Below are 57671 nucleotides of genomic sequence, written 5' to 3'. Positions count from 1 at the left end.
TATTCCCGACAACAAATCAAGCTTTAGAATTTTTACTTACTGATCCAGATGGAGTTGAAACAATTTTTGAAGCTGGAGATCCAGGCTTACTCGATAAAACAGGAACCTACACCATAGTAGGACGAATACCCGGACAGGACGTATTGTGCCCTTTTATCAGGGAAATCAAGGTCAACCTGGTTGATCCTATCGATTTTGAACCCAAATTAATCCAAGAAGACTGTTTTGGAAATCGGGTATTTGAAGCCGATATTTTCGGAGTTGATCCGAGTACGGCCATTTTCACTTGGTATAATGAAAATGATGAAGTGGTGGGCAATGGCCAATTTCTTTTCCCCACTTCCACCGGCGAGTTTAAGCTTGATGTTCAGCCGGCTAATGCACAAGCCTGCCCGATTCTTCCAAAAAGTTTCTTGATTGAAGAACCGGTATTGAGTGTGGATGTGACCCTCACTCAAACCAAACTTTGTGAATTTGGACCGGAGGCAATAGTCAGATTGGAATCTACTTTTCCGGATGCGGTAACCGATATAGAGTGGAGAAGATTTAATGAAGATGGAACGATTGAAGAATTGCCGGAATTTGATGATTTAAAAGAATTTCAAACACGTATTGCAGGAACTTATGAGGCTTCTCTTTTCCGTTTTATTCCTGGAATCAGCTTGGAAGAATGTGAGTTGGGAAGGGAAACCATCCAACTGGATTTGATTCCTAACAAGGTTTTGTTTGATATCCCAAGCGAATTAACCGTATGTGAACGCTTTGAATTGACTCCTCAAACCAGCGAATCTCTTGACTTTACAGTGACTGATCCAACAGGGAACATCCAATCAGGATCAACAGGCGATCCTTTTACGCTAGACCAAGAAGGAACTTATACCTTTTTGGCTTTTGATACTTATCCCAATTCGACGATTTGCCCTGAACAAAAACAACTTATCGTCACACTTACCAGTCCAGCTGATTTTGAACCGGTTATGTTATCAGAAGACTGTAATGGTTTAAAAACATACCAAGCTCAGGTCACTAATTATCAACCAGATGAAGTAAACTATTTTTGGTATGATGCCAACGGAAATCAAATCGGAGATGAAGAATTTCTGGATTTCACTACCTATGGTGACTTTTCACTGGAAGTACAGCCCCGAGGTTCCACCTTATGCCAATCCACCCAGCCCATTAATTTCACAGTTGAAGAACCTATCTTAAGTGTAGCAGTCGAGCTCATCACCGAGCCCCTTTGCCCGGATGAAGCATCCACGGTTCTTACCCTAATGGCGGACCAATCCGAAATTAGTGAAATTGAGTGGTGGTTTACCGACTTGAATGGAAACCAGACAGAATTAGTAAGCAATAGAGGTTTTACAGAAATTTTAGCTTTTGAAGAAGGAACCTATGAGGTCCGTGTTTTTAATGCGATTCCTTGCCTTCTTGGTTCTGATCAAGCGCTGATTCTACGAAGCCAGGATACGGTGAGACCTGAGGTACAGGAAAGCTATCAAGTCTGTGAGGAATACGAAATCGGACCGACGATCAACCCGGGAAGTTTTGCCAGTTATGAATGGTATTTGGGAGAAGAGCTTGTCTCAACAAGTCCTACCTTCAAGCCAATTCGAGCAGGAAATTACACCTTAACGGTTTACAGTCTTGAAGGCTGCGCCTATCAAACTGAATTTTCAACCGAAGAAGAATGCGAGCTGAGAGTGGCGGTTCCTACTGCCATTCTTCCCGGTGATCCTGATCGGGAATTTTTGGTCTATACCAATTATTTAATTGATGAACTTGAAGTATTTGTCTTTAATCAATGGGGTCAATTAATTTTTTATTGTGAAAACTCCAATCTCATTTCTGAGGAATCGACCTGTGAATGGGATGGTTATTTTGATGGGGAAAAAATCCCCAATGGATCGTATTCAGTTCGAATTAATTTCAGAAATATAGAGAAAAATATACGTGGGGAATACCTCGGATCGATATTGGTCGTCGAATAAACGGAACAGTCATCGTTTTCGGAATTTTGGAATGTTTTTTGACAAATCGTGATATACCCTAATACCTAAAATCCTAACCCAAACCATTCACCGATTTGTCCGCCAAAGCTCAATTTTCATTTTGGAAGATTGGGATTTTCCTGATGTATAGTTTTTGCCTCCTTACGATCAGCCTTTCGAAAGAAAAATATGAGGGTAAAGTAGCAACCTTTCAGCTCCCCAACTCGATAATTGCCGAACCACAACTTGTAGGTCCTGATAATTTATGCATTATTTTTGGCCAAGTGGTCGGCAGTTATAGCGCAGGGGGCAATCCGGGAGATGTATACACCTGGAAGGTAACTGATCCTAGTGGAAATGTATTATTTGAGGATACTGCTGGGGATCAATTGGAATCTGTAGATGTCGTTTTTTCTGCCCCAGGGAATTATACGGTCAGTCTCCAAGTGAGAAGAGGCACAAATTCTAATTATTTTCAAGACTCAAAAGTTGTCACTATTCAAAATGGTCCAGAATTAGATTTAAAGCCGGATTATTTACTCTGTGCAGGAGCAGCCACCCTACTCAGAGCTTTGGAACCCAGCACCTCAAATTTATCCGATTATACAATCGAATGGAGCGATGTAGAGGGGAATTTATTGGGGACTGGGAATGAATTTCTCACCTCCTCGGCTGGTTTTCATTTGGTGAAGATTTCTCTTGCTTCCAACACCGGAACCTCAGGATGTGAAATAAATGCATCGACATTTGTAGGACCGCCAGTTGACTTTAAAATCATCCCATCAGCCACTTCTATCTGTGAGGGTGGATCAATTCAAATCGGACTGGACACTCCCCTTTCAGGCGATTGGTTGATCCAGAAAGGCCTTGATGGAACTCCAAGTTTACAAGATCAAGGTTTTGAACTAACCCTTCGTTCTGAGGAACTAGCAGGACCTGGTCGATATTTTGTAACCTTTCAAACTACCACTGAAGAATTTCCAGACTGCATATCAGAGCGGACCATCGAATTTGAACTTTTAGAAGCTCCACAAGTCAATGTGGTGATTCTTGAAGAGCCCGATGATTGTTTGGCTTCGAATGGAGCTTTTCAGGTAACCATTAACTCTAACCTGGAGGAGTTCTCGATTCCTGAATTGAACTTTACACAAGGACCGGTTACAGTTGGGCAATCATTTAATTTTACTGATTTAGACCCAAACATTTACTCTATCGTCTTATCCCAGGCCACATGCCAAACGACTACTTTGGTGAAGTTAGACGCTAAAGACCCACCTGTAACCTCGAATCCACCCGATCAAAACCGCCCCTCCATTCAAGTGTCTTCTGAATCCTGTGGGTCCAACGGAACCATCTTAGGTTTAGCTGAAATTGATTTTGGGACAACCATTTCAGAGGGTAGTTACCGCTTGATGGCATCTGAAAAGGGAGAGGTGGCATCGGGACCTATCCCTTCTGATGGAAGGATGGAATTGGAATTACCGAGTGGTTCCTACCTACTTTTAGTGCTCATCGAGGGCTGCTCTTATCCAGTAGAAACGTTCACGGTAGATGAGTCGCCCCAAGTTAACTTTACCATTCCGGAAAATCTTAACGTCTGTGAATCTTTTGAACTTGAACCAAATACAGAACAAACTCTTCAGTTTACTTTGTCATATCCTGACGGAACTGAAGAAACACGCAATGCAGGTCAACCTTTCACTCTGACAGAGGCTGGAACCTATACTCTATTTGGACAGGGAACAGGATCAGATGCAGGACTTTGTCCCAAAACCACCACATTTACCGCTACGCTTTCTTCGGCAATATCCTTTGAACCGATATTGGCCATTGAGAAATGCTTTGACCCGATCAAATATGAAATCAATCTCCAAGGGATTGACTATGAAGATGCCAGTATTCGATGGTACAATGATCAAGGAGAAATTGTCGGTAGAGCAAAAGAATTTTACCCAAGTTCCCTAGGCAATTATTCACTTCTTGTTCAGCCTCTCGAAAGTGGGTTTTGCCCGGTTGATCCGGTGATCTTTGAGGTTGAGGCCCCGATCATCCCTGTTTCGATGGAACTGATCGCTTCAAAAATTTGCCCTGCCCCCGATGTCACCAGGGTTAAGTTAGAAACTGAGGAAGAAAAAGTTCAAACCACCGAGTGGATTTACTTTGATTCCTTAGATAATCGCCAGGATCTGGTAGAATTAAACGGTCTTTTCGAAATCGAGGTTAATTTGCCTGGCACATATGAAGTAGTTGCTTTTAATGAGTTAGGTTGTGAAATAGGCAGAAGCCTCATCGAAGTGGAACGAAGTACACTTCTCAGTCCACCTCAACTAGATGAGCAATATGCAATTTGCTCTAAAGAAAACAACCTCTCAGGAATTGACCCGGGAGAATATGCGACCTATGAGTGGTATTATGAAGAGGAGCTGGTATCTACTTCCTCTCGGTACAAACCCACTCAAGTAGGAAACTACCAACTCTTGGTCACCACTGAGGACGGATGTTCATTTTCTGATACATTTACCACCTTTGACGCTTGTGATTTCCAAGTAATTTTTCCCAATGCAATGATTCTAGGAGATCCAAATCGCGATTTTCAAGTGATCGTTTCAGAGGGGGTGTCCGAAGCCCAACTTTTCATACTCAACCGTCAAGGAGCCTTGATTCACGAAGGAAAGACCGCGGAGATCACCCCAAATTCACCAATATTAAACTGGGATGGAAGGATGCAAAATGGTGAATCCGTTCCCTTAGGGACCTATGTTGTCGTTTTAGTTTTACGAAACCCCATTTATGGATTTGAGGAAAAGCTAACCGGTTCATTAATCGTTATTGAATAGCCTGATTTCAACTTTTTTTATTATCGGAAAAGTCTGTATCCAATATTTTTCCTATTTTCAGCTGTTTCAATCACAGCTTTAAAAACTCTTAATCCAAAATAACCTATTCTATGACGCAAGCTATCAATCGAACAGCGCTATTCAATGCGAGTTGTTTAGCCCTCATTACCACTGCTTTTACCTTTGCGATTCGTGCAGGAATTCTCCCCCAATTGGGTGAAGATTTCGGACTTTCTGCCTCACAACTGGGTTTTATTAACTCGATGTGGTTCTTAGGATTTCCTATCTCAATGATTTTGGGAGGGATTTTCTATCATTCAGTAGGGCCAAAAATCATCATGAATATCGCCTTTGTTACACACACAATCGGGATATTAATGACAGTTTTCGCTGATGGATATACCACACTATTGATTTCAACCTTATTTATCGGATTTGGTAATGGTTGTACAGAAGCAGCCTGTAACCCAATGATAGCCGATATGTATACTGGGGTGAAAATGAATAAAATGCTTAATCGTTTCCATATGTGGTTTCCAGGTGGAATCGTTTTAGGTTCATTGATTTCCAAATTTATGACAGACGCCGGGTTTGGATGGCAAGCCCAAATCTGGATCATGATGATTCCGACCATCGCTTATGCCGTTATTTTCTTTGGAAAAGTTTTTCCTAAACCTTCTGTAGAGGGGGTAACCTCGCTTTCCAGTAACTTCAAGGCAATGCTAAGTCCAGTTTTCATCTTCCTATTCATCTGTATGTCGATCACAGCCATCACAGAGTTTGGTACACAACAATGGGCTAATGTAGTTTTAGGGAATTCCGGAGCGAGTGGAATGCTAATCTTAGCCCTTACTACCGGTGTTATGGCCGTTGCTAGATTTTTCGCAGGACCTGTAGTAGCCAAACTAGGTCAGACCGGTGTACTGCTGGGAGGAGCAATTTTTGCAACTGTGGGTGTCTATTTATTCTCAGTAGTTACGGGCCCTATGGCTTACGCTGCAGCAATCATTTTCGCCTTAGGAGTAGCTTATTTCTGGCCTGTCATGGTTGGAGCGGTTGCCCAAAGAGTTCCATTGAGTGGTGCTCTGGGAATGTCAATAATTGGAGGAGTAGGCATGTTTTCTACAGCAATTTGGCAGCCGATCATTGGAGGATGGATTGATTCGGCCCGAGCCAGCAATCTAGCCGAAGGATTGGAAGGAGCAGCTCTTGAGTTAGCAACAGGTCAGGAAACGTTGCTTAAACTGACGACTTTCCCAGCCATATTAATTGTGCTGTTTATCATCTTCTTTATTTGGCAGAAAAATATCAAGTCCACAAAAATAGTCTCCGCACACTAAACAAAATCAAATAAGCTGTCAGATAATCTGGCAGCTTTTTTTTTAATTCCCTCCACAGGAAAAGCTTTCATAATCTTCTCTAAAAAGAGACCAAAGTTTCCCTTCTTCATCTCGATAGGTAATGGCTTCGGTTCGAATAGTTACTTCAATACTGTAGGGAGTCTCAACCAGTGATCCATCAGACAAAACAATACTGCACGGCCCATCAAATCGCTGAATGTCTTTCAATCCGATATCCTGAAGCCAACTTTCGCAGGAGCTCATGGTAAGCAAAATTAATAGGACTGAAAATCGAATTACCTTCATTTCACTTCGTTAAGATTAGAAAAGTACGCACAAAGTCCACAAAAAAAAAGGCCTACGTTTAGTTGATACTACTAACTTTTTGAAATCCTGACCTGAGTAAGCGAGAGCTTAAAGCTGAACCTTTCTTTTTATTTATCCTCGAAAGGGATACAAGAAAAGAATTAGAATCCTTCCAAGACAGTTAAGTTTTTCCGGCCCTTTTCCGCGAAAACAGATATTCAGACCTTAATCCAACTTTTTAACCCCTAAAAATAAAAAAAGCTCAACCAAACAGTTGAGCTATGTGACCTCGTCAGGATTCAAACCTGAAACCTCCTGAGCCGTAATCAGGTGCTCTATTCAGTTGAGCTACGAAGCCATTTGAGATTGCAAAGGTACCCAAAATTCATTTTTCTCCAAATATCTTTTTCTGTGTTTTTTTAGTACGCCCCTATCCTGCTGAATATGAGACTTAAGAATTATTAAGAGGAAAAGCAGGTTTAATCCTACGAGATTTTCTATTTTTGCCCGCAATAGAATTTAATTAAGCCTCGATTTAATGAAAAAAATATTCGGTTTCCTGCTCGCTTTTAGCCTTGTTCAATTTGCCTTTGCTCAGGATGAAATTAAAACCCCTAAAGTTCCCATCGGTGGAAGACCCAATATTCCCGCTGACTTGAAAATAGAAGTAGGCTTCAACCTCCTCAACAACAGGCCTGCAGATATTTCTACCAACTTTTTTGGTTCACGATCTTTCAATATTTACTACCAATATCCGATTTCCATTTTTGGAGAGTCTTCAGGAATCACGTTCGATCCAGGCTTTGGTATAAGCTCCAATAAATTTGCTTTTCAAAATGAGCAAAATTTGTTCAATGACCCGACTAAAGGACCCGAGTCCAGTGAATACCTTGAATTGACCGAGGTTTTAGGAGATGATATCCAAGTGGACAAAAATAATTTTGCAATTAATTATTTCGACATTCCGCTTGACATTACTTACCACGTAAACAAGGATAACTACGCTAAGGGCTTTCGCGCAAGCATCGGAGCTAAAGTAGGAGTTCTCTATAATGCACACAGCAAAATCCAATATACCGACGCAGATGGTCTAGAACGCAAAGTTAAAGACTCACAAAATTATGGGCTTGAAAAAATCCGTTACGGACTCAGCCTCAAAGCAGGAACCCCCGGATTTTATGTATGGAGCTACATCGGATTAAATAAGATGTTTCAAGAAAACCTAGGACCATTCAACACCGAAGCCCAGCAGGTTAGCTTTGGTATCGCGGTAAATTTATTCTAAACAGCCAAGAAAACAGCCAATGAAAAACGAACCTCAAAAGGGTTCGTTTTTTTTTCTTCAAGATATTTTACCCAGCGATAATTTAACTATCTGAGCAAACCCCATTAGGACCAAAGCCAAAAATACAGGGCAAAACAAGAAATAAAACCGTAGGCTAATCCTACATAAATCTCCAACGGGCGGTGAGCGTCAAGAGCTAATCGAGCTGTACCAACCATACCCGCCAAAACAATAGCTAATAACAAAGGGTACAAAGCTGGAAAATTAGGAAATTTCATCCCCAAAACGACCACCAAAGCCAAAACCCCTCCTATCCCTGTCATATGGGCAGACATTTTCCAAAATAACGTAACTATGGTCAACACAACCACCACACCTGCTATGACTGCCAGGGATTGCCACATAATTGGATCCAATTCTCCAATTTGACTCATGAAATAAACCGTCATCAAAAAATAAAGTGAGGTGACTGAAAATGGGATCAATCGATCTTTTAACTCAACCATGTGCAAACTTTTTACCGTCCCACTCAATCGCAGACCGATAATCGTAATCATGGGGATGACTAAAGTGGATAACACGATGAGATAAAAAATCCGAGGTTTGAATTCCCCAGGAACGCTACTGGCTTCAGGTACTCCATACAAAATCAAACCAAAGACCAAGGTTGGCATGATTAAAGGCTGAAAAACTACCGTGATAATCAGAGCTAAAATTCTCCCCACTACAATTCTTTTCTTAATCTTGCCACGGGGATCTGCAGTTGTTCTCGGTATTTGGCTACAGTTCTCCGGGCTATATTGTACCCCTTTTTATTTAGCATTTTAACCAGCTTATCGTCTGATAGCGGCTTCTTTTTGTCTTCAGCATCGACCATTGCTTGTAGAACTGATTTTACCTCTCGATTACTAACATCTTCCCCACTATCGGTTGCAATTCCCTCGGAAAAGAAATATTTCAGCGGGTAAACCCCGAACTCAGTTTGAATTGATTTACTATTGGCCACTCGAGAAACTGTCGAAATATCCATTTCGATTTTCTCTGCGATATCCTTAAGAATCATCGGACGAAGGTTGGTTTCATCTCCATCGATAAAAAACTCTTTTTGATAATGCAATATCGCTTCCATGGTCTTCAAAAGCGTATTTTGTCGTTGCTTAATCGCATCAATAAACCACTTGGCCGCATCCAATTTTTGTTTCACAAAAGAAACCGTCTCTTTCAGTTTTTTATCTTTTTTATCCGATTTGTCATAAGCGTCAAACATATCCGCATAGGATCGGGAAATACGGAGTTCGGGAGCATTTTTTGAATTTAAACTGATCTCTAATTTCCCTGAATTATTGGTCAAAATGAAATCAGGAATCACATATTGAGTCCTTACCAATCCATCAGAAACTCCCCCAGGCTTTGGGTTAAGTCTAGTGATCAGATTCACCGCATCCTTGATCTCTTCCTCACTAAGATCGCATTTACGCTGAATCTTAGAATAATGTTTTTTGGTAAATTCTTCAAAACAATCATGAATGATCCGAAGGGCATGCTGCACGGTAGGGTCTTCCGGATGCTCTCTTCGTTCCAATTGCAAAACTAAGCATTCCTGAAGGTTTCGAGAGGCAATTCCAGCTGGATCAAAGGTTTGGATTTTACGCAATATTTCCTCGACCTCATCGATATCGGACTCAATATTTTGGCTGAAAGCCAAATCATTGATAATCGCCTCCAAATCGCGGCGGATATACCCATCATTTTCGATGCTTCCTATTAATTGCTGACCGATCATTCGCTGCCGATCGTCCAACTTTAAGTAGTTTAATTGTTGAATGAGCAATTCATGAAGAGAGGACTGGGATGAAATCGGAATTTCTCGATCCTCCTCATCGGAGTTGTAATTTCCATCTCCCTGCATTTTATACCCCCCGTACTCATCATCGAGGTAATCGTCGAGGTTTAAGTCTCGATCGTCAGACCCCATCTCCTCCTCATAGGTATCCTCATACTCATCCTGTGTAGTATCTTCTTTCTCTTCTTTCCCCTCTTCCAATGCAGGATTGATCTCCAATTCTTCCTCGATCCGAGTATCCAATTCGGCCGTAGGGACCTGCAACAGCTTGATAAATTGAATCTGTTGCGGAGAAAGTTTTTGTGAAAGTGACTGGCTAAGATTTAGCTTTTGCATCTGAATCGATTAAAACCTGCTTTTTGGGTTCAAAAAAGGACTTTTTCAGCGAAAAAGCCCCAATGCCAAAGTTAGGAAAAACAAGCAATTTTTTGATAAAAAGCTGATTTAATCGTTTTTTTGCAAACCAATAAAAATTCGGCTTCCCGTCTTTTTAAAATCTAAAATTATTATGGCGTTCAACAAACGGATCAAAATCAAGACCATCCTGGATCAACATCCAATAGGCAGTGAAATCACCCTGATGGGTTGGGTACGTACCAAGCGTTCCAACAAAAACGTATCGTTCATTGCACTCAATGATGGCTCTATCATCACTAATTATCAAGTGGTTGCTGATCCCAATTTGATTGCTGAGGATATTTTGAAAAAATGTACTACTGGCGCCTGCCTTAAAATCACCGGTACGGTAGTTGAATCTCAAGGAGCAGGCCAAGCATCTGAACTCCATGCCAAAAGTATTGAAGTGCTTGGAGAGGCAGACCCCGAAAAATACCCCCTCCAGCCTAAGAAGCATTCCCTGGAATTTCTGCGTGAAATCGCACACCTTCGAATGCGTACCAATACCTTTGGGGCTGTCTTCCGAGTTCGCCATGCTTTGGCCTTCGCAGTCCACCAATATTTCAATGATAAGGGCTTCTTTTACATCCATACGCCCATCATTACCGCCTCGGATGCAGAAGGAGCAGGGGAAACGTTTAAAGTGACCACCTTGGATATCGCAAACCCTCCTCGGACAGAAGAGGGATCGGTAGATTTCAAGCAGGACTTCTTCGAAAGAGAAGCAAATCTTACCGTTTCTGGGCAGCTGGAGGGGGAACTGGCCGCGCTTGCACTTTCAGAGATTTACACCTTCGGTCCTACCTTCCGGGCAGAAAACTCCAACACTACCCGTCACTTGGCCGAATTTTGGATGATCGAGCCTGAAATGGCTTTTTATGATGCCGAAGACAATGCGGATTTAGCTGAGGATTTTCTTAAATACTTGATCAACTATGCACTCAAAAACTGTAAAGAAGATCTTCAGTTTTTGGAAAATAGACTCTTGGATGAAGAAAAATCCAAACCGGCTGATCAGCGGTCTGAAATGGGACTGATGGACAAATTGAAATTTGTGGCAGAAAATGAATTTGTCAGAATCACTTATACCGAGGCCATTGAAATTTTAAAAAGATCAAAACCCAATCAGAAGAAAAAATTTCAGTTTTTAATCGAAGCATGGGGAGCAGATCTGCAATCCGAGCACGAAAGATTTTTGGTCGAGAAGCACTTCAAAAAACCTGTGATCTTGACTGATTATCCCAAGGAGATCAAATCCTTCTACATGAGACAAAATGAAGATGGAAAAACAGTAGCAGCAATGGACATTCTTTTTCCAGGTATCGGAGAAATCGTGGGCGGCTCCCAACGAGAAGAACGAATGGACTTATTGGTATCGAGAATGGAAGAGCTCGGAATCCCAACAGATGAGATGTGGTGGTTTTTAGATACCCGAAGATTTGGCTCTACCCCTCATTCAGGCTTTGGCTTGGGCTTTGAGCGAATGGTGCAATTTGTCACTGGCATGGGAAATATCAGAGACGTGATTGCCTTCCCGCGAACTCCTGGAAATGCAGAATTTTAATATCAAATTAACGTGAGCCTAAAAATCCCAACAAAAATGTTGGGATTTTTTTTAGCTGATTATTTTCACTCTCCTGGCCAAAGGGATGCATAATAAGCTAAAAACAATGGCTATATACCCCACTACATTGTAATTGGTCAGTTCACCTGTGGCAGTTTCACCAATGATGATTCCCGCGATCAAAGACGCAACTCCGGTGGCCAATTGCTGCACAGCAGAGTTAAAACTTAAGAAACTGCCTCTATTTTCCGGTTTGGCCGTGCCTGTGATAATTGCTGCGGCTGGCACATATCGTCCATTGGATGTTACAAAAAAGAGGGTAGATATCACCAAAACAAAAAATATCGGAGTGACTCCAAGATGGGTAATAATGGCGATGGGAATTACATTCAAAGACATGAAAATCGTGAAAATCTTCAGCTTCCCATACTTATCCGATAATTTCCCAACCCAAGGAGAGGTGAATATAGTAAAGGCTCCACCCGCCATGTAGATATAGGTAAGTTGCATCTCAGTAAAGCCCACGTTAGCCACCGTGTAAGGACTCAGAAACGGAATGATCATAAACTGTCCAAACATCATCATTACCGACAAGGTGATGGCCCGCATCTGATTAGGATTACTGGTTACCCGGCGAACTACTACCAACGGGTGGGGCCGTTGAATTTCTTTACCCAGATGTTCAGTAATAGAGGGAATAAATTGAAAAATCATTCCCAAACTTAGAATGGATAGACCAGTCAAAATATAAAAAGGCATGTGCCAATCAGACAAACTAGCCAAAAACAACCCCATGGGTACACCTAAGACCGATGCCACAGAAAAGGCTGCCATCACCAAACCCATCGCACGCCCTCTCCGTTCATTGGGAATGACATCTCCGATTATGGCTAAAATTAAGGCTGAGGTCAATCCTCCAAAAAGCCCTGAAATTACTCTGGCGATCAATAAAATCGGGTAATTGGGTGAAAGCGCACAGCCTAAAGTAGCTACCGAAAAACCTACATAAACCCAAAGTAAGATTTTCTTTCGGTCAAATCGATCTAAAAAAAAGGCTCCAAAAAAGCTGGAAATCCCTGCACTAAATGTATAGGAAGACACCAATAAGCCAAATTCTCTGGGTGAAATTTCAAATACCCGCATCAATTGAGGCCCTAATGGCATCAAGATCATGAAATCAACGATATGAATAAAATTAATGGCCGCAAGGGTCCAAAGGAGTAGTTTTTCCCGATTCATTAAAAATGGTTTAGCTCAAAACCCCGATTCAAATGGGATAGTTTACTTCAGGTACTCTTTTTTCAGTCTATTCCCAGCTGGCAATAGGTGTCTGAGATACATTCGATCAAATCACTGGCTAGGGTTGTTCGTTTTTTTATAGAACCTGCTATTTCTCCAGCCAGGCCATGATGATAAACTGCACAAAGCACAGCATTTTCGGGAGAATACCCCATTCCCAAAAAAGCCGTAATCATTCCTGTCAATACGTCTCCTGAACCGCCTGTGGCCATATAGTTGGTCCCCGTACTGTTGAAAATTTGACGTCCGTCAGGTAAAGAAATAACGGAGTTTGCTCCCTTCAAGACCAAAATCACCTTACGACTCCTTGCAAATTTTCTCGCCTTTTGCACTCTCTCCAGATGATCTTCAGATTTTCCAAGTAACCTGTCAAATTCACCGGGATGCGGAGTCAAAATAGTGTTTTGGGGTAACAACTCAAGCAAAACCCGCCGCTTAGCTAAAATAGTAATTGCATCTGCATCAATGACCAATGGACAATTGATGGTTCTTAAAATATCCTCTAAAAAATTCATTCTTAAATCCACACCCCATCCGGGACCGACTCCCACAGCATCATAGTTTTCCAACTTGGGAAATACACCCCAACTACACATGGCCTCAGGTAAAGAGGATTGCAAGATCATCCGTTCACTTTCATCAAGAAAACAAGTAACCAATCCAGAGCCAGTCCGAAGAGCACTTTTTGCAGCAAGGTGTAAAGCTCCCATTTTACCGGGACTTCCCCCGATCAAAAGCACTTTCCCGAAATCGCCCTTATGTGAAAACCGATGAAACCTTCGATGAAGCGGAGGGATATCAATCCCAGTTAGAAAGTAGAAATAGCTGTCAAATTTGTCATACAGTGCAGGATTAATTCCAATATCCTTGACCACTAACTCACCGGTGTATCGGGCATTTTCCGGCATCAATAGACTTAATTTTGGAAATGCGAAAGAAATCGTATAATCCGCTTTAAACGCCTCTTCAATTGCTATCTTATCCGAAGGTAACCCACTTGGGATATCCACGGCAATTTTGGTTCCTCCACAGTCATTCATAAGCCTGATCACCTCTTTTGCATTATCACGCAAATTACCTGTTAAACCTACTCCGAGATAGGCATCAATGATCACAGCAGCTTCTGTTATTTCTAAATCAGAATTAAAAAAAGTAGAATTAACCTCATCTGGAAGACGATCCAAATTCACTTGAGCATCTTTACTCAGCTTGGCATTTAGAGAAAAGCACTTGATTAGATCGACTCCAATACCCTTACTGCTAAGCAACCTAGCGATTGCCAATCCATCCCCACCATTATTTCCAGCTCCACAAAAAATGAAAACCCGGTTCCACTTTCTTTCAAATTTTAACAGAAACCAATCCACAAAAGCTAGTGCTGCCTGTTCCATCAACTCTAAACTACGCTGACCGGAATGTGCAACATGTAGTTTATCAAGCACATGAACGGATTCACCTGTTATTATTTTAATCATGGGTCATTTCAGGTTGAGGTGACAATTCTTTTTTTGGAATACTTACTAGAACTAGGAAACCTAAGCCTACCAAAAAGAAAATCCCCAGAGAAAGCGCTGAATTACGCATGCTTCCTGTGAATTGCTCGATCACACCATACGAAAAGGTACCGATTACAATTGCCAATTTTTCAGTCACATCATAAAAGCTAAAGTAACTCGCATGCTGGGTAGTTGATTGGGGAATTAATTTTGAAAAGGTAGATCTGGAAAGAGATTGAATCCCTCCCATGACCAAACCTACCACAAATGCCAAGGCAAAAAACTCATAAACCGTATATACATAATACGCAGCCCCACAAATCATCGTCCAGATCAAGACCATGACGACCAAACTAGATTTGTTACCAAATTTTTTTGAAATAAATGCAAAAAAATAGCTCCCGATAATTGCCACAAACTGGATAATCAAAATAGTAATAATCAATTGATCACCAGGCAAGCCCAATTCTTTATCACCAAAAGTAGCCGCCAGATACATTACTGTTTGTACACCCATCGAATAGAAAAAGAAGGCGGCTAGAAAGCGATTCATCACCCTAATTTGACGGACTTCCCTAAAAACCTTTTTTATTTCTTGGTAGCCGACAAAAAGAAATTTTCGTTTAATTTTTTTATTATACGGGTTTTTGGGAAGAAGTAGAAAGGGAATCTGAGAAAATCCTGCCCACCAAAGACCGGTAATCAAAAAAGAGAATCTAGCCGCAAAACCTCCTTCAGGAATACCAAACCAATGAGGCATTTGAATCATCAAGAGATTAACTATCAAAAGGATCACCGATCCAATATATCCAAGAGCAAATCCCTTTGCGCTCAATAAATCATACTCACTTTCTTCAGAAATCTCGGGTAAATAGGCATTGTAAAATACAATACTTCCTGCGTAGCCAATACTTGCAATCACGCTACAACCAATTCCCCACTCAATATTGTTCGCATCAAAAAAGAAAAGTCCCATACAGGCTATTGAACCTAGATAGGCGAAAAACTTCATGAATTCAAGTTTTTTCCCGCTAGAGTCTGCCACCCCCGAAAGCAACGGAGAAATAATGGCTATAATCAAAAATGAAAAAGAAATGGAATAGGAATAAAGTACCGTATTGATTATCTCAAAGCCAAAAAAAGACACCTTATCGAATTCATTTAATCCTTGTGTAACCGAATTATAATAAACCGGGAAAATGGTAGAAGTAATCACAAGACTGTATACCGAATTTGCCCAGTCGTACATAGCCCAAGAATTTTGAACTTTCCTTTTATTCTTAAGTGAAACAAGCATAGTGCGAACAAAAAAAAGCCATCTCAAAAGAGACAGCTTTATTTAATTTAAATTTCAATACTAGTTAATTCCGGTCTACTTTACCTACAGATGCATAAAGGACACGACGAGCATCAGCATCCCTAAGCTCAGTTTGAACATCTGAAATAGGTCCCATTTTAACATCTCTATCTACTTTCATAGAAATGGTAATCATTGGACGATCAGCCTCAGGAAGTGCATCCCGCTCTCTATTGACCCACTGAACGATATCTGCAGTATTCAATAAGGCATCATTGGCCTGAATTCGAGGCTCAGAACCATAAAGCGCTGTGTTTTTAGGCTTACCTATATAAATGTAGGAGATCAGTGTTTTTTTCTGAAGCTTTTGAAGCTGGGTAGCCTGAGGAATTTTTTGCTCAACCAAAATCTCCTGCTCTCTCAATACAGTGGTAACCATAAAGAAGAAAAGAAGCATGAAGATAATATCCGGCAACGCTGAAGTCGGGATATTTTCAGAAGTTTTTGTTTTCTTACTAAACTTTGCCATATCAACTTCCTATTTTATCTGGTTCTGCAATCGAGATTGCCATGGGTAAATTTTCCTTGCCTTTATCAATCAAGGCCTGCTCAGCAGCATCTTTACCACTCAAGGCACGATACTCATCGGTAGTTAGATTAACTCGAGCTGCGTAAATGTCGAAATAAGCTTTCTTTGCTAAATCAAACACTTCCAAAAACCGCTCATAGCTCGTACCACGATTAGTTTTTATTGAAACCACAGCCTCACCAGGATGATCCGAAGATTCAGGATCTCGTTGAGAAAGAGCTCTTAAAGAAGCTGGCAATGAATTGTACAAAGCAGATGCCTCTTCATCCGGCTGACCAAAATTCAAGACAAAGAGCTTTATTTCTTCATCCAAACCTTCTGGTTCAGCATACTCTCCTTCTACCAAAAGTTGATCATTTGCGTTAACTAATATCGTGAAGATATTTCGTTCGTTTTTATCAATTTCCGGAGGAGGATTGTTTGGATCAAGCTTGGGAGGAAGAACGTTGAGAATCCCTTTATCCGAAGCGATCGTAGTAGTGACGAGAAAGAAGATCAGGAGCAGGAAAGCAATATCTGCCATAGATCCTGCATTGACCTCCTGACTCATTCTATTTTTCTTTCTGGCCATATTACTTAATAGCTTTATTTAATTCAGTAAACACAATCCCTATCAAAGCGACAATCGCTAAAATATAGGTTGTGATCAGCATACCTCCCACCATCTGAGAACCCTGAGGCGTCAAATTGAAAGGATCTGCTTCAAATTTAGGTAGTACTTCATTGCTAGAGACTGAATAAGCGATGAAGAACAATATAACTATGCCCACTATACCTAACGCCGTCTTAAGGAGAGATTTGGGATTGTCCAATGACTTGATTAAAGGCATAACAATCGCGAAGAGCGCTCCTAAGGCAATCAATAGATATCCTGCATAGAGAAAGATGTCATAAGTATCCATAATGTTTCTTCTTTGGGGTTAACTTGAATGAGTTGAAAATCATCAAAAAGACATGTAAGAATTACTTACCAGTCAATTTGTGCTTTACAAGGATATCCACCAAAGAGATTGAAGCATCCTCCATGTCGTTAACCAAGGAATCGATTTTTGCTACGCAGTAGTTGTAGAACAACTGAAGGATGATCGCAACGATCAAACCAGCTACGGTAGTCAAAAGGGCGATTTTAATACCACCTGCAACTAGGGATGGAGAAATATCACCGGCTGCTTCGATAGAGTCAAATGCTCCAATCATACCGATTACTGTACCCATGAACCCAAGCATTGGAGCAAGAGAGATGAAAAGCGAAATCCAAACTAGGCCTTTTTCCAATCTACCCATTTCTACAGATCCATAGGAGATGATTGACTTTTCTACCATTTCGATACCTTCTGAGTATCTCATCAGACCTTGAGTAAAGATAGAAGCAACTGGACCTTTGGTGCTTTTGGTTACATCTTTAGCGGCTTCGATGCCTCCAGATGCCAAAGCTTCTTCCACTTTGTTCAACAGCTTTTTGGTGTTGGTAGTAGAAAGGTTTAGAGTAATGATTCTTTCCAAAGCCACTGCCAATCCAAGAATTAAACAAAGTAATACTGGAGACATGTAAAGAGGATCACCTTCGATAAACTTCTCTTTAACTACTTGGTGGAAGCTTTGCTCCTCAGCGACGATATCATCATCTACCATAGAAGGAGTGGCCTCAGGCTCTTCCTCTACGACTGGGGTAGTTTCTTCTTCCTGAACGACAGAATCTGATTCTGCTTCTTGTGCGTTAGCGAAAACAGGCGCAAATAGAATACCTGCAAGCATGAACAAAGCGATTAACTTTCTCATAATGTGAATTTTAAATAGACTTTTGATAAAGGTTAAATGGTTTCTTAAGTAAAATCGAGTTTTAAAGTTATCATTTTTTACATTCAAAAAACAATGCACTTCCTTAGATTTTTTTCGAAAAGTCCGCATTTAATGCATGATTTAGGCATTTTTTACACAAGCGGACAATTTTTATTCTTCACTTTAGAAGATTGACTTTCTTTAAAACTGCTCGAAAGGTTCTCATTTTTTATCAGAATCAAAAATAAAATTGTGATTATAAACAAGAATTTTGGTGATCGGTCAACTTATTTTTTCATCTCAGAAGTATCTTACGAAATCAGTAAATTATTAAAATAAAATTCTGAAAAGTTGAATATCCTATTTCGGAGAAAAATACCAGTTGAGCATTCAGGGTCTTGATTTAAGTCATGGGATAACCGAAATGGAAGATTTGGCATGTAAGTTACTATACAAATTCTTCCGCGAATTGATCGATCAAAGCTGGAGGGAGATCTAAGGATTGAGCAACTTGTCTCATCCTGAAATAGCTTGGCATTTTTTAGTCAAAAGTCCTGAGGATTTTCACTTAATAGGTTATGTGGTCAAAATAGTTGGTGACATTGAACCGATATTTGATGTGAAAGACCAACTTTTAAGCAATTAAATCTGCCAAGTGGAATAAAGTGGTTTCGTTATTCACGGCTCTTTTTTCATGCTTCATCCTTCTTGTTTTTTGCTAAGAAAACCCTTTTCTTATTCCGTTTTTGAAATTGCTCTAGGTAATCCAGTGCATCAGAACTCCAGAACTTCAACAAGACATTATAAACTTGCCTGGAACAAGTAACTTTTGGACGTTGACTTGCTTTGATTTTAAGTCGATACGCCAGAGTGATTTCTGCGACTTCTTTAAAGTGGAATGATGCAATTAACGCTTCCATAATTTTTTGATTTTTGGTGAACCATGAATTATGGAATGACCTCAGCCCTGTTCTAAGCACTTTCGAAGTTTGGAATTAGGCTGGTTAGCCTCGGTTCCTTCAGCTTTTTCCTTTTGGGATAATTTGTGGCACTGAAATTTCTTTTTGGATTCTAAATTTTTTTTGCATCGTACACCTTAAAGGATACGAATTATACGAGGATTGGTACTCGATAAAATTTAGTTTTCTTTCCGAATTAACCAATTTCAAGGCTCGATCGGGTCTAGTAAGGGCTTATTTAGTATTTCATCAAGACATAAAAAAACGACAGACTAGTCCGATGGAAAACTACGGCGGAACATGCATGCTCCCATTCATTAATCTGGACCATTTCCCTACTAATTTAAAAAATAACACCCTAACCAGTTGTTCTTCAAATGATTAGGGTGTTTACTTGCAGAGAGGAAGGGATTCGAACCCTCGATACCCTTTAGGGGTATACACACTTTCCAGGCGTGCTCCTTCAACCACTCGGACACCTCTCTAGTTGATTTTTAACGATTCGCTATCCAAATCGGAGTGCAAAGAAATTAATTATTCTTCCTCTTTCCAAATTTACAGCCTAAAAGGAATGTCCTTTTTCTAAGTGGTCATTTCTCCTACCAAAGGAAGGGTTAGTTTTCTGCGGATTTCACTTAGCTCTTTTTCCTGACCGAGTAAAAACATCAATTTGGTTACCGCCGCCTCCGTGGTCATATCCGCCCCACTGACTACACCTACCTGCAGCAGCTCTTTGGAAGTCTCGTACCTACCCTGAATTACTCGCCCCCCATTGCATTGAGATACGTTCAAAATGATTACCCCTCTTTGAATTGCCCGTTCCAATGATTTCATAAACCACGCCTCACTTGGGCTATTACCTGAACCATAGGTTTCCAAAACTACCCCTCGCAGGCCTTCAATGGCAAAACAAGCATCCATGACTTTCTCAGTTATTCCAGGAAAAAGCTTCAAAATCATCACCCGATTATCCAACTGATTTCTATTTATCAGTTTCCGATGGGGCTCATAGGGTCGAATAGCAGCCGTATTGTAATCGATGACTATACCAGATTCTGCCAATGAAGGGTAATTTTCGGACTCAAAAGCATCAAAGTGAACCGACTGCACTTTTTTGGCTCGGTTTCCTCTGAGCAGCATATGATTGAAAAAGATACACACTTCCGGTACAATTGGAATCTCGTCAATTTTGGCAGTAGCAATCTCCAGGCTGGTCATGAGATTTTCTCGAGCATCGGAGCGCATTGCAGAAATCGGCAACTGCGCACCGGTAAAAATCACTGGCTTATTCAACCCCTGAAGCATATAACTCAGCATTGAAGCCGAATACGCCATGGTATCGGTACCATGCAACACCACAAACCCATCGTAGCTGTCATAATTCTCGGTAATGATATAAGCCATATCCACCCAATGACTCATCGAAACATTAGAGGAATCAATCGGTTCTGGAAAAGAAATGACAGTAATGGCAATGTCCATATTGGAAAGAATAGGTATTTTTTCCAGAATCTGACCAAAATTAAAAGGTACCAGAGCTCCGCTTTCATCATAGGCCATACCCAAAGTACCCCCGGTATAAATGATCAATACAGAGGAAGTTCGGCTCGATTTGATTCGGGTATTCAGTCTTACGATTTTATAATTCATATGTAATTTCCTTGAAAAGTCGTAATGCGTTTTCCTTGGTCTTCAGGGCTACTTCCGATGCGTTGACCCGAAGTAAATCCCCAACCCGCTCGGCAATAAATGGTAAATATTGCGGGGAGTTTCGTTTTCCTCGATGAGGAACAGGAGCCAAATACGGAGCATCCGTCTCCAATACCAGGTGCTCGAGGGGTACATGTGGAATTACCCGATCGAGTCCTCCATTTTTATAGGTACTTACCCCACCGATACCCAGCAAAAATCCCATTTCAATTATCTGCATGGCCTGGGTCAAATTTCCGGTAAAGCAGTGAAATATTCCTTTCAATTTACCATCATGCAAATCACGGACAATCTCAATGGTTTCGTCCATCGATTCTCTACAATGAAGGACGATCGGCAAGTCAAACTCTTTCGCCCATTGGATTTGTTCTTTAAAGGCCAATTTCTGTTGCTCAAAAAAACTTTTATCCCAGTACAAATCCAGCCCAATTTCTCCTACCGCGGCAAATGATCTTTTTTCAAGCCAATTCCTCATGACTTTCAACTGGTCCAAATAATCCTCCTTTACATCGCAAGGGTGTAAGCCCATCATGGGAATACAAAAATCCGGGTATTGCTTTTCACATGCCAGCATTTGATCAATAGTTGTTACATCTACATTGGGCATGTAAATCCGTTCCACACCAGCACTTTTGATGGCTTCAATGACTTCATCTCTATCTGAGTCAAATTTGGAAGAATAAATATGGGCGTGGGTATCAATCAGGTTCATGAATATCTCCGGGATTTCCATTTGGTGGCAGAAGGCCAAAAGTAATAAAGAATTGTCAGCACAGATAGCGGGAAGAAGTAAAAATCAAAAAGCAAGGCAAAGACTGTAGAAAGTGACTGGTTGGCTTTTAGAGCCGTTTGTTTCAAAAACAAACCCTGCAAGCCCATCTTTATCACCGCCAAAACCAAACCCAAAAGAGGACAAGTAAAGAAGGAATAAATCACCGTTGGAAAATACAACACCTGGAAAAATAAGGCAAGCTTCCAATACCAAGGTAAGGTCATAGCCCCTGACATCCATCGCTTCCGTTGGGCAAGTAGGCTCACTAAGCTAGATTCCGCTTTGGTAGAAACCAATGCACCAGGGCTGAGTTGAAATCGAATTTGAAACCCTACTCTCTGAATGGCTCGACTGATTTCGAGATCCTCTGTCAAACTATCTGAAACTTCAGAAAATCCTCCACAAGCCAAATAGGCTGTCTTTTTGATCGCCATATTATTTCCCAAACCGGTGGTGGGAATTCCTAAATCAGACGCGATCTTAACCAAACCCAAGGTAAACCACCAGTCCATTCGTTGCAATCGGGCGAGCCAATTCTCACCTGATACTTGCGTTATTCCCAGAACCACTCCTATCGGACTTGCAAAACTGGAAAGTAACTCTGTTATCCAGGTTTTGGGAACTTGACAATCCGCATCAGTGAAAAACAAATAATCACCGATGGCATGTTCATCCAGAAATGCCAGTGCATTGGCCTTTGGGCTGGGGCTTTTGCAAAATATATCCTTGGATTCAAGCTTAATCCACTTTGCATTCTCCCGATTTGCACACCAATGCTCTAAAATCATAGCTGTGGCATCCTGACTGAGGTCATCGACAAACAAAAATTGGATTTTTTCCGAAGGGTAATTTAATTGTGCAAATGAATCAAGCAGCTTTGGGAGATGGTATTCTTCGTTTCTTGCCGCAACTAGGATGGATACCAGTGGAAATCCCTCAACATTATTTTCAAAAATTTTAAAGAAAAAACGATGATAAACCCACAAAAAGACATATTGTAAGATCAATATGCCTAGCACAAAAAAAGCCAAAATCATAAGCCTTCAGTTTCCCAACCTTGGTCAGATAAAAAATCCAAATATTCCGGCAAAACCCTCCGAATAACCTGCTTTGTTTTTTCCTGATCGTGAAAAACCACCACTGCCCCTGAGTTTGTTCCTTTTTTTAATTTTTCAAGGATCAAATCTTTACCCAAGCTCAAATCAAAATCTCCCGACAATAAGCTCCACATCACAATTTGATACTTTTTCTGGAGGATTTTGGCTTGACTATTTTTAAGTAATCCGTAAGGAGGTCGAAAAAAAGTGGGACTGAAACCCAGAAGATCCTCAAGCATTTTTTGACATCGATCCACATTTTGTAGGTATAGATCCGAGTCAGTTCTCCAGCCATTGAGATGATTGAAGGTATGATTTCCCAAAATGTGACCGGCAGCAATAATTTGATGAGCTAAAGCAGGATTTTTCCCCACATTGTCCCCCACCACAAAGAAGGTGGCTTTTTGCCCTCGCTTTTCCAATTCATTTAAAACATAATCCGTCACACCAGGAACAGGCCCATCATCAAAGGTTAAAAAAACAGACCGTCTATCTGCAGGCATCGTCCAAATTCGTTTCGGAAAAAGCGCCGAAAACAAAGCTGGGGTCCGATGAAAATAGCGTTTCATCTGACTCGGATACTAAATAAAGTCAAATCGTCTCGTAAGGGCACCTTTCCGGAAAACTGAGATAACACCTCCAGAAATTCCTGATGAAAGTCTTCCGGATTTATACAAAAATGTCCTCTCACAAAATCCTGCAGTCGCTGTTCTCCAAACTCCTGTTCAGACTCATCCAAAGTTTCAGTCAAGCCATCGGTATATAGATGAATCGTGAAATTGAAAGGGATATTCCGAGTACCGATTTCTAAAAAAGGCAACCGCTCAAATGCACCGAGAATAGTGGTTCCAGCCTCCAATAATTCACTCCTTCTCTCTGACTCCCAACACAGTATTGGAGGGTTGTGACCTGCATTTACATAGTGAAGCTGTCGGGTTTTCAAATTAAACCTCCCCAGAAAAAAAGTAATAAACCGCTCACCTTTAGTATTTTCGAAAAGCGTATAATTCAGCTGATGCACCATGGTCTCCATGTCGGCATTACTGCGGAGTAAGGTCCGAAGAGCGGCCTGGAAATTAGACATCAATAGTGCCGCTGATATCCCTTTTCCCGAAACATCGGCCACGCAAAAATAAATTACATCCTCAGATTGTTGAACAAAATCATAGTAATCTCCCCCCACCATGCTATGAGGGATATAAGTCACTTTTGCTTTTAAATTTTCTTGATTGGGCAAAATCGACGGAAAAAGCATCTGCTGCACTTGTGAGGCAATCGCTACTTCCCTGTTTAGGATTTCCTGCTCTACTTGCTTTCGGGCAAAACGTTTATTTTCCAAAGCCACCACCAAAATATTAGCTATTGCCTGGGTAAAGTCTAAATTCAATTCCAATTCAGGATCTTTACTACGCAAAAACAAAATAGCCAGCATCTTTTCTTTATGGTAAACTGGCAGAGCCGTTTCAAACTCCAAAAAGTCCCTTCGTTCTTCAAAATCCAGACGAAACTGGTTTTTTTTCCCTTTATCCGATACTTCCGCCTCCCGAATAAATTCAGGCACGGACCCTTTGAGTCCATGCGCAATCTTTTTTTCAAAACCACCTTCTTTGAGCACATACAAAACAAGCGAGTTGATGTTGAGATGCACCAGACAGGTGAATTTAAATATATTGACAAGTACGGACTCAGACTGGTTTTCGTTGATGGCTTGGGTGATCTCAAGCAGTGCCTTCAATTCCAGTTCTTTCCGTTGATATTTATGATTTTCTGATATCAAATTCAAAGGGCATTGTGGGCCATTAGGCCTTTTTTGGTTGCAAGGAAGTATAAATTTTTTCCCTCAATTTTAAGTTGAACCTGGTCAAATCGCTCTAGATCAGGAGCTGAAAGACACTTAATAAACGATTTCTGATACAAGGAATCCAGTGTTTCCAACAAGAGTGACTCCTCCCAACCCAAACTTTCTTTCAAATAAGAAAAGGACTGAACGAAATACAACTCGTCCAGTAAATCAAATTCCTCGTCACTCATAATTTATTTTTCTTGATGCTAAATTAAGCAAAATCAATCGCTTCTCCCTTTCCAGACAAATTTCCAAAAAAAGACCCCAGAAACCGTACTAATTACATAAAATGGATGAAAAAAACTGGTTTTTATAAAGTCGCTGATTGGTAACTTTTTCCCAAGACTTCGCAGGACCTTACCCAGCACCAAGCTTTCCCCTCCAACTTTTACTCCCCACACTCCCAAAAAAAGCAGGATATAAATTCCCCCAAAAAAAGGCAGACACATACTTGAAATCCAAATTGCTTGAAATAAAGCAAATACCACCGGGGTTATCCAGTGCAAAATAGATGATTTTTGTCTCCACTTTCCAGCCCATCGCATCCGCTGATTAATCAAGGCAAAAAAATCCTCTTGCGGACGAGTCAAAACCAAAGCGCTTCGATCAATCTGATAGTGGCAAGCGGCTGCTCCATATTTTTTTACGATTTTTTTTAGTAAGAACTCATCATCGCCAGAGGCGATATCAGCATTGCCTGAATACCCCCCCAATGATACAAAAGCCTTTTTTCGGTAAGCCAGATTGGCGGCACTACACATGAGCGGTCTATGAATTCGAAAAAAAAACTGGGTCATCAGCAGGATACTGGCCCATTCAATCTGCTGAAAGCAATCAAAAAATCCAATTCGTTCGACTTTCGAAAGTACCGGACCAGCGACGAGTTGAACCTTCGCATCGGAAAAAGGCTCCAGCATTTTCTTAATCCAGGTTTCCGATAAAAAACAATCTGCATCCGAAACTAAAATAATCAAACCCTTCGCCTTGGCCACTCCGAATTCTACCGCTGCCTTTTTTCCTATACCTGGACTATCCCATATTTTTATTCGTTCATTCTTTTCGGCTTGCCTTAGGAAAATATCCCGAGAATCGTCCTCACTTTGATCATTGATCAGTAAGATTTCACTTACATCTTCAGTAACTTTTGCTAGTTGCCTGAAAAGTTCTTCTGCATTATGGGATTCATTTCGAAAAGGAATGATCAGGGAAACTTGATCTCCATTCAAATTTTGAACATTCCCGGTTTTTTGAGACGACCACTTTCTGGCCATCATGCAAAGAAACAGGACATAGAATAAGAGCCAAAACAGGTAAAAATTGATCATCTTTTCGACTAACTTGCAAAGGTGAGTAAAGAAGCAAAAAAAGAGACAAAGGAAAAAATCATCTTAGGTATCGATCCAGGCACCACCGTAATGGGTTATGGATTGATTCTCACTGAAGGTAAAAAATACAAATTCCTTCAATACGGAGTCATCCATCTCAAAAAATACGGAACCCACGAACTTAAGTTAAAGAAGATTTTTGAACGAATCACGGGAATAATTGATGAATTTTTGCCCGATACAGTAGCTTTGGAAGCTCCCTTTTACGGAGTTAATATCCAATCTATGCTAAAACTGGGAAGAGCACAGGGGGTAGCGATGGCAGCGGCATTGGCACGTGAAATTCCAATTACCGAGTATTCTCCCAAAAAAGTGAAACAATCGGTTACCGGAAACGGGAATGCTTCAAAAGAGCAAGTTGCCGCCATGCTGCAAACCTTATTTAATCTGACCGAAATCCCCAAACTCCTTGACGCCACTGATGCCCTTGCCGTTGCACTTTGCCATCATTTTCACGAAGGACGGGTGCAGACTCGGGGAAGAAATGCTGGCTGGAAATCCTTTATCGACGAAAATCCCGATCGGATAAAAAAATAAAGGCTTGAATGATCAAGCCTTTATTCTTAATTAAAATCATAAGCGATGGAAAGCTTTAAAACCTGATTATTGGCATCTTGTCCAAAATAATTGACACTGGTCAAGCCCAAATCATAACTAACTTGTAGATTAATCCCTGCAGGAAAAAGTGCTTGCAACCCCACTACTCCACTGATATCATATCCGCGAACGGGTTCGGTGGAGGTTTGATTATTGCCTTCTTCTGTTCGTTTTCTCGAAATCAATGCCCCAAACTGAGGTCCGGCAAAAACATTCACCGCTGGCAAAAAGTTTAATCTCAGCAAAAGGGGAACATCTAAATAATTCAGGCGCTCGTCTATATCATTGGCTGTAGGGGGATCCACCGTCTCAAATCCCTTCTGGGAAAATTGAATTCCGGGTTCTACACTGATAAATTCTGAAGCCAGGATGGTGTAATATCCTCCAAAATGGACACCCGGATTGGCATTGAAATTTGTATTTGAAAAATTGGACGAAGAAAATCCAGCCCGAATTCCAAATTGAGCCTCTGCTGTAAAATAGAAGCTTAGGACGAAGAATAAGATTAAAATCTTTCTCATATGTGCTTAATGTTTTAAATTTCCATTAAAACTAGCAGATCTACGTTAATCCGCTTGAATACTCTCCTTTTTTTTACTCAAAAAATATGAAACAATCATCGGGCCTTTTTGAAAACATTACCACCGTTAGTGAGGCGGCGAGGTTGGCTTTTATCGCCAAATTGGAAGAAATCAAAGCTGAAAAAGGCTTCAAAATGGAGCGAGAAGGTCAAGTGAGCAATTATTTATATTACATTTCAGAGGGCTCAGCTCGGAGTTTTTATATTCGTGAAAATCGGGATATCACTGTTTCATTTTCCTTAGAAGGGGAATTTGTGACTGCTATGCATTCTTTTATCACCCGAAAACCCAGTTATGAAACGATCGAAACTCTGGAAAAATCATTGCTATATCGAATTTCTCACAGCGATCTACAGGAATGTTTTGAAAAATTCCCGGAGATGGAAAGAGCTTACCGGATGATTTTGGAGAAATACTACATTGCCCTGGAGGAGCAACAGATTTTTTCAAAATTCAAATCAGCCAGAAGCCGGTATCTTGAATTGATGGATAATAAACCTAAAATCATACAAAAAGCTTCGGTGGGGCAAATTGCCTCATTTTTAGACATGACGATAGAAACCCTCAGCCGAATTCGAGCAAAAATTTAGAAGTTGACTTTTATCTGTTTATAATTTGTTTTTCAGCCGTCAGATGGAATCTCGCACATTTTACAATCCTCCAACTGTGTGTTGACTGCATCGTGCTCGATTTTAGATGTCTATAATTGATTTTCAAAAGTCACATGAAATGCCCCCAGATAATCATCGCTCTGCGTGAGGTTGATCCTGATAGGGATTTCATGACTCCATTTCTTTTGGTAAAAGAGCATTCAATTTGTAAACTATTGGCAAAGCCCTGTCAAGGTAGACTACCCAATCCTGCTCTTTCCGTTTCTAATTTTTTCTCTCTTCCTCTTATAGGTAAGCTACTGCTTTGCATTTTTTTGATTCTTCGCAACTCCCACGAACTAAGTATTTACAAGTCGTGCAATTAATTGGAGATTTTATTCTTCCCGAAGATGGACTTCAACCAAGATCCCATTCGGATTTTATGGCTTAAAGGCACCATTACCATTGACTAATAAGAAAATGTAAGGATTAAAGTTGAAAGAGTGGAACAACGTATCCTTTTCTATGGAAACCCAATAGAGAGCCTAACAGGGAGTAAACTAGTCGAAAAAATATCCTCGTGCAGGCCTTCAGCATAAAAAAACCGTCAGGAGATGGGATCCAATCCCAACCTACCGATAGCTCAATTTTCCCCAAGGTCAGCTGGATTCAGGGGGGGGGGGGGGGGGGGGGGGGGGTAAATACAAACACGGTACATAAGCAACCTATCAGCTCCCTTTCAAAATGGTATAGTTGATCCATACCTTGCCTCTCTTTTCCAAGAAGAGGGAATCTAAGGCAGTCGATTAGAATACACCATTCTCAAAATCTTTTTGGCCACGTAGTGGGAAGTCCGGCAAGGACTACAGCCCTCTTGTTGAAATATGGCGGATGTATTCCTCTAAAATTGGGCATTCGAACTACACCCGTTGGGGCTGGAATAGGCGCAGAAAATTTCTCCTTGGATAGGCTACCCAAGAATTTCTCCTTTTGCATCAAAATACCAAGTGGGAATGGCCCTGTCCGAAATCGAAATAAGGAAGGTGGACAATGAAGGGGTAAAACTGATTCCAAATTGGATCAATCCGTGGGCGGAACAAAACAGCAATCCAGAAATTAACGGAGACTTAATCGATTAATCGATCAATTTTTTATCCACATAATTTGAGTTGAGAATACTTAGGGCCCCCATGTATTTAAGCTGAAATGACATGATATCCCCTACCTTATAGGCATTGGGATTTTTACCCAAATTAATAATCAACATATCTGAACTAGCTCCTAAGATCTCAATATCTTGATCAGAAGGGATCAGGTATTTCGGATCTACATCCAATAATCCGATATCGACGATGGCCCGATAGGATGTTTGTCCGTACAGCGATTCATCAATTTCCAGAACCTCACCTTGTGGATTTGCTGCAAGCGTACCTACTGGTAAAAGCGGTTTTTCCTGCATTTCAATAATCTCCGCATGTAACTCAAATACATCCCCATGCATTCCTTCAATTAATTTCTCTTCAAAAAGATCCACCCCAAAAAACAAGGTCTCCCCTACCCTAAAGTGATTTATGCCTTTAGGAAGTTGCTGAGTTAGCATCAATGGGATTGTCACCGAGGTTCCCGCAGATACCCATGGAATTTCTTTAGTAAACTTTAATTCAATAATCTGTTTATAAAGGGAAAGTTGGATCAGTTTGTCCGTTGACGGCATGACCCCGTTGAGGCAGTTTAGGTTTGTGCCCAAACCAATAATCTCAATATTGGGAAGGTTAAACACCTCTGAGTAGAAATCAAGCAATTGTTCGCCCATTACGCCTTCTCGCAAATCACCAGTTTCAACCATGATGATGATTTTGTGCTTTTTATCCTGCCGCACCGCCTCCTCACTAATCCAGTGAATAGTTTCCAGCTCACTATTCAAACTAACATCAGCAAACTCGACCATTTTGCCCACATTACGCTTGGACACAGGTTTAATGTAAACAGTTTGAACCTCTGGGTTCAATTTTTTAATCATTGCCAAATTACTGATTCGGCTATCGTGAATTTCATCCACCCCCAGGTTGATCAATTCCTGCAAAAAAAGTCGGTTACCACAAAGTAGCTTGGACACTACTCCCCAGGCTACTTTACTTTCATTGAATGTTGCTTTCAGAAATTCAAAATTATCCTTCAGCTTGGTTCGATTTAATGTTAAATAAGCCATCCTATTTAGTTAATCTCATTTCGAGGTATTTGTTCGTAAACCCGAGTCTTTCATAGAGTTTCTTTGCCGGATTATCTGGTTCAACATGAAGCGCAATGGCTCCATTTGCCATTTTGATCGCCATATCCATGATTTTCTTCCCGATTCCTTTTCCTCGTTGCCCCGCATCCACTGCGATATAAACAAGGATATTTTCAGGAATATACCCCGACATTCCTGTTTTATTCATTACAAGTGCTCCAACTAACTCTCCCTTATCTCGAGCCAAAACCACGAAACCGCCAGCCCTAATCCCACTGTCAAGAGCGTAGTCCAAGCATTTCATAATATCCTCTTTTGGGTCACCATATTTCCCAAGGTGTTCAAATAGGAAATCTGCTATTTCATTTTTTTGGAGAAATGTGGCAGAATCTATCGCCGAAAGTGCTTCTAATTTTATCATACGGTATGTTTTTTTCGTGTGGTGAAGTCTAATTTATAAACGATCAGAAAAGTCAGCAAAGAAGCTGTCAATCCGAATAAATTACCATCCAATCCTAAGGGAAGGGATAACTTAAGAAATGTCAAACCGGCTGTAACAGATCCACCGACTACCATGGCTGAAATGGCTGCATCCGGATCCCTTACTTTAAAGAATAACCCAGCAACCACGGGCACCAGCAGACCTGAAACCATAAATGCATAGGAGTAAAGCATCAAGCTGAGTACTTCCGTCATTTGCCAAGCAATGAAAATTGCTACAATTCCTATTCCTAAAGTTAAAAGTTGCGAAACTCTCATTTCGGTCTGGTGAGATTTATTTTTAAGAAATCTTCCAAGTAAATCGGTGGTCAAATTACCCGAGGCAGCCATCAGACAGGAATCAGCGGTGGAAAGGACTGCAGAAAAATAAGCCGACATCATCAAGCCCAAAATACCTGCTGGCAAAATCTGACTGAGTAAAACCGGTAATCCCATTTCGGGATCCATCGCCGTAGAAAACCCTTCTAAGGCTCCTTGCTCTACGGCTACCCTAGAAAGTAATCCAAGTGATACTCCCATAAATGCCATGATCGGCCATTCAAATAATCCAGCAATAAACCATGCTTTTCGTGCTGTTTTTTCATCTCTGGCAGCAAATATCCGCTGATAAAGAGTCATTCCAACAAACCATATTGGAATAATTGTAATCCCCCAATTGAATAGATCCTGCCAACTTAAATTAGATAAAGAGAAAAATTCGGCTGGAAGGGTGGAATGAATTCCTTCCCATCCACCCACAAAATGATACGCAATGGGTATCCCAATAAACATCAATCCCAGCATTAAAATAATCCATTGCACGGTATCGGTATAAATCACCGCTTTCAATCCTCCCATCACCGTGTATATCACCGCTATCGCTCCCATAATCAACAAGGCAGTTTGCAGGTCCAACACCTCAAATGTTCCGGATGCGAGTTTTGCTCCTGCTAACAATTGGGAAGAGGTAAATCCCACATAACCCAAAAAACAAATTATGGCTGCTACTTTAGCAGTGGTGGAATTATATAAATAGCCAATAATCTGAGGGAAGGTAAAAAATCGGGCAAAGGCCGGATCTGACTTTACCCGGGGAATCAACAATACAGCTGCCATCCATGCTCCCAAAAGCCCGGTAAAAAGCATCCATGACCCAGAAATACCCATGGCGAAACCCAATCCCCCCAATCCGATTGAAAACCCACCACCTACATCTGTGGCTACGACCGAGAGCCCAATATGAATACTTCCGATTGACCTACCTCCAACATAATAATCCTCTTGATTGGTGTTTTTTCGCATGAAAAAAAAGCCCACACCCAGCATTATTATCATGTATATAAAAAAGATCAGCAGATCGATCAATTGCATTATGTCTTAAGATTTGTATCAAACTTCTAGAGAATATAATTTTTTAAAGTTACAAAAACTACCCCTAAACTGAAATAAAATGAGGTTTTATTCTAAATTTTGATATTTCAGTCCTATCTTATCCTAGATAAGCACAAAAAAAGCCGGGTTTGCCGGCTTTTCTTTTTACAATCGCGTTTTTTTAAACATTTTCGCTACTTACTACCGCAGAGAAATACTCTCTGTTCATTCGCGCTATATTGGTTAAAGAAATTCCCTTCGGACACTCAGCTGAGCAAGCTCCTGTGTTGGTACATGCACCAAAACCTTCGGAGTCCATCTGGGCAATCATTTTCTCGGCACGCTCTTTACGCTCCACTTGACCCTGTGGCAACATGGCTAGTTGAGAAATTTTCGCAGATACAAATAGCATGGCAGAAGCATTTTTACAAGCTGCAACACAGGCTCCACAACCAATGCAAGTAGCCGCATCAAACGCCTCATCAGCAATTCGTTTTGGAATCGGAATCTCGTTAGCGTCGGGAACTCCACCTGTATTTACAGACACATACCCTCCGGCTTGTATGATTCGGTCAAAAGCTGACCGATCTACAACCAAATCTTTGACAACAGGAAAAGCCTTTGCTCTCCAGGGTTCGATGGTAATGGTATCTCCATCATGGAAGGATCTCATGTGCAACTGACAAGTCGTGGTCTGTTGTGGACCATGCGGCTTCCCGTTGATGTAAAGGGAACACATCCCGCAGATACCTTCACGGCAATCATGATCAAAATGCACCGGATCTTCACCCTGATTTGATAATTCTTCATTCAACACATCCAACATTTCCAAAAAGGACATGTCCTTGGATATTCCATCTATGGGATATGAGACAAAACCGCCTTGATCAGCATTATTTTTTTGTCTCCATATTTTTAATGTCAATTTCATATAGCTATGAATTTTAATTCAAGATTATTTGTATGAACGCTGGGTTAACTTCACATTTTCAAACTCCAAAGGCTCTTTGTGAAGCTCTTCTTCTTGATTTTCACCCGTGTATTTCCAAGCTGCCACATAAGCGAAGTTTTCATCATCTCGCAGGGCCTCTCCCTCCGGAGTTTGGTATTCTTCGCGAAAGTGACCCCCACAAGACTCCTCTCTGTTCAACGCATCATCAATCATCAACTCACCCAACTCCAAGAAATCCGCTACTCGATGCGCTTTCTCCAACGATTGATTGAGTTCTTCATTATCTCCCAAAACTCTTACATCTTTCCAGAATTCAACTCTAAGCGCTTTAATTTCGGCTTTTGCCTTTTTCAAGCCTTCTGCTGTTCTGGCCATTCCGCACTCATCCCACATAATCTTACCCAGCTTTTTGTGGAAATAATCGACGGACTTAGAGCCTTTGATGTTAAGCAATTGGTTGATCCTGTCTTTTACTTGATTAGTGGCTTTCTGAAACTCTGGATGATTGGCATCTACTGGCTTTGGCCCTATCTGTGCCAAATAATCTCCAATGGTGTAAGGAATGACAAAATATCCATCTGCCAACCCCTGCATCAATGCCGAAGCTCCAAGTCTATTTGCGCCATGATCTGAGAAATTAGCCTCGCCCAAAGCGTACAAGCCGGGAACAGTAGTCATCAAATTGTAATCTACCCAGAGCCCACCCATCGTGTAGTGAACCGCAGGATAAATCATCATCGGCACTTGGTAGGGGTTCTCGCCAGTGATTTGCTGGTACATGTCAAATAGGTTTCCATATTTGGCTCGGATTGTCTCTTCTCCATCTCGCTTGATCGCATCACGGAAATCTAAGAATACCGCTTCACCAGTTTCATTTACCCCACGACCTTCATCGCAAACGTATTTTGCATTTCTGGACGCCACGTCACGGGGAACCAAATTTCCAAAGCTCGGATACTTTCGCTCCAAATAATAATCTCGATCTTTATCCGCGATATCATTGGCCTTAATTTCACCTTTACGAAGCTTTTCGGCAGTTTCTTTTGTGGCCGGAACCCAAACTCGACCGTCATTTCGAAGTGATTCAGACATCAAGGTCAGCTTTGACTGATGGTCACCTGAAACTGGAATACAAGTTGGGTGAATCTGAGTATAACAAGGATTCGCAAAGTAAGCACCGCGCTTGTGAGCTCTCCAAGCCGCTGTTACATTGGAACCCATCGCATTAGTTGATAAAAAGAACACGTTGCCATATCCCCCTGTACATAGGAGTACTGCATGGGCAGCATGACTTTCTACAGCTCCGGTGATTAAGTTTCTAGTCACGATACCGCGAGCGTGGCCATCCACAACGACCAAATCCATCATTTCAGTACGTGGATAAAGCTTCACTTTACCATTGGCAACCTGACGGCTTAATGCCGAATAGGCTCCAAGTAGCAATTGCTGCCCGGTTTGGCCTCGGGCATAAAAAGTCCTTGAAACTTGTGCACCACCAAAAGATCGGTTAGCCAAAAGCCCCCCATATTCTCTGGCAAAAGGCACACCTTGGGCGACACATTGATCAATGATATTTACTGAAACCTCGGCTAACCGATAGACATTTGCCTCTCGTGCACGATAGTCTCCTCCTTTGATCGTATCGTAAAATAGCCTAAATACTGAATCCCCGTCGTTTTGGTAGTTTTTGGCAGCATTAATTCCACCTTGGGCAGCGATAGAATGCGCCCGGCGTGGACTATCCTGGAAACAAAAGGCTTTGACATTGTAACCCAACTCTGCAAGCGAAGCAGCCGCAGATGCTCCCGCCAAACCTGTACCCACTACGATGACTTCGTATTTTCTTTTGTTCGCCGGATTAACCAGCTTGCTGTTAAACTTATGCTGAGTCCATTTTTCTGACAAAGGACCAGCAGGTATTTTGGAATCTAGTATCATACGGGACTTTAATTAGCTTGTGAAATAGATGTAAAGAGGCATAAAGGCAAACAATGCCGGAACTGCCACACAATAAATTTTTCCCACGGTCTGAATAGCCGGAGAGTATTTCTTATGGTTTAGACCCAAAGTCTGGAACGCACTGGCAAACCCATGAGAAAGGTGAAATGCCAAAAACCCCATCGCTACCACATAACCTATGACCAATAATTCGTTTTGGAAAGAAAAAGAAACGATGGAGAATAAATCTTTGTAGGTTTCCCCGTCATAGGTCACCGTTGGAATTTCCCCCCAGTGCATTTGGTACCAGAAATTCTGTAAATGAACGACTAGGAAGATTAAAATTAGGGTACCTAGAATCCCCATATTTCTTGACGAAAAGGAGGAATTGGTTGAAGCTCTAGACTCTGCATAACCGATTGGTCGGGCAGCCTTATTCTTTCGGCTCAGGAGGATGGAATAAATTACATGACCGATAACCGAAATATAGGTCAGGTAGGATAATAATTTTACTGCAGGATTCGTTGTCATAAATTCTGCATAGATGTTAAATGATTTGCCTTCATCTCCTTTCAGCAACAGTAAATTGCCGGAGACGTGTCCCATTAAAAACAGGATAAGGAAGAGACCTGTCAAGGCCATGATCAGCTTTCTTCCCAGTGTGCTACTTAAGGTTTTGGTAACCCAACTCATACGATTTTTTTAGGATTGGTTTAAAACGAATGTTTTCTGAAACTGTGGTCAAATTTACATTTGGTACAGCTAGCAAACAATCCATTCAGTCCGCTCACTCTTATTTTAAAAGGTTCTAAATAAATTGATTCTAATCTGTTGAATTCCTTCTCAAATTCGAATTTTTAACATCCTGTTTAATTTTATTGTTTGATTTTAGTTATATTTTCTACTTTCTTCCGTTTATTTCGTATAGATTAAAATCCGAAGATTAAATCTCAGGTCAATAACTTTTGGACTTGAGAAGTGTTTTGGGATAAATAAGAGATTAAAGGTGCACAACATGAAACTCAAACTTTCCACAGGACTTTTTACCATTTTCTTTCTTCTCGGAATATCATCCGCATGGGCGACCCATATTCGAGCAGGTGAAATTATCGCTGAGCGGATTTCTGTACAGACATTAACTTACCGGATCACGGTAGTGGGTTACACCGATACCCGCTCCAATGTAGTCTTCGGTCCGGGAACCATCAATTTTGGTGATGGGCGTGAGGAGCAATTGAATACCGAAAGCAGTTTTTCAACCGTAGAGAGCTTAGGAAATCAAATCGAAAAAAACACCTTTGTTATCGAACACACCTTTCAGGGTCCTGGAACATATACCATCCGATTTCAGGAGTTTAACAGGAATGATTTAACACTGAATATGGATAATTCAGTGGATACGCCATTTTATGTTGAGACTCAAATCACCATTGACCCATTTATCGGAGTCAACAATTCACCCATACTAACCATTCCTCCCGTAGATAATGGCGCAGTCAATGTCCGATACATACACAATCCCGGGGCTTACGATCCGGATGGGGATAGTTTGGCTTATGAGATGGACATCCCAAAACAATTTTTCCAGCGTCCGGTAAATAACTATAGAAGCCCCGCCAACGCAGAGTTCAGCTTTAATCAGGAGGATGGGACTTCTCCTGCATTTCTTGAACTAGACCCGATTTTTGGAGATTTAATTTGGGATGCACCCGGAACTGCGGGACAATTTAATGTCGCTTTTCGGATCAAAGAATATCGTAAACTAGATGGAGAATGGGTGCAGATCGGCTATGTGGTACGAGACATGCAGATCATTATTGAAAATTCGAATAATCGGAGGCCGGAGTTGATTCTCCCTCCAGACCTTTGTGTTGAGGCTGGCACCTTAATCGAAGAAATCATCCAGGGTCAAGACCCAGACGGCGACCCAATTAAAATTGAGGTCTTTGGCGAACCCCTCGAAATTACCACCTCCCCGGCTAGCTATGATCCCGAGTCCGAATTTCAGCCTACCCCAGGGATTGTAAACTTTGATTGGCAGACAGTTTGTAACCATGTCCGAGCCAGGGAGTATGACATCCGGGTTCGGATCACCGATCAACCCCGATCCGGGCCAGCATTGGTTGATATCCAAACCTGGCGAATCAAGGTGATCGGACCTCCTCCGGTCTGGAACGATCTTGAGCAGATGCCCGGACGCAGCGTTGAACTCAACTGGGACCCCTATTCTTGTGCGAGTTCGGCGGATGAAATGCAAATTTGGCGAAGAATTAATGCTGACCCATACCTACCTGACAGCTGTGAAACAGGCATCAGACCGGGTTATGAGTTGATTGGGACCACCGATATGGAAACCTTCAGCTTCGATGACCTCAACGGTGGACAGGGACTAGCTCCGGGAAACACCTATTGCTATCGATTAGTAGCCGCTTTCCCAGAACCTAGACTTGGCGAAAGTATTGTATCTGAAGAAATTTGTATCACCATTGATGTGGATGTTCCCATCATCACCAATGTCAGCGTAGAGCAGACCGCCGAAAATGATGGAGAGATTTTTGTCAAGTGGACCCCCCCATATGACATCGATCGAACCCAATTTCCCGGGCCATTTACCTATGAATTGGTCCGAAGCACCGGGTTTACCGGGGATGAAAATAGAACTTCTTTGACAGTCACTTCCGACACCTTATTTACCGACACGGGATTGAACACCGAAAATCTTGTGTATAATTATGAGGTAATTCTTTTGGATCAGGGAACTAAAATCGATACCTCTTCCGCTGCTTCTTCGGTTTGGCTAGAGCCAACCATTATCAATGAGGCAATAGAGCTAAGCTGGGAATTCAATGTTCCTTGGAATAATGCGGTTGGAGAATTTAGGCATGAAGTTTATCGAAACCGAACTGACGCAGCTGCTCAGGATGAGGATACCTTCGAGCTTATTGCCGAGGTAGATGTCACTCAGGATGGCTTCCAGTTTTTAGATGACGGCAGCTTCAATGGACAACCTTTGGAAAAAGAAATTGAATACTGCTATTATGTGATTACCAAAGGATCCTACAATGTTGACGGCTTGGTCTATCCCTTAGAAAACAAATCTCAAATCGTCTGTGCTAAACCCGATGATAATCGCTTGCCTTGTCCCCCTGTGTTGACTTTTGAGGGGCCAGCGTGTAGTGAATATGTAGCCGAGCTTCCTTGTAATTCAAGCACATATTTCCATGATTTGAGCTGGGAACCCGATTTTTCCGGAGAATGTGACGATGAATTAGCAGGTTATCGCCTCTATTTTACCGATGAAGGAGAAGATAGCCAATTTGAATTCATTGAGGAATTATCTGCCTTGGAGTTGTCCACCAGAGTTTCAGAATTGACAACTTATCGTGGATGCTACTACATCACCGCTGTCGATCGATCCGGAAATGAAAGCGAACCCAGCAATATCGTCTGCGTGGAAAATTGTCCGAATTATGAATTACCCAATACCTTTACTCCAAACGGAGACGGCCTAAATGACACCTTTATTGCCTTTGACAATCCATTCTCCCAATGTCCTAGATTTGTGACAGGTGTAGAAATCATAATTGTAAACCGATGGGGCGCTGAAGTATTTAGCTACAATAGCCTGGAATCAAATGAAAACGATATTTTCATTCGATGGGATGGTAGAGACCAGAGCGGCAGTGACTTACCTGCTGGAACCTATTTCTATTCGGGCACCGTATTCTTCGATGTGCTTGACCCAAATGAACAAAGCCAGGATTTGAAAGGAACAATCCAAATCCTTCGATGAGTCCAGAAAAGTCCATCATTTTCTTTGATGGGGTGTGTAATCTTTGCAATGCTTCCATAGATTTTATCATGAAAAGGGATCATAAGGAGCGGTTTCTGGTAGGGGCTTTGCAAGATGACTTTAGCAAAAAAGTGCTCCGGCACTACCAGGTTAAAGAAGACTATTTGGATTCTTTGGTGCTTTTGGAAAACGATAAGGTTTATTACAAAAGCACAGCCGCATTACGAATAGCCAAAGCGCTTTCGGGACTTTGGCCTGTTTTATATCCTTTGATTTTATTGCCTTCTTGGCTCAGAGACCCCATTTACGATTGGATCGGAAGAAATCGCTATCGCTGGTTTGGCAAAAAGAACACTTGCCGTCTACCGTGTCCTGAAGAACAAGCTAAATTCTTGAATAAGGAAACTTTTTCACTCAAAACAGTTGAATGATTATCCAATAAATGGGCATACCTAAGGTTATATTAAATGGAAAAGTAATTGCCAGGGCCATGGGAATATAAAGCCCTTCATCAGCAGTGGGGTTTGCCAATTTCATAGCTGCAGGTACGGCAATGTAAGAAGCACTCGCGGCAAGTATCGAAAATATAAACCGATCTCCGGGTTCAGTTGCTATCCAATAACTCAATAGGGCTACCACAGATCCATTGAAAAGCGGAACCAAAATCGCAAATAGCGTGGAGAAGTATCCATTTTTGAAAAAAGTCTTCAATTTTCGACCACTATTTATTCCCATATCCAACAGAAATACAGCCAAAAATCCTTTAAATATATCGGTCACAAAGGGCTTGATTCCTTCTGCTTGTTTTTCATCTGCAATCAGACCTATGACCAAACTCCCCAAAATCAACAATACTGATCCATTGGTAAATGCATGAATGATCGTTTTTTTCATTCCACTGGACTGCTTCTCTTCGGAAAATTTGCGCAATAAAATCACGCCGGAAATAATCGCAGGCGCCTCCATAAGCGCCATCACCGCAACCATATGCCCGCCAAAACTTATTCCTTGGTTTTCTAGGAACGAAACAGCCGCCACAAAAGTCACCGCAGAAATTGACCCATAAGATGCCGAAATTGCTGAAGCATTGGCGGTCCCCAATTTTCCTTTTAGGATAAAAAAGGTATAAAATGGCACCACTGCGGACAACACCAACCCAAAGAGCAATGCCCAGACAATGGACATTTCAAATTCACTGTGAGACAATTCTTGCCCTCCTTTAAATCCAATAGAAAGCATCAGATAAAGAGCTATAAATTTGGCCGAAGTGCCCGGAATCTCTAAATCACTCTTGAACCTAACTGCCAAAATCCCCAACACAAAGAATAATAAGCTTGGGTTGGTGAGGTTATTTATTAGAATCTGAAAATCCATGACGCAAATATTCGCGATAAAAATCTCAAAAAAAACAAAAACATAATTTTTTATTATCGTATATGGTATAATAATTAGATTTCCTTATGAATATTTCCTTTACACAGCTTCGCGCCCTGCAGGCTATTGAAAAATACCAAAGTATCACCAAGGCTGCCAAAATGCTTAATATGACCCAGCCAGCTGTTTCGATGCAATTAAAAAACCTCCAGGAACAATTTGATGTACCGCTCACAGAAATCATCGGAAAACAAATCCACATCACCGAATTTGGCCAGGAAATCGTGGGAATGGCAGATCGGATTTTTTCAGAAATGGATCAAATCGAGCAACGAATGCTGGAGCTAAAAGGCCTTTTGGCAGGCAAGATCAGGATTTCGGCCGTTTCCACAGGAAAATACATTATCCCTTATTTAGTCGCCGATTTTTTGAAAATCCATCCCCACGTTGAAGTCAGTCTTGAAGTATCAAACCGGTATAAAGTATTGTCTCATGTGGAGGAAAATAGCACAGATTTGGCCTTGGTTTCAATCAGTCCTGACGATTTGGATTTGGAAAATATTATTTTGGCAGAAAACCACTGGCACTTGGCCAGCAGCCCTGAACATGCAGCCCGTTATCAAAAACTGATCGAAGAGGGAAATTGGCAAAAAATCCCATTTATCTTAAGAGAACAGGGCTCCGGTACACGGGTAATGATGGAGAAATTTTTCCGGGAGCGGGATATTCACATTCAAAGTAAAATGGAGCTTGCGACTAACGAAGCGGTCAAACAGGCCATCATGGCAGGTCTAGGCATATCACTTTTGTCCAATTTCTCCATGAGCAAAGAAGTCAAGGATGGCCGGATCAAACTCTTACCGCTTGATGGTCTTCCTTTGGCTGCCAAGTGGAAACTCATTTGGCTAAAGCAAAAAAAACATCCACCTGCTGTATTAGCATTCATTAGATGGATTTCCGAATATAAAGAGAAGGTTTTCAATGACCATTTCGAACAGCTCTAGCAACTTTCCTGAAAACCCATCCCTAAAAAAAAGACTTATATTTGCCCCAAAACCAATCAAAATTTCATGAAGGCAGTTGTTTTTCCGGGCCAAGGTGCCCAATTCCCGGGAATGGGAAAGTCATTGTACGAGTCAAATTCTGAAGCCAAAGAACTCTTTGAAAAAGCAAATCAAATCCTGGGTTTTCGGATTACAGACATCATGTTTGAGGGAACAGACCAAGCACTTAAGCAGACCAACGTTACTCAGCCGGCTATTTTTTTGCACTCGGTAATTTTGGCCAAAACGACACCTGGCTTTAAACCAGATATGGTGGCAGGACATTCTTTGGGTGAGTTTTCTGCTTTGGTTGCCAATGGAGCATTGGCTTTCGAAGACGGACTCCGATTGGTTTATCAGCGTGCTATGGCAATGCAGGAAGCTTGTGAGATCAATCCCTCCACGATGGCGGCTATTTTGGGTTTAGCTGATGAAAAAGTAGAGGAAATCTGTGCCGAAATTGAGAATGAAATCGTCGTGCCGGCCAATTACAACTGTCCGGGCCAATTGGTCATTTCAGGTAGCAATAAAGGAATCGAAATCGCTTGCGAAAAAATGAAAGCAGCAGGAGCAAAACGTGCATTACCCCTCCCTGTTGGTGGAGCGTTTCATTCGCCTCTGATGGAACCAGCTCGTGAAAAACTCCAGACAGCTATCGAAAACACCACCTTCAATGAACCCAGTTGTCCAGTTTATCAAAATGTCAGCACTACGGCGGTAATAGATATTGCAGAAATCAAGGCAAACCTAATTGCACAATTAACCGCTCCGGTAAAATGGACTCAATCTATTCAACAGATGGTAAAAGATGGGGCACTCGAATTCATTGAGTGTGGCCCGGGTAAAGTCCTGCAAGGATTGATTAAAAAAATTCATACCGAAGCTCAAGTTTCGGGTTTGTGACATTTCCTGAAGGCTGTCAAAAAAGGACAGCCTTTTTTCTTACAAATGGTCAAAAATCTCAACCCTAGATTGATCCTCACAACATTCCAACAAGTTACGTTGACTTTTTTTGCTAATCGGATGAACAAATTCAGGCATGATTTCTACCAAAGGCACCAAAACAAAGCGCCTTTGATCCAGTAATGGGTGCGGAACTTTCAATTCTGGCAGCTGGATAATCTCCTCTCCCCAATACAAAATATCGATATCCATTGTCCGGTTTCCCCAGATCACTTCCCTTCTTCGCCCAAGAGTGAGTTCAACGGATTGGATTTGTGCCAAAAAAGCCATCGGTGTAGCCTCGGTGTGAACCACCATTGCCTGATTTAAAAAATCCTGATCTGCAACACCACCCCATGATTCGGATTGATATATGGAGGATTTTTTTAGGATAGTAGCGAATTCGGAAAGCAGGATAGTAGCCCGCTCAATTAACTGCATGCGATCCCCTTTATTTCCGCCTAAAATCAGGGTGACTTCATTTACCATCATGTAAGAAAAACATTTTTTTATTCATTGCCTGAAATAGTCTATTTTTACAGTCAAATTTATCTAATTATGAAGTTCTTAGGAAATGTTTTGGCTGTAATCGTAGGCCTATTTGTATTCAGTATTTTGAGTTTTTTACTCTTTTTCGGCTTGATTGGTATCATAGCTGCATCCTCGGACGAGGAAGTGACACTCGAAAAAAACACTGTACTCCATCTCAATCTAAACGGACGTACCCTTGTGGAGCGAACTGCAGAGGATGATTTTGAGCTTGGGGGATTTGCCAATCCATTTGGGCAAGATTTTTCGGCTGGACTCCTCAATCTCAAAAAAGCGATTCGAGAAGCTAAATCCAATGAAAACATCAAGGGAATCTACCTAAACACCGGAATGATTTTAGCAGGACAGGCCAATCTACTCGAATTGAGAGAGGTGCTGGAAGATTTTAAATCCTCCGGAAAATTCATCGTGGCCTATGATGAAATTTACTCTGAAGGAGGCTACTATTTAGCTTCCGTAGCAGACGAAATTTACCTCAATCCAATTGGCGGAATCGACTTCAATGGACTTTCCTCTGAAGGGGTTTTCCTCAAGGGCTTTTTCGAAAAAGTAGGCATCAAACCGGAAGTATTTCGAGTTGGCGAATTTAAAAGTGCGGTGGAACCTTTTATTTTGGACAAAATGAGTCCAGAAAACAGACTCCAAACTCAATATTTCCTCGATGACATCAATGAGCAAATGATTACTGCGGTGAGCGATTCCAGAGGAATTTCTTTTGACAGCACATTGACCATTAACAATCAAATGTTGGTCAGAAAACCCGAAGACGCGGTGAATTTTCACTTAGTTGATGCCCTAACTTATGAGGATGAGGTACATGCCAAACTTCGAGAAAAACTGGGCTTGGGGGAGGATGAAGAAATCCCGACTATCAATGCCACCCAATTGGGTTCCCTTGCAAAATCAAAAAATCTCAGCTCCAAAAATAGAATTGCAGTAATTATTGCCGAAGGAGAAATTGTCGGTGGAAGTGCTGAAGGAGTAATCAGTTCAGAAAAATTTGCCCAAGAAATTAGAGAGGCAAGAAAAAATGAGAATATCAAAGCCATAGTCCTCCGGGTAAATTCTCCAGGTGGTTCCATTTTAGCCTCTGAGGTAATCTGGCGAGAAATGAAAGAAGCGAAAGCGGCAAAACCGGTAGTGGTTTCCATGGGCGAAGTAGCGGCTTCAGGAGGATACTACATTTCTGCTCCAGCAGATGTCATCGTGGCTCAGCCTAATACAATAACCGGTTCGATTGGTATTTTCGGGCTTTGGTTTAATGTTCAAGAGTTGATCAACGATAAATTAGGGGTAACCACTGATGTTGTGGCTACTGGTGAACTTTCAGATTTTATGAACCCTTCTCGACCGCTGACCGAAGTGGAAAGATCCATTATCCAGCGACAAATTGAAGATGGATATGATACCTTTATTAGTCGGGTAGCCGAAGGAAGAGGAATGGAACCAGAGGCAGTGAAAGAAGTGGCTTCAGGCAGAGTCTGGACTGGAAATCAAGCCATAGAACGAGGCTTGGTAGATGAATTGGGGGGATTGGATAAAGCAATTGAAATAGCTGTTGAAAAAATTGAGGCCGGAGATGATTACCGAATTATTTATTATCCCGAGCAAAAACCATGGTTCGAAACGCTAATGAGTGATTTTGGAAATAACGTAAAACTCAAACTCTTGAGAAACCAACTCGGAGAGGAATACAAACTCTTAGAAAAAATCGAACAATTGAAAAATCTTCAAGGTGTTCAAGCCCGAATGCCTCAGGAGTTTAAAATTAGATAAATTAAATTAATAAAGGCCTCAGCTAAAACCTGAGGCCTCTTTTTATATAACAAAGCGTAAAATAAACAGGTCTTTTTTCTGTGGGATGTAAGCGACTAACCTTGAGAGAGGATATACTGGCCAATAGGATCTGGTGAAGTTCACTCTTCTTGAAGTAAAATTAGCCAAGCCTTTTCAACATTGCCGGCGTCTAGTTCATCCTTAGCCCAAAAATGAAGGTGATCTGACCAGCTGAGGGGATCATGTTGAAATCGAATTCGCATCTCTTCTAGTTCTGGATTTTTACTAAAATTTTTCACCGCTTCCTCGTCTGGCAAACTTTCCACATTGCCCAAACGACCTAAGTTATTTCCAGTTAAAATCAAACTATTTCTGATTTTATCCGGAATCTGATCCACCCCAATCCCCATTGTCCGAAGAGGTTTTGGTATTTCAAAAAGTGATTTCCCGATGGTTCGAGAATACCAGTTGCCTCCCAATCGAGCGACTAAATCAATTTTATTCGGATCAATTACTCCATCTTGATCAAAAATTTCTTCGTCCACATGGACACATTTGACTTCACAAATCACTAGATTCCCAGCCCCTCCACTTTCTCCCAAAGGCTTCACTTCATTCACCTGACATTCAAAAGCAACTTTAGCTTCTCTTATTCGCGGAGGTTTAACCACGTTCGATTCCACTGCGGTAAATCCGGCTTTTTCAAATTCATTGACTCCTTTAGGATATTCAGTACTGGCTAGAGACATTTGCTCAACCATTCCAAAATGGACCGTATGAATGACGACTTCAGGAATTTCCAAAACATTTTCCAAGGTATGCTTAGTCGTATTATCGCGTACTCTTCGCGAGGGTGAAAAAATCAAAATAGGCGGATTGGTACCAAAAAGATTGAAAAAACTAAATGGGCTCAAATTTACATTTCCTTCCCTATCGATGGTGCTGGCAAAAGCTATCGGTCTGGGTGCCACACTTCCCTGAAGTAAGGCGTGAAATTGGGGTATGGGTAAGTCTTTGGGGAAAATGGTTTTCATTCTATGATGTTAATGTGAAATCTTCGGTTTTTATCCAAAAGAAGAAGGAAACCGGTTTCTTTTAAGCAAATTATAACGCAATTTTAATTTATTAACAAAATCAGACCAATTAGTTCTCCGATGAACCTTCTAAAAAATCTAAAATTTACTTCGATAGTCTTTAGCATAATCCTGTCTTTCGAAACCTCTTATGCACAGCAAAGTCATCGAATCGCCACATTTAATATCCGATTTGATAATCCCGGTGATGAAGGGAACCTTTGGAAAGATCGGGCACCGCATGTCTCTTCATTAATCCAGTTTCATCAAGTCGGGCTATTGGGTACGCAAGAGGGGCTTCAACATCAAATTCAAGAGTTAAGCACCGCATTAGATTTTGAATACCTCGGTGTCGGCCGGGATAACGGCGCCGAAAAAGGGGAATTTACAGCCATTATTTTTGACCCGAAAAAATACAATTTGCTCGATCAGGGGACATTTTGGCTTTCTCCAACACCAGAAAAACCCAGTAAAGGCTGGGATGCTGCATTGAATAGAATCTGCTCTTGGGGAAAATTCAAAAGTCAGGAAGACCAAACATTCTATGTTTTTAATAGTCACTATGACCACATAGGCCAGCAAGCTAGGGAAGAAAGTAGTAAGCTGATCATCAAAAAAATTGAGGAAATTAACACTGAAGAATTACCCGTAATTTTACTGGGAGATTTCAATGTCACCCCAGATAACCCTGCTTACACTATCATAACCGACTCTGAAGACTGGCAAGATGCCCGATTAATCTCCGAAATTCCTGCCTATGGCCCCGGAGGAACCTTTACAGGTTTTGATTGGGAGAAAATGCCACGGGGTATCATTGACCACATTTTTATCAAGGGCGATATTCAGGTAATCAGACATGGCATCTTAACTGATAATTACGGAAAAAAATACCCTTCCGATCATTTCCCCGTCTTGGTAGAAATTGAGTTTTAACCCCGATTTGCTATTACGGTCCGTGACAGAATCCGAACCTCAATAAGTCAAGCAATGACAGAATGCTACCTAAGCCCCTACAGTGATTGAGTTAAATGCGACAGTTCAATTGATTCTCAAGCACCTTGGGATCATGACAGGAAGCCTGGTCCATATTTCGAGCTTGAAAAGGAATCTTTTGAAAATGAGTTGGGGTTCATTTGAAAATCAACCCGAGGGTAACATTTTAGCCTTAAGAACTAAACCAAAGCCGGAATTTCATCATTTGATGCGCTAGAAAATAGCTATGCCTTTTTCTTTATATAAAATAAATTAGGGCAAAACCGCTAGCAGACGAACCAACAATTTTCCTATTGAACGGAAAGACAGTTATTTTCTATTCTCCCAGGTTTCAATTCATCAAATCCTCAATCTCATCTGCTTCGATAGGGATATTCCGCATCAGATCAAAATAGCCGTTAGATTGGATGACAATGTTATTTTCCAAGCGAACTCCAAGCCCTTCTTCTTGAATATAAATCCCCGGCTCAACGGTAAAGACCATGCCCGGTGTGATCGGCCCATACATCGTTCCCACATCATGTACATCCAATCCTAGGTGATGAGAAGTCCCATGCATAAAGTACTTTTTATAGGCAGGCCACTCAGGGTCTTGATTCTTGATATCTGTTCGATCGATCAATCCTAAGCCTACTAATTCAGCCTGCATAATGAGCCCAACTTCCCGGTGATAATCCTGAATATTCGTACCTGGCAAAAGGATTTTCATGGCCTCTCGTTGTACACGGAGGACAGCATTGTACACGGCCTTTTGCCGATCGGTAAATTTGCCATTGACCGGAATGGTTCGTGTCATATCCGCATTGTAATTGCCATATTCCGCTCCCACATCCATCAAAAGCAGTTCTCCGTCTTGACACGCTTTTTTGTTCTCGATGTAGTGAAGCACACAGGCAGCAGAACCCGAAGCAATAATGGGTTCATAAGCAAAGCCTTTACTTCGGTTTCTAACGAATTCATGTAGGTATTCAGCTTCTATTTCATATTCAGTGACACCAGGTTTGACAAATTTCAAAATTCGACGAAATCCCTTTTCAGTGATATCACATGCAATCTGCAATTGATCAATTTCTTCCTGCTCTTTGACTCCTCGAAGCTCATGCATAATCGGAGCTACCCGATCGTATTGATGAAGGGGATAGCGCTCCCGGCAGCTTTGGATAAATCGTGCATCCCGGGTCTGGACAACAACTCCCGCACGAAGATGCTCATTGGTATTCAAGTACACCCGTTGGGACAAAGCCATTACGGTATTAAAAATTTGATCAAAAGCATCCAACCACTGAATATTATCAATTCCAGAAGTCAATTTTGCCTCTTCCTTGGTGTATTTATGTCCTTCCCAAATCGCAATATGCTCATTGGTTTCTCGCAAGAAAAGCACCTCACGGAATTTTGGATTGGGACAATCCGGGGCCAACAGCAAAATAGTTTCCTCTTGATCAATCCCACAGAGATAAAACAAGTCATTATTTTGTCGAAATTTCATCGTACCATCTGCATTGGTCGGCAAAATATCATTGGAATTAAAAATGGCAACTGAATTTTTCCCAAGCTTTTCGGCAAGCTTTTGACGGTTTTTTTGATAAAGTGAGGCCGAGAGCGGTTGATATTTCATGAAAATAATATTAACGAGAAGTTGATTTTCCTAAACTAGCGTAATTGAACTCGAAAATAAAAAGAAAAGGAGCAGTGCCGGGCATATTTTGGGAATTTATTCTTTTCACTCCACATAAATTTCAAGCAGCATGTCTTACTTTTTAATCTTAAACTAATTCACCGCAGAAGGTGTTAGATGGCTTAACTATTCAAATTTCCGATTAGATTTAAAGAAATTTAAAGGGCCGTTTTTCTCCAAAAAAGACCCATTTTTGAATTAAACTGCAGATATGATTCAAATTAAAGAGCTGGCAAACGGTATCCGCATCGTACACCAAGAAGTCACCCACACCCGATTGGTGCATTGTGGATTTGTCCTCAACATTGGAAGTAGAGATGAATCCAAAGAGCAGGAAGGTTTAGCACATTTCTGGGAACACATGGCATTCAAAGGCACCAAGCGAAGGAAAACCTTCCACATTATCAACCGTCTCGAATCGCTTGGTGGGGAACTCAACGCTTACACAACCAAGGAGAAAATCTGCTTTTACGCATCGGTATTGAAGGAGCATTACACCAAAGCCGCGGACTTGCTTTTTGACATCACTTTTAACTCCACGTTTCCACTCAAGGAAATTGAAAAAGAGCGCCAGGTAATTCTTGAGGAAATGGCCATGTACCGAGACTCTCCTGACGATTCAATTCAGGATGAATTGGATGAGTTGGTGTTTGAAAACCATGCTTTAGGCAGGAATATCTTGGGAAATGAAGAAACAGTGCGAGGCTTTTCACAGCAGGATTTCTTCGATTTTATTTCCAGTAGACTCGATACCAACCAAGTGGTATTTTCCATCATTGGAAACATTTCCTTTGCCAAAGCTTTACGGGCAATCGAAGGTTCTCTCAGTCAAATCCCATCCAAAAGAACCTTGTACACCAGAAGTGAATTCAAACATTTTAAACCTACCTCAAAAATCATCCATCGGGAAATCTCCCAAGCTCTTTCTGCCATGGGAAGGCCAGCCTATTCCCAATTTCATTCCAAGCGCTACAAGTTATTCTTACTCAATAATATTCTTGGTGGACCATCGATGAATAGTCGATTGAATCTCGCACTTCGCGAAAAATATGGCTACGTTTACAGCATTGAATCCACCTATCAACCATTTTCTGACACTGGTTTTTTTGGGATATTTTTTGGTACAGAGGAAAAAACCCTAGCAAAGTCCAAACAAATCGTCCAACGAGAGCTCCAAAAACTGCGGTTCAAAAAACTTGGAACCATGCAGCTTCATATGGCCAAAGAGCAAGCGATCGGACAAATGGCGATGGCCGAGGAAAACTACGCAGCCTTGATGTTGGTATTCGGAAAAAGTCTCATTGATCATGGGAAAATCGATCCTTTGGAGCGTATTTTTGAGCAAATCAGAAAAACTACAGCCGAAGAACTCCTCGAGATTTCCAATGAAATCTTTGACCCCGAACAGTTAAGCTACCTAACCTACTTACCTAACTAATTATGGAATTCATCGATACGAACCTCCTTGCCTATTGTGAAGCGCATACAAGTGAAGAGGACGGTTTATTGAAAAAAATTGTGCGAGAAACTCAGGCAAAAGTTCTCATGCCCAGAATGCTTTCTGGGCATCTTCAAGGAAAATTTCTAGAGTTTTTGGTCAACATGTACCGTCCCAAAACCATATTGGAAATTGGCACCTATACCGGTTATTCTGCAGTCTGCATGGCTCGGGGATTAGCCGAAAATGGAAGATTAATCACCCTGGATAAAAATGACGAACTGGAAAAAATGGTTCGTGGATTTTTCATGGAAAGCGGATTAGCCAAAAAAATCGAGTACCGCCTGGGAAATGCACTCGACCTTATCCCTGAACTTGAGGGTGAATTTGATTTTGTGTTTATCGACGCGGACAAAAAAAACAATGCCGCCTATTATGATCTGATTATTGAACGAATGCCTTCTGGCGGGATAATTTTGGCGGATAATGTCCTTTGGTCGGGTAAAGTAATCATCCAAGATGGTCAAAAAATAGACAAGGATACCGCAGCAATTTTGGAATTCAATCGCAAAGTTGCCCAAGACCCTCGAGTCGAAACCTGCCTGCTTCCCCTTCGCGATGGGTTGATGATGATTAGAAAACGCTGATTTTTAAAATTTAGGAATCATTTTTGCGTGATTCAAGCAAAAGTTTGTAGCCAAAAAATATGAAACACACAAGTATCCTAATTTTTACATTTTTTACTTTTATTTCAATCCCTGCCTTTGCCCAAGGCCCTATCCCTCAGGTGCCTGCAGAATTGGAATTTGCGGATATGATTATCCGGATCAACCCACAGGCTAGGCGCGAAATCCAACTGGATGTCGACGCCCTTTATCGAAACCCTGCCTACTTCAAAGTAAAACTAGATCGTGTCAATCTTTACATGCCCTATGTGGAGCGCGAACTTCGGGCTGTCGGCGTCCCGGAAGATTTGAAATATTTGGTGATTCAAGAAAGCGGATTGATTTCAGATGCCGTTTCAACCTCCAATGCAGTTGGATTTTGGCAATTTAAGCAAGGAACGGCAGAGGAAGTTTTTTTAAGAGTGGATGGACAAATCGATGAGCGAAAAAACATTGCCACTTCCAGTCGAGGTGCCGGACTTTATTTAAAAAAACACAACAACTCCTTTGACAATTGGGTATGTGCCCTGATTTCGTATCAAATGGGTTTGGGAGGAGCAAAATCCTATTTTGGAAATCGATATAATGGTCAACGCGTCATGGATATTGACCGAAATAGTCATTGGTATTTCAAGAAGTTTTTGGCTCATAAAATAGCTTTTGAAAATCAGATCGGGGTCTTGACTTCGTCGAGTCAGCGATTGGTCGAAACAAGAGTCCAAGGACCAACCACCCTGTCAGCTTTGGCAAAAAAATATGCGGTAAGCGAAGATCATCTCAAAGAAATGAATAAGTGGACGTCAAATGGACGAATCCCGGCAGGAACTTTTTCGCTATTTTATGTAGAAGAAGTAAGTCCGGATTACCAGCCTGCTGTGATCAAAACTGAAGCTAAAGCTCAACCCAAACCTAGCCCAAAAGCAGCATCAACCACGACAAAATCAACTTCTGCTTTTCCAAAAATTGCAGGTAACACAGGCAAAGCTACTCAACCCAATCAGATCACCATCAACAACCTGGATGGGGTTCAAGCCGCTAAAACAACAACTATAGAGCAATTTGCTGATCAAGTTGGGATAAAAGAGCGGAAACTTCGACGTCTCAACGATCTCGATTCCGATGAGCGGATCAAAGCCGGCAACTATTACTACACCCAGAAAAAGAAACCTCGGGCAGTGGTAGAAACTCATGTTGTACAGCCCGGAGAGACACTTTGGAGTATTTCCCAAAAATACGGCATCAAACTTTCTTCTTTAAAAGCAAAAAATAGAATCCGAAAGGATCGGGACCTGAAAGCCGGAATGGTTTTAAACCTTCAAGAGCATCGAAAAAGAGGAGAAGAGATTAAGTTTGTCCCGGTCAATTCAGGGAGCAGATTAACCCAAAACACAGCCGCAACACCGGCTTCTTCTCAGGTTTCAAAACCTACCCAATCTGTAGAACAAAGCGCTTCAAGTAAACCTACAAATCAACTCATTCACACCGTTTCTCCCAGAGAAACTCTTTATTCGATCAGCCGAAAATATGGGGTCAGTGTTGATCAAATCAAAAACTGGAACCAAATCGGGAGCCAAAACATCATCAGTGTTGGTCAGAAATTAACTATCTTCAGGCCCTGATTTCATACCCAATTTCTATGCGTTATTTTCTGATATTGGTAGGGCTGATGTACTTTTGCCTATCCTATGAGTCCAGGGCTCAGGACAGACAAATCATTCCAGATACCGTTTTGATTGGGGGGGATACACTTTTAATGTTGGGCGATTCTTTATTAATCGATGAGCCGGTCAAGGAAATTTTTTGGAAAACAGGAGGCAATTATAACCTAAATATCCAGCAGGTGACCTTGACTAATTGGGCTGCAGGGGGAGCGAGTTCTTTTGCTCTTAATACCGGCGTTTCGCTTTTTGCCAACTATAAAAAAGACAAAAAAGTATGGGATACCCAACTGAACATCAATTTGGGATTTAACAGACAATCCGAGCGTGATTTTCGAACGCGAAAAACCAATGACAATTTCAATTTTTCCAGCAACTATGGACGAGAGCTTTCTGAATTCTTTTACCTTTCCACCCAAATAGATGCCCGTACACAGCTTTTGGAAGGATACAAATATTCCCGTCCATCAGGTAGTGAAAACGATGTCCGACAAAAAATTTCAGACCTCCTTTCTCCCGGTTACATCCAATCTTCCACAGGTCTAAACTATCGGAAGACCTATGAAAACAAGGGGAAAATCTCGATGATCTTATCCCCCTTTACAGGTCGATTCACTATAGTGATGAATGACTCACTAAGCAATGTGGGAGCATTTGGAGTAACACCTGGAGAAAATGTCCGAGCCGAAGCAGGGATGTCATTTGCCACATCAGTTTCAGACATTCAACTCATGGACAATATCTCTTGGAAGGCTGATTTGAACCTATTTTCCAATTACGAGCGCTTTGGAAACCTAGTGGTCAATTTCAATTCAGTCATTCAAATGAAGGTAAACCAATACATTTCTACCCGAATTGAAACGAGTATCATCTATGACGAGGAGGTGTTAATCCGTCAGGATGATGGAAGTTCAAAACAGGCGGTTCAATTGCAAAACCTAATTAACTTCGGGATATCACTGGATTTTTAATAGTCTGCTTCCAAACCAAAACGCTTGGAAAGCTCCTTGAATGCCGGATGTTTTTCGGTTAAAAAACGAAACTTATCCGAATCGGTATATAATTTAGCGGAGTGAGATTCAATTTCCTCTTTGGTATCCAAGCGAATGGAGACTTTCCCTACTGAGGCTTTGGATCGAATGAGTTGAATTAATTCAGGGGTCATTTTCAGGGCAATCTCTTCTTGCACATGCCCCATAATCTCCAGAATCACCTCTTCTCCTTCTACGCGAACCGCCTGGTTTAATACAGCCAATTCAAGATTCTTCCCCGCTTCTTTAAAATAATTCTTCACCTCGGGAAGGATCTGATCAAGCAATTCTTGAGTCAGAGAATTTAATTCCTCTGTGGCAGAGACAAATTCAACAGGCTGTATTTCTTCCTTTTTTTCTTCCTGAGGCTTTTGAGTCTGATTCTTAAGGATTTTTTTGGTAGCCGAAAGACTCGAGGGAATCGAAATGGTCTTTTGTACAGGTGTTATTTTTGTACCTATATTCGCTACCGAGGGTACCACACTGGCTCCGACCGCGTTTTTAGAGGAATCGGTTAACTTTTTTTTTTAGCTTCTTCTGCAGCTAAAGCTGCCAAACTTAATGCTTCTGGAAGTTTTGCCATTTTCATCAAAGCTAACTCGACGTGAAGCCGCTGATTTTTGCTGGCTTTGAAATGGATGTCACATTGATTGGCTATGTGTAATGCAGATAGCAAAAAGGATTGATTTGTCCGTTGAGTTTGCTTCAAATACCGCTCTTTCACGGAATCAGAAACCTCAATCAAACCAAGGGTAGCTTGATCTTGTGAAACCAAAAGATCCCGAAAATGATCGCTTAAACCGACGATAAAATTATGTCCGTCAAATCCCTTTTTCAAGATCTCATCATAAATCAACAAAGCTTGAGAAATGTCCCCATCCAATAAAGCATCGACTACTTTGAAATAATAATCGTAGTCCAAAATATGAAGATTGGAGATCGTCTCTTGATAGGTGACTTTCTTTCCAGCCGAATACGTAACTATTAAATCAAAAATCGAAAGCGCATCCCGTAGCGCACCATCAGCCTTGGCCGCAATTAACCGGAGGGCTTCTTCTTCATATTCTACCGTTTCCTTGTCTGCGATGTATTTTAAATGTTCAGCGATGTGTTTGATTTGAATACGGTTGAAATCAAAGATCTGGCATCGTGAAAGGATGGTTGGAATGATTTTATGTTTCTCAGTGGTTGCGAGGATAAAAATGGCATACTTGGGAGGTTCTTCCAGCGTTTTCAGAAAAGCATTAAATGCTGCATTCGACAGCATGTGAACCTCATCAATTATATAAACTTTGTACTGGCCTTTCTGCGGAGCATAACGGACTTGATCCACGAGATTTCTAATGTCGTCTACAGAGTTATTAGAGGCGGCATCAAGTTCGTAAATATTAAAAGAGGAATTGTTTTTAAAGGAAATACAGGACTCACACTGATTACAGGCTTCCTGATCTTCAGCCCGATTTTCACAATTGATGGTCTTGGCTAAAATCCTCGCACAAGTGGTTTTTCCCACACCCCGGGGCCCACAAAAAAGGAATGCCTGAGCTAAATGATTGTTTTTGATCGCATTCTGAAGTGTAGTCGTGATATGCTCTTGGCCTACCACACTTTTAAAATCTGCCGGTCTGTATTTTCTTGCCGAAACAACGAAATTTTCCATCGCTGCAAGATATAAAAATCTCCTCATTCGTGAATTAGAAGATCGAAAAATTAGGAATTCTGACTCCAGTAAAACTGAAAAATGAAAAATAAGGAATTTCAAAATTGGGAACCAAAATTGACTTACTTTTGTCTTCTGAAGTGAAGATGGGGCTGACCGGTTTTGACAGTAAGTGTAAAGATCGGGCTCGCATGCAGGCTGGAGTATGTACGGCCTTGAAAGATTCATACGAACCATAAATGGCGAAACTTCTTACGCCATGGCTGCCTAATCTAACCTTAACAGGATAGAATGCTTAAAGGGTTGAGTTACAAACCGTAATTCCCCGGCCACATCTCACCGCCTGTGGTCTGATCCGGGCGGATCCGAGGTGTCGATCAGGTCAGACTGCGGCTTGTGATGCGATTAAGCAAGCTTAAGTCCCAATCGCTAAGCTAGACTCAGGTGTGTCTCCCAGCATAGTCTAGTCGAAAAACCAACAGGTGACTAAGCATGTAGACGGTACGGTGTTTCCTTATCTGGACGCGAGTTCGAATCTCGCCAGCTCCACAACTTCGACAAATTTAGCCCTGTAAGATTCTGTTTTACAGGGCTTTGTGTTTTAATGAGATTTTTTCAGTGGCAATGCAGTGGCTAAACCTAGTGAAACATTGATTTAAGTTATAAATATGAATGAAATTAATCCATTAGATCAAACTTTCATCACTAAAGCTGAAATATCCTCCATCAGCTCCTAAAATAAGGTGGTCTAATAGCTCAACATCCAAATTTTGACAGGCTGCTTTAACTCTTCTGGTAAGGGATTTATCCTGTTCGGATGGTTCTAAACTTCCAGAGGGATGATTATGAGCCAATATAATCCCTGATGCCATAGATTTCAGGGCCACAGCTAGAATTAGTTTGGTGTCACATACAACACTGGCCAACCCTCCCGTAAAGGCTTTGTAATAGCCTAAAACACGATTTGCCCTGTTAAGGTAAATGATTACAAATTCTTCCCTGAGGCAGATGGTATCAGGATTAAATACTCTTTCCAATAGAAGGAATGCATCTCTGGAGCTGGTGATTTTATAGTTTTCAGTGAAATCCCGATTGGGTTTATAGCTCAGCTGAATTTCGTTTACGGTATTAGTCATTATAAATATGATTGAAATTGAAAAAGCCCACCAAAATCTGGCGGGCTGTAATTGATTAATTCAAATACCAGAAATTATCTGGACCTCTGTCCAAGGCTTCTTGGATCTGCGTGGTGAAATCAAAGCTATTCACCTCCCTTTCGAGGAATTTGTCAATGTAGGAGCTTTTTACAGCCCCTGTGAGCAAGTTGTAAAATCTCCACAAGTCAATACTACCATTGCGCTGACGCTTGAAATTGGGGTCAGAATAATAGTACTCTGCAATCCTGGAGATTTGAGTATCATTAATCAATAGCTCTGGAATTTCCTTCTTTTCATCCTTAGGCAGATATTGGTACAACCTACCTTTCCCGAGAATTTGAGCAAACTGATTTTCCGACAACTCATACTCCTGAAACTGATTCATTTTTTTCAAATGAGCAGAATCATCATAGGAAGATATAAGAACTAATACCTTGCGGTATAAATCTTCTAATGAATTTGCTGTTAAGTCCAGTTTTGCCCCATCAGTAGAAATACAGAGATTGGTACACACTGTATTTTTAAATCCAATAAAAACCTTGAAGTGCTCCAAACCACCTTTTGAGGTATTCAGATTATCTAAATTATAGGCTTTCACACCACCTACTGTCAATTCCACAGGATTTCCACCTATATCTGAGGTAATTCCTGAAATTTCCAGCATAAAGGCCATTCGTTCAAAATAAATGGTCTTTTCATGCGCCAGAAGTTCATTAGCCTTTTTATTTCTGGCTTCGTAGACTCTTCCCTTGATAGGGTGCGAAACTCTCACTCTGGCATCAGGCGTAAAGGGTATATTGAAATGGGATCTAGCAGCTTCAGCCACTACCTCCACAAAATCTACCTGTGAAATGGCTGGCTCATTATCCTTCAAAAAAACAGGGATAATGTGCTTATCCCTGATTTCATTTAGATTAATTTCCAGTGTATTTGCCTCTAAAAACTTAGAGTTGAGGTTTTTCTTTTTGGGTACCTCATAAACCCCGTTAGGATTCAATATTAAGTTTTCCATTTGATGTAAATTTTTGGTTAAATTCAATTTTTTCGCGTTGGTTGATAAAGTCATCCTTGTGGGATTCCTGGAATTCTGATGAAGTTTTATATAAATCAATCAATTCTTCCAGCGTACGACAGGCATGAATCCTGCTTTCTATTTCAACAGGTTTGGTAGAAAGTAAATCAGATAAACTATCTACTTGATTATCAGACTTCTTCATAGCACACCAATTCTTTATAGCTATTCCAGTGTCCACCGTAATTTGAAAGTCTGGCTTATCTACAAATAGGTTAGTCCTATCTTTAGAGGCTTTAGCCAAATGCCTGGAATCTACATCAAACACCAAAGTCAGCTCGTAGTCCATACCATCCCGGGTTACCCCTTTAAGACCCACCTTCTCAGGAATCATCTTTCCATTCTTTTCTGACATTACATAGTCTTGCTTACTCCGTATGGTAGCAATCACATGGGCATTGGCTTGAAGGATAGCATTCACAAAGGCATTGTGGCGAGGCGTAACTTTAGCCCAGTTTTGGAAAGAATTACCCTGCATATTGGAATGATAGTCCACCAAATACTCCCATTCGTGGGATATGCTATCCATAATAATAGCTTCCATGCCCTGCTGAACTGCCAAAGCTATAGCCTCCACATACTTTTCTGGAGAAAATGGAGCTGAGATGGGAATTACGTTATACTCACCAAGATGTGCGTAAAGATCTGCTGAGTTATTCTCAGAGTCTATCACTACAATCTTAGACCAATCGCCTACCAATCCGTAGGCCAACAACAGGGAGGAATAGGACTTTCCGGAGCCACTTGAGCCCTGAAGCCCAATCTTGATTTGTATCCCCCCGAGCAACCCCATATTTTTTGAATTATTTTGCCCCGCTAGGTTTGCACCAAAAACAAACCTATGAAAAGAGCGAGTCAACAAGAAATGGAGGCGATGATAGCTTCCTTCAAATCCAGTGGTCTAACCCAACGTGAATTCTGTCTGCGGGAGAATATCAAACTTCCCACTTTCTCCTACTGGTACAGGAAAGTAGGTGCAGGAGCCACACCCGCATCATCCGGTTTTACTGAAGTAACCCCTTCTTTGCCTTCCAGTGGCCTTGAAGTAGTCTATCCCAATGGCGTGAGGGTACGGGGGATCCAGGACCTTCCACTGCTTCAGCTGCTGGTCAAACTGTAAGATGTTTGCCTTAGGATCTTCGCACCGGTTCTTTCTTTACGGCGGGGCAGTGGACATGCGCAAAGGTTTTGACGGGTTGAGCGGTCTGGTCCGCAATAGCCTGGAGCGGGATCCGCTGTCCG

General features: G+C 41.4%; 53 protein-coding genes, 2 tRNA genes and 1 other RNA gene (1 of these 56 running past the window's edge). 20 read left to right on the top strand and 36 right to left on the bottom strand.

The genetic code is table 11. From position 1 onward, the window contains the following. The 3 genes from Q0L00_RS03070 to Q0L00_RS03060 form a co-directional block, all read left to right on the top strand. Window positions 1-1991, top strand: partial view of a hypothetical protein gene (locus tag Q0L00_RS03070; protein ID WP_297335396.1) — the 3' portion only. Its footprint begins 1510 nt before the window's first position; the window shows 1991 of its 3501 coding nt (coding positions 1511-3501); its start codon lies beyond the left edge, outside the window; its stop codon occupies window positions 1989-1991. A 95-nt stretch (window positions 1992-2086) separates the two neighbouring features. Next, window positions 2087-4828 carry a hypothetical protein gene (locus Q0L00_RS03065; protein WP_297335395.1) on the top strand — a complete coding sequence of 914 codons (2742 nt, stop codon included), beginning with the start codon at window positions 2087-2089 and terminating at the stop codon, window positions 4826-4828. A gap of 110 nt (window positions 4829-4938) precedes the next feature. Then, window positions 4939-6168, top strand: coding sequence for an MFS transporter (locus Q0L00_RS03060; protein ID WP_297335394.1), 1230 nt, complete (start codon window positions 4939-4941; stop codon window positions 6166-6168). A 42-nt stretch (window positions 6169-6210) separates the two neighbouring features. Here Q0L00_RS03060 and Q0L00_RS03055 read toward each other — a convergent pair whose 3' ends face one another. Next, window positions 6211-6474 carry a hypothetical protein gene (locus Q0L00_RS03055; RefSeq protein ID WP_297335393.1) on the bottom strand — a complete coding sequence of 88 codons (264 nt, stop codon included), beginning with the start codon at window positions 6472-6474 and terminating at the stop codon, window positions 6211-6213. A gap of 284 nt (window positions 6475-6758) precedes the next feature. Then, window positions 6759-6832, bottom strand: a tRNA-Arg gene (locus tag Q0L00_RS03050). Window positions 6833-7012: 180 nt separating this feature from the next. On the opposite strand from Q0L00_RS03050, the gene Q0L00_RS03045 reads away from it, so the two are divergent. After that, a complete protein-coding gene (locus Q0L00_RS03045) occupies window positions 7013-7759 on the top strand; it encodes a porin family protein (protein WP_297335392.1) in 747 nt (248 codons plus the stop codon). 104 nt (window positions 7760-7863) lie between these two features. Here Q0L00_RS03045 and Q0L00_RS03040 read toward each other — a convergent pair whose 3' ends face one another. Both Q0L00_RS03040 and rpoN read right to left on the bottom strand, forming a co-directional pair. After that, window positions 7864-8433, bottom strand: coding sequence for a PA-phosphatase (locus Q0L00_RS03040; RefSeq protein WP_297335391.1), 570 nt, complete (start codon window positions 8431-8433; stop codon window positions 7864-7866). A gap of 50 nt (window positions 8434-8483) precedes the next feature. Continuing rightward, window positions 8484-9938, bottom strand: a complete 1455-nt coding sequence (gene rpoN / locus Q0L00_RS03035) for an RNA polymerase factor sigma-54 (RefSeq protein WP_297335390.1) — start codon at window positions 9936-9938, stop codon at window positions 8484-8486. A 172-nt stretch (window positions 9939-10110) separates the two neighbouring features. Here rpoN and asnS point away from each other — a divergent pair, with 172 nt between their 5' ends. After that, window positions 10111-11562, top strand: a complete 1452-nt coding sequence (gene asnS / locus Q0L00_RS03030) for an asparagine--tRNA ligase (RefSeq protein WP_297335389.1) — start codon at window positions 10111-10113, stop codon at window positions 11560-11562. A gap of 51 nt (window positions 11563-11613) precedes the next feature. Here asnS and Q0L00_RS03025 read toward each other — a convergent pair whose 3' ends face one another. The 16 genes from Q0L00_RS03025 to Q0L00_RS02950 form a co-directional block, all read right to left on the bottom strand. Next, on the bottom strand, window positions 11614-12801 hold the full coding sequence (locus tag Q0L00_RS03025; protein WP_297335388.1) for an MFS transporter: 1188 nt from the start codon (window positions 12799-12801) through the stop codon (window positions 11614-11616). 62 nt (window positions 12802-12863) lie between these two features. Further along, a complete protein-coding gene (locus Q0L00_RS03020) occupies window positions 12864-14336 on the bottom strand; it encodes an NAD(P)H-hydrate dehydratase (RefSeq protein WP_297335387.1) in 1473 nt (490 codons plus the stop codon). Next, window positions 14329-15654, bottom strand: coding sequence for an MFS transporter (locus Q0L00_RS03015; protein WP_297335386.1), 1326 nt, complete (start codon window positions 15652-15654; stop codon window positions 14329-14331). Before Q0L00_RS03015 ends, Q0L00_RS03020 begins: the two co-directional genes overlap by 8 nt. 64 nt (window positions 15655-15718) lie before the next feature. After that, window positions 15719-16183, bottom strand: a complete 465-nt coding sequence (locus Q0L00_RS03010) for a biopolymer transporter ExbD (RefSeq protein ID WP_297335385.1) — start codon at window positions 16181-16183, stop codon at window positions 15719-15721. Between the two features lies 1 nt (window position 16184). Next, window positions 16185-16814: a biopolymer transporter ExbD gene (locus Q0L00_RS03005; RefSeq protein ID WP_297335384.1), complete on the bottom strand. Its 630-nt coding sequence runs from the start codon at window positions 16812-16814 to the stop codon at window positions 16185-16187. Window position 16815: 1 nt separating this feature from the next. Continuing rightward, window positions 16816-17145, bottom strand: a complete 330-nt coding sequence (locus tag Q0L00_RS03000) for a hypothetical protein (RefSeq protein ID WP_297335383.1) — start codon at window positions 17143-17145, stop codon at window positions 16816-16818. A 61-nt stretch (window positions 17146-17206) separates the two neighbouring features. Further along, the gene (locus Q0L00_RS02995; RefSeq protein ID WP_297335382.1) at window positions 17207-18022 is read right to left on the bottom strand and encodes a MotA/TolQ/ExbB proton channel family protein; all 816 of its coding nucleotides are present in this window, start codon (window positions 18020-18022) and stop codon (window positions 17207-17209) included. 692 nt (window positions 18023-18714) lie between these two features. After that, complete coding sequence (locus tag Q0L00_RS02990) at window positions 18715-18942, bottom strand: hypothetical protein (RefSeq protein ID WP_297335381.1); 228 nt, start codon at window positions 18940-18942, stop codon at window positions 18715-18717. A gap of 436 nt (window positions 18943-19378) precedes the next feature. Beyond that, window positions 19379-19466, bottom strand: a tRNA-Ser gene (locus tag Q0L00_RS02985). Window positions 19467-19563: 97 nt separating this feature from the next. Continuing rightward, window positions 19564-20631, bottom strand: coding sequence for an asparaginase (locus tag Q0L00_RS02980; RefSeq protein ID WP_297335380.1), 1068 nt, complete (start codon window positions 20629-20631; stop codon window positions 19564-19566). After that, complete coding sequence (locus Q0L00_RS02975) at window positions 20621-21403, bottom strand: TatD family hydrolase (RefSeq protein ID WP_297335379.1); 783 nt, start codon at window positions 21401-21403, stop codon at window positions 20621-20623. Before Q0L00_RS02975 ends, Q0L00_RS02980 begins: the two co-directional genes overlap by 11 nt. Continuing rightward, a complete protein-coding gene (locus Q0L00_RS02970; RefSeq protein ID WP_297335378.1) occupies window positions 21400-22500 on the bottom strand; it encodes a glycosyltransferase family 2 protein in 1101 nt (366 codons plus the stop codon). The genes Q0L00_RS02975 and Q0L00_RS02970 overlap by 4 nt, the downstream gene beginning before the upstream one ends. Further along, window positions 22497-23129, bottom strand: coding sequence for a polysaccharide deacetylase family protein (locus Q0L00_RS02965; RefSeq protein ID WP_297335377.1), 633 nt, complete (start codon window positions 23127-23129; stop codon window positions 22497-22499). Before Q0L00_RS02965 ends, Q0L00_RS02970 begins: the two co-directional genes overlap by 4 nt. Next, complete coding sequence (locus Q0L00_RS02960) at window positions 23126-24337, bottom strand: PP2C family protein-serine/threonine phosphatase (protein ID WP_297335495.1); 1212 nt, start codon at window positions 24335-24337, stop codon at window positions 23126-23128. Before Q0L00_RS02960 ends, Q0L00_RS02965 begins: the two co-directional genes overlap by 4 nt. 2 nt (window positions 24338-24339) lie before the next feature. Then, complete coding sequence (locus Q0L00_RS02955) at window positions 24340-24591, bottom strand: hypothetical protein (protein WP_297335376.1); 252 nt, start codon at window positions 24589-24591, stop codon at window positions 24340-24342. Window positions 24592-24624: 33 nt separating this feature from the next. Next, on the bottom strand, window positions 24625-25728 hold the full coding sequence (locus Q0L00_RS02950) for a glycosyltransferase (RefSeq protein WP_297335375.1): 1104 nt from the start codon (window positions 25726-25728) through the stop codon (window positions 24625-24627). A gap of 21 nt (window positions 25729-25749) precedes the next feature. Here Q0L00_RS02950 and ruvC point away from each other — a divergent pair, with 21 nt between their 5' ends. Continuing rightward, the gene (ruvC, locus tag Q0L00_RS02945; protein WP_297335374.1) at window positions 25750-26325 is read left to right on the top strand and encodes a crossover junction endodeoxyribonuclease RuvC; all 576 of its coding nucleotides are present in this window, start codon (window positions 25750-25752) and stop codon (window positions 26323-26325) included. 26 nt (window positions 26326-26351) lie between these two features. Here the strand turns inward: ruvC and Q0L00_RS02940 are convergent, their stop codons facing one another. After that, window positions 26352-26906, bottom strand: coding sequence for a porin family protein (locus Q0L00_RS02940; RefSeq protein ID WP_297335373.1), 555 nt, complete (start codon window positions 26904-26906; stop codon window positions 26352-26354). A gap of 86 nt (window positions 26907-26992) precedes the next feature. Here Q0L00_RS02940 and Q0L00_RS02935 point away from each other — a divergent pair, with 86 nt between their 5' ends. Continuing rightward, window positions 26993-27556, top strand: coding sequence for a Crp/Fnr family transcriptional regulator (locus Q0L00_RS02935; RefSeq protein ID WP_297335372.1), 564 nt, complete (start codon window positions 26993-26995; stop codon window positions 27554-27556). A 1135-nt stretch (window positions 27557-28691) separates the two neighbouring features. Here the strand turns inward: Q0L00_RS02935 and Q0L00_RS02930 are convergent. The 6 genes from Q0L00_RS02930 to Q0L00_RS02905 form a co-directional block, all read right to left on the bottom strand. Then, window positions 28692-29765 (bottom strand): alanine/ornithine racemase family PLP-dependent enzyme, encoded by a 1074-nt coding sequence (locus tag Q0L00_RS02930; RefSeq protein ID WP_297335371.1) that lies wholly within the window; start codon window positions 29763-29765, stop codon window positions 28692-28694. Window position 29766: 1 nt separating this feature from the next. Continuing rightward, window positions 29767-30207 (bottom strand): GNAT family N-acetyltransferase, encoded by a 441-nt coding sequence (locus Q0L00_RS02925; RefSeq protein ID WP_297335370.1) that lies wholly within the window; start codon window positions 30205-30207, stop codon window positions 29767-29769. Further along, the gene (locus Q0L00_RS02920; protein WP_297335369.1) at window positions 30204-31637 is read right to left on the bottom strand and encodes a sodium:solute symporter family protein; all 1434 of its coding nucleotides are present in this window, start codon (window positions 31635-31637) and stop codon (window positions 30204-30206) included. Before Q0L00_RS02920 ends, Q0L00_RS02925 begins: the two co-directional genes overlap by 4 nt. A 181-nt stretch (window positions 31638-31818) precedes the next feature. Further along, the gene (locus Q0L00_RS02915; protein ID WP_297335368.1) at window positions 31819-32568 is read right to left on the bottom strand and encodes a succinate dehydrogenase/fumarate reductase iron-sulfur subunit; all 750 of its coding nucleotides are present in this window, start codon (window positions 32566-32568) and stop codon (window positions 31819-31821) included. A gap of 24 nt (window positions 32569-32592) precedes the next feature. Beyond that, window positions 32593-34527 (bottom strand): fumarate reductase/succinate dehydrogenase flavoprotein subunit, encoded by a 1935-nt coding sequence (locus Q0L00_RS02910; RefSeq protein WP_297335367.1) that lies wholly within the window; start codon window positions 34525-34527, stop codon window positions 32593-32595. Between the two features lie 12 nt (window positions 34528-34539). Then, entirely contained in the window at window positions 34540-35220 is a 681-nt protein-coding gene (locus Q0L00_RS02905) for a succinate dehydrogenase cytochrome b subunit (RefSeq protein ID WP_297335366.1), read from the bottom strand. A 322-nt stretch (window positions 35221-35542) separates the two neighbouring features. Here Q0L00_RS02905 and Q0L00_RS02900 point away from each other — a divergent pair, with 322 nt between their 5' ends. Both Q0L00_RS02900 and Q0L00_RS02895 read left to right on the top strand, forming a co-directional pair. Continuing rightward, window positions 35543-38320: a gliding motility-associated C-terminal domain-containing protein gene (locus tag Q0L00_RS02900; protein WP_297335365.1), complete on the top strand. Its 2778-nt coding sequence runs from the start codon at window positions 35543-35545 to the stop codon at window positions 38318-38320. Beyond that, on the top strand, window positions 38317-38751 hold the full coding sequence (locus Q0L00_RS02895) for a DUF393 domain-containing protein (protein ID WP_297335364.1): 435 nt from the start codon (window positions 38317-38319) through the stop codon (window positions 38749-38751). Before Q0L00_RS02900 ends, Q0L00_RS02895 begins: the two co-directional genes overlap by 4 nt. Here Q0L00_RS02895 and Q0L00_RS02890 read toward each other — a convergent pair. Beyond that, window positions 38735-39694 (bottom strand): sodium-dependent bicarbonate transport family permease, encoded by a 960-nt coding sequence (locus Q0L00_RS02890; RefSeq protein ID WP_297335363.1) that lies wholly within the window; start codon window positions 39692-39694, stop codon window positions 38735-38737. The two genes, Q0L00_RS02895 and Q0L00_RS02890, sit on opposite strands and share 17 nt — an antisense overlap. A gap of 86 nt (window positions 39695-39780) precedes the next feature. On the opposite strand from Q0L00_RS02890, the gene Q0L00_RS02885 reads away from it, so the two are divergent. Together Q0L00_RS02885 and fabD are read left to right on the top strand one after the other, a co-directional pair. Further along, window positions 39781-40698, top strand: coding sequence for a LysR family transcriptional regulator (locus Q0L00_RS02885; protein WP_297335362.1), 918 nt, complete (start codon window positions 39781-39783; stop codon window positions 40696-40698). Between the two features lie 66 nt (window positions 40699-40764). Further along, window positions 40765-41640 carry an ACP S-malonyltransferase gene (gene fabD / locus Q0L00_RS02880; protein WP_297335361.1) on the top strand — a complete coding sequence of 292 codons (876 nt, stop codon included), beginning with the start codon at window positions 40765-40767 and terminating at the stop codon, window positions 41638-41640. Between the two features lie 39 nt (window positions 41641-41679). Here the strand turns inward: fabD and folK are convergent, their stop codons facing one another. Then, entirely contained in the window at window positions 41680-42171 is a 492-nt protein-coding gene (gene folK / locus Q0L00_RS02875; protein WP_297335360.1) for a 2-amino-4-hydroxy-6-hydroxymethyldihydropteridine diphosphokinase, read from the bottom strand. Between the two features lie 66 nt (window positions 42172-42237). Between folK and sppA the strand changes: the two genes are divergently transcribed. Then, complete coding sequence (sppA, locus tag Q0L00_RS02870) at window positions 42238-44004, top strand: signal peptide peptidase SppA (protein ID WP_297335359.1); 1767 nt, start codon at window positions 42238-42240, stop codon at window positions 44002-44004. A gap of 140 nt (window positions 44005-44144) precedes the next feature. Here sppA and Q0L00_RS02865 read toward each other — a convergent pair whose 3' ends face one another. After that, window positions 44145-45038, bottom strand: a complete 894-nt coding sequence (locus Q0L00_RS02865; RefSeq protein ID WP_297335358.1) for a flavin reductase family protein — start codon at window positions 45036-45038, stop codon at window positions 44145-44147. A 120-nt stretch (window positions 45039-45158) separates the two neighbouring features. Between Q0L00_RS02865 and Q0L00_RS02860 the strand changes: the two genes are divergently transcribed. Next, window positions 45159-46010 (top strand): endonuclease/exonuclease/phosphatase family protein, encoded by an 852-nt coding sequence (locus tag Q0L00_RS02860; RefSeq protein WP_297335357.1) that lies wholly within the window; start codon window positions 45159-45161, stop codon window positions 46008-46010. 391 nt (window positions 46011-46401) lie between these two features. On the opposite strand, the gene Q0L00_RS02855 is transcribed toward Q0L00_RS02860, so the two are convergent. Further along, complete coding sequence (locus tag Q0L00_RS02855) at window positions 46402-47688, bottom strand: aminopeptidase P family protein (RefSeq protein WP_297335356.1); 1287 nt, start codon at window positions 47686-47688, stop codon at window positions 46402-46404. 271 nt (window positions 47689-47959) lie between these two features. Here Q0L00_RS02855 and Q0L00_RS02850 point away from each other — a divergent pair, with 271 nt between their 5' ends. The 4 genes from Q0L00_RS02850 to Q0L00_RS02835 are packed head-to-tail and all read left to right on the top strand — an operon-like array spanning window position 47960 to window position 52480. Then, the gene (locus tag Q0L00_RS02850; protein WP_297335355.1) at window positions 47960-49186 is read left to right on the top strand and encodes a pitrilysin family protein; all 1227 of its coding nucleotides are present in this window, start codon (window positions 47960-47962) and stop codon (window positions 49184-49186) included. A gap of 2 nt (window positions 49187-49188) precedes the next feature. Next, window positions 49189-49833, top strand: coding sequence for a class I SAM-dependent methyltransferase (locus Q0L00_RS02845; protein WP_297335354.1), 645 nt, complete (start codon window positions 49189-49191; stop codon window positions 49831-49833). 59 nt (window positions 49834-49892) lie between these two features. Then, window positions 49893-51470, top strand: a complete 1578-nt coding sequence (locus Q0L00_RS02840; protein WP_297335353.1) for a LysM peptidoglycan-binding domain-containing protein — start codon at window positions 49893-49895, stop codon at window positions 51468-51470. Window positions 51471-51487: 17 nt separating this feature from the next. Beyond that, window positions 51488-52480 (top strand): DUF3078 domain-containing protein, encoded by a 993-nt coding sequence (locus tag Q0L00_RS02835; protein WP_297335352.1) that lies wholly within the window; start codon window positions 51488-51490, stop codon window positions 52478-52480. Here Q0L00_RS02835 and Q0L00_RS02830 read toward each other — a convergent pair. Then, the gene (locus tag Q0L00_RS02830; protein WP_297335351.1) at window positions 52477-53022 is read right to left on the bottom strand and encodes a hypothetical protein; all 546 of its coding nucleotides are present in this window, start codon (window positions 53020-53022) and stop codon (window positions 52477-52479) included. The two genes, Q0L00_RS02835 and Q0L00_RS02830, sit on opposite strands and share 4 nt — an antisense overlap. A 32-nt stretch (window positions 53023-53054) precedes the next feature. After that, the gene (locus tag Q0L00_RS02825) at window positions 53055-54200 is read right to left on the bottom strand and encodes a DNA polymerase III subunit gamma/tau (protein ID WP_297335350.1); all 1146 of its coding nucleotides are present in this window, start codon (window positions 54198-54200) and stop codon (window positions 53055-53057) included. A gap of 148 nt (window positions 54201-54348) precedes the next feature. On the opposite strand from Q0L00_RS02825, the gene ssrA reads away from it, so the two are divergent. Beyond that, window positions 54349-54752, top strand: a transfer-messenger RNA (tmRNA) gene (ssrA, locus tag Q0L00_RS02820). Between the two features lie 134 nt (window positions 54753-54886). Here ssrA and Q0L00_RS02815 read toward each other — a convergent pair. From Q0L00_RS02815 to Q0L00_RS02805, 3 genes are read right to left on the bottom strand one after another with little or no spacing between them, the layout of a single operon-like run. After that, window positions 54887-55336 (bottom strand): JAB domain-containing protein, encoded by a 450-nt coding sequence (locus tag Q0L00_RS02815; RefSeq protein WP_297335349.1) that lies wholly within the window; start codon window positions 55334-55336, stop codon window positions 54887-54889. Window positions 55337-55391: 55 nt separating this feature from the next. Further along, window positions 55392-56369 (bottom strand): DUF3871 family protein, encoded by a 978-nt coding sequence (locus Q0L00_RS02810; RefSeq protein WP_297335348.1) that lies wholly within the window; start codon window positions 56367-56369, stop codon window positions 55392-55394. Next, window positions 56344-57222 (bottom strand): AAA family ATPase, encoded by an 879-nt coding sequence (locus tag Q0L00_RS02805; RefSeq protein ID WP_297335347.1) that lies wholly within the window; start codon window positions 57220-57222, stop codon window positions 56344-56346. Before Q0L00_RS02805 ends, Q0L00_RS02810 begins: the two co-directional genes overlap by 26 nt. Window positions 57223-57270: 48 nt before the next feature. On the opposite strand from Q0L00_RS02805, the gene Q0L00_RS02800 reads away from it, so the two are divergent. Together Q0L00_RS02800 and tnpB are read left to right on the top strand one after the other, a co-directional pair. After that, complete coding sequence (locus Q0L00_RS02800; RefSeq protein ID WP_297335346.1) at window positions 57271-57549, top strand: IS66 family insertion sequence element accessory protein TnpB; 279 nt, start codon at window positions 57271-57273, stop codon at window positions 57547-57549. 1 nt (window position 57550) lies between these two features. Then, window positions 57551-57671: IS66 family insertion sequence element accessory protein TnpB (gene tnpB / locus Q0L00_RS19655; protein WP_363318502.1), on the top strand; the 121-nt coding region annotated here is incomplete at its 3' end.

This window comes from Algoriphagus sp. (assembly GCF_024305035.1).
Taxonomy (GTDB): Bacteria; Bacteroidota; Bacteroidia; order Cytophagales; family Cyclobacteriaceae; genus Algoriphagus.
The sequence above is the reverse complement of the archived record's forward strand: the minus strand, read 5'-3'. Positions and strand labels throughout refer to the sequence as shown.

Excerpts from the sequence above, each read along its gene's own strand:
- Q0L00_RS02890 (WP_297335363.1), bottom strand. The coding sequence starts at position 39,694 with ATGGATTTTCAGATTCTAATAAATAACCTCACCAACCCAAGCTTATTA.
- Q0L00_RS02860 (WP_297335357.1), top strand. The coding sequence starts at position 45,159 with ATGAACCTTCTAAAAAATCTAAAATTTACTTCGATAGTCTTTAGCATA.
- Q0L00_RS02865 (WP_297335358.1), bottom strand. The coding sequence starts at position 45,038 with ATGAAAACCATTTTCCCCAAAGACTTACCCATACCCCAATTTCACGCC.
- Q0L00_RS02970 (WP_297335378.1), bottom strand. The coding sequence starts at position 22,500 with ATGATTTTGGCTTTTTTTGTGCTAGGCATATTGATCTTACAATATGTC.
- Q0L00_RS02845 (WP_297335354.1), top strand. The coding sequence starts at position 49,189 with ATGGAATTCATCGATACGAACCTCCTTGCCTATTGTGAAGCGCATACA.
- Q0L00_RS02825 (WP_297335350.1), bottom strand. The coding sequence starts at position 54,200 with ATGGAAAATTTCGTTGTTTCGGCAAGAAAATACAGACCGGCAGATTTT.
- Q0L00_RS03040 (WP_297335391.1), bottom strand. The coding sequence starts at position 8,433 with ATGCCAACCTTGGTCTTTGGTTTGATTTTGTATGGAGTACCTGAAGCC.
- sppA (WP_297335359.1), top strand. The coding sequence starts at position 42,238 with ATGAAGTTCTTAGGAAATGTTTTGGCTGTAATCGTAGGCCTATTTGTA.
- Q0L00_RS02955 (WP_297335376.1), bottom strand. The coding sequence starts at position 24,591 with ATGAGTGACGAGGAATTTGATTTACTGGACGAGTTGTATTTCGTTCAG.
- Q0L00_RS02950 (WP_297335375.1), bottom strand. The coding sequence starts at position 25,728 with ATGATCAATTTTTACCTGTTTTGGCTCTTATTCTATGTCCTGTTTCTT.
- folK (WP_297335360.1), bottom strand. The coding sequence starts at position 42,171 with ATGATGGTAAATGAAGTCACCCTGATTTTAGGCGGAAATAAAGGGGAT.
- Q0L00_RS03060 (WP_297335394.1), top strand. The coding sequence starts at position 4,939 with ATGACGCAAGCTATCAATCGAACAGCGCTATTCAATGCGAGTTGTTTA.
- Q0L00_RS02935 (WP_297335372.1), top strand. The coding sequence starts at position 26,993 with ATGAAACAATCATCGGGCCTTTTTGAAAACATTACCACCGTTAGTGAG.
- Q0L00_RS02905 (WP_297335366.1), bottom strand. The coding sequence starts at position 35,220 with ATGAGTTGGGTTACCAAAACCTTAAGTAGCACACTGGGAAGAAAGCTG.
- Q0L00_RS02885 (WP_297335362.1), top strand. The coding sequence starts at position 39,781 with ATGAATATTTCCTTTACACAGCTTCGCGCCCTGCAGGCTATTGAAAAA.
- Q0L00_RS02805 (WP_297335347.1), bottom strand. The coding sequence starts at position 57,222 with ATGGGGTTGCTCGGGGGGATACAAATCAAGATTGGGCTTCAGGGCTCA.
- Q0L00_RS03010 (WP_297335385.1), bottom strand. The coding sequence starts at position 16,183 with ATGGCAAAGTTTAGTAAGAAAACAAAAACTTCTGAAAATATCCCGACT.
- Q0L00_RS02975 (WP_297335379.1), bottom strand. The coding sequence starts at position 21,403 with ATGAACCTGATTGATACCCACGCCCATATTTATTCTTCCAAATTTGAC.
- Q0L00_RS02925 (WP_297335370.1), bottom strand. The coding sequence starts at position 30,207 with ATGATAAAATTAGAAGCACTTTCGGCGATAGATTCTGCCACATTTCTC.
- fabD (WP_297335361.1), top strand. The coding sequence starts at position 40,765 with ATGAAGGCAGTTGTTTTTCCGGGCCAAGGTGCCCAATTCCCGGGAATG.
- Q0L00_RS02835 (WP_297335352.1), top strand. The coding sequence starts at position 51,488 with ATGCGTTATTTTCTGATATTGGTAGGGCTGATGTACTTTTGCCTATCC.
- Q0L00_RS03025 (WP_297335388.1), bottom strand. The coding sequence starts at position 12,801 with ATGAATCGGGAAAAACTACTCCTTTGGACCCTTGCGGCCATTAATTTT.
- rpoN (WP_297335390.1), bottom strand. The coding sequence starts at position 9,938 with ATGCAAAAGCTAAATCTTAGCCAGTCACTTTCACAAAAACTTTCTCCG.
- Q0L00_RS03015 (WP_297335386.1), bottom strand. The coding sequence starts at position 15,654 with ATGCTTGTTTCACTTAAGAATAAAAGGAAAGTTCAAAATTCTTGGGCT.
- Q0L00_RS03000 (WP_297335383.1), bottom strand. The coding sequence starts at position 17,145 with ATGGATACTTATGACATCTTTCTCTATGCAGGATATCTATTGATTGCC.
- Q0L00_RS02990 (WP_297335381.1), bottom strand. The coding sequence starts at position 18,942 with ATGGAAGCGTTAATTGCATCATTCCACTTTAAAGAAGTCGCAGAAATC.
- Q0L00_RS02995 (WP_297335382.1), bottom strand. The coding sequence starts at position 18,022 with ATGAGAAAGTTAATCGCTTTGTTCATGCTTGCAGGTATTCTATTTGCG.
- Q0L00_RS03020 (WP_297335387.1), bottom strand. The coding sequence starts at position 14,336 with ATGATTAAAATAATAACAGGTGAATCCGTTCATGTGCTTGATAAACTA.
- Q0L00_RS02840 (WP_297335353.1), top strand. The coding sequence starts at position 49,893 with ATGAAACACACAAGTATCCTAATTTTTACATTTTTTACTTTTATTTCA.
- Q0L00_RS02930 (WP_297335371.1), bottom strand. The coding sequence starts at position 29,765 with ATGGCTTATTTAACATTAAATCGAACCAAGCTGAAGGATAATTTTGAA.
- Q0L00_RS02910 (WP_297335367.1), bottom strand. The coding sequence starts at position 34,527 with ATGATACTAGATTCCAAAATACCTGCTGGTCCTTTGTCAGAAAAATGG.
- Q0L00_RS02810 (WP_297335348.1), bottom strand. The coding sequence starts at position 56,369 with ATGGAAAACTTAATATTGAATCCTAACGGGGTTTATGAGGTACCCAAA.
- Q0L00_RS02815 (WP_297335349.1), bottom strand. The coding sequence starts at position 55,336 with ATGACTAATACCGTAAACGAAATTCAGCTGAGCTATAAACCCAATCGG.
- Q0L00_RS02980 (WP_297335380.1), bottom strand. The coding sequence starts at position 20,631 with ATGAATTATAAAATCGTAAGACTGAATACCCGAATCAAATCGAGCCGA.
- Q0L00_RS03055 (WP_297335393.1), bottom strand. The coding sequence starts at position 6,474 with ATGAAGGTAATTCGATTTTCAGTCCTATTAATTTTGCTTACCATGAGC.
- Q0L00_RS03005 (WP_297335384.1), bottom strand. The coding sequence starts at position 16,814 with ATGGCCAGAAAGAAAAATAGAATGAGTCAGGAGGTCAATGCAGGATCT.
- Q0L00_RS02900 (WP_297335365.1), top strand. The coding sequence starts at position 35,543 with ATGAAACTCAAACTTTCCACAGGACTTTTTACCATTTTCTTTCTTCTC.
- Q0L00_RS02920 (WP_297335369.1), bottom strand. The coding sequence starts at position 31,637 with ATGCAATTGATCGATCTGCTGATCTTTTTTATATACATGATAATAATG.
- Q0L00_RS02915 (WP_297335368.1), bottom strand. The coding sequence starts at position 32,568 with ATGAAATTGACATTAAAAATATGGAGACAAAAAAATAATGCTGATCAA.
- Q0L00_RS02855 (WP_297335356.1), bottom strand. The coding sequence starts at position 47,688 with ATGAAATATCAACCGCTCTCGGCCTCACTTTATCAAAAAAACCGTCAA.
- Q0L00_RS02800 (WP_297335346.1), top strand. The coding sequence starts at position 57,271 with ATGAAAAGAGCGAGTCAACAAGAAATGGAGGCGATGATAGCTTCCTTC.
- asnS (WP_297335389.1), top strand. The coding sequence starts at position 10,111 with ATGGCGTTCAACAAACGGATCAAAATCAAGACCATCCTGGATCAACAT.
- Q0L00_RS02940 (WP_297335373.1), bottom strand. The coding sequence starts at position 26,906 with ATGAGAAAGATTTTAATCTTATTCTTCGTCCTAAGCTTCTATTTTACA.
- Q0L00_RS02965 (WP_297335377.1), bottom strand. The coding sequence starts at position 23,129 with ATGAAACGCTATTTTCATCGGACCCCAGCTTTGTTTTCGGCGCTTTTT.
- Q0L00_RS02895 (WP_297335364.1), top strand. The coding sequence starts at position 38,317 with ATGAGTCCAGAAAAGTCCATCATTTTCTTTGATGGGGTGTGTAATCTT.
- Q0L00_RS03045 (WP_297335392.1), top strand. The coding sequence starts at position 7,013 with ATGAAAAAAATATTCGGTTTCCTGCTCGCTTTTAGCCTTGTTCAATTT.
- Q0L00_RS02850 (WP_297335355.1), top strand. The coding sequence starts at position 47,960 with ATGATTCAAATTAAAGAGCTGGCAAACGGTATCCGCATCGTACACCAA.